54 protein-coding genes (1 of these 54 running past the window's edge) are annotated in these 57,671 nt (G+C 45.4%); 12 read left to right on the plus strand and 42 right to left on the minus strand.

Translation table 11 applies throughout. The features are described 5' to 3' along the window. The 12 genes from OA79_RS13350 to OA79_RS13405 form a co-directional block, all read right to left on the minus strand. Positions 1–7,103: two-partner secretion domain-containing protein (locus OA79_RS13350; protein ID WP_156486275.1), on the minus strand; the 7,103-nt coding region annotated here is incomplete at its 3' end. A gap of 79 nt (positions 7,104–7,182) precedes the next feature. After that, positions 7,183–8,862: a ShlB/FhaC/HecB family hemolysin secretion/activation protein gene (locus OA79_RS13355; RefSeq protein ID WP_063333738.1), complete on the minus strand. Its 1,680-nt coding sequence runs from the start codon at positions 8,860–8,862 to the stop codon at positions 7,183–7,185. Positions 8,863–8,954: 92 nt separating this feature from the next. After that, a complete protein-coding gene (locus OA79_RS13360) occupies positions 8,955–9,710 on the minus strand; it encodes a cobalt-precorrin 5A hydrolase (protein ID WP_331709327.1) in 756 nt (251 codons plus the stop codon). Then, a complete protein-coding gene (gene cobI, locus OA79_RS13365) occupies positions 9,710–10,480 on the minus strand; it encodes a precorrin-2 C(20)-methyltransferase (RefSeq protein WP_231908873.1) in 771 nt (256 codons plus the stop codon). The genes OA79_RS13360 and cobI overlap by 1 nt, the downstream gene beginning before the upstream one ends. 4 nt (positions 10,481–10,484) lie before the next feature. Further along, complete coding sequence (locus tag OA79_RS13370) at positions 10,485–11,759, minus strand: bifunctional cobalt-precorrin-7 (C(5))-methyltransferase/cobalt-precorrin-6B (C(15))-methyltransferase (RefSeq protein WP_063333740.1); 1,275 nt, start codon at positions 11,757–11,759, stop codon at positions 10,485–10,487. Then, complete coding sequence (locus OA79_RS13375) at positions 11,759–12,427, minus strand: precorrin-8X methylmutase (protein ID WP_063333741.1); 669 nt, start codon at positions 12,425–12,427, stop codon at positions 11,759–11,761. The genes OA79_RS13370 and OA79_RS13375 overlap by 1 nt, the downstream gene beginning before the upstream one ends. An 84-nt stretch (positions 12,428–12,511) precedes the next feature. Further along, entirely contained in the window at positions 12,512–13,276 is a 765-nt protein-coding gene (locus tag OA79_RS13380; RefSeq protein WP_063333742.1) for a precorrin-6A/cobalt-precorrin-6A reductase, read from the minus strand. Next, complete coding sequence (locus OA79_RS13385; RefSeq protein ID WP_063333743.1) at positions 13,273–14,391, minus strand: cobalt-precorrin-5B (C(1))-methyltransferase; 1,119 nt, start codon at positions 14,389–14,391, stop codon at positions 13,273–13,275. The genes OA79_RS13380 and OA79_RS13385 overlap by 4 nt, the downstream gene beginning before the upstream one ends. Before the next feature lies 1 nt (position 14,392). Beyond that, a complete protein-coding gene (locus OA79_RS13390; protein ID WP_063333744.1) occupies positions 14,393–15,751 on the minus strand; it encodes a cobyrinate a,c-diamide synthase in 1,359 nt (452 codons plus the stop codon). Then, the gene (locus OA79_RS13395; RefSeq protein WP_063333745.1) at positions 15,748–17,511 is read right to left on the minus strand and encodes an ATP-binding protein; all 1,764 of its coding nucleotides are present in this window, start codon (positions 17,509–17,511) and stop codon (positions 15,748–15,750) included. The genes OA79_RS13390 and OA79_RS13395 overlap by 4 nt, the downstream gene beginning before the upstream one ends. A gap of 117 nt (positions 17,512–17,628) precedes the next feature. Then, a complete protein-coding gene (locus OA79_RS13400) occupies positions 17,629–20,322 on the minus strand; it encodes an ATP-binding protein (RefSeq protein ID WP_063333746.1) in 2,694 nt (897 codons plus the stop codon). A 42-nt stretch (positions 20,323–20,364) separates the two neighbouring features. Beyond that, complete coding sequence (locus tag OA79_RS13405; RefSeq protein WP_063333747.1) at positions 20,365–22,152, minus strand: EAL domain-containing response regulator; 1,788 nt, start codon at positions 22,150–22,152, stop codon at positions 20,365–20,367. 332 nt (positions 22,153–22,484) lie between these two features. Here OA79_RS13405 and OA79_RS13410 point away from each other — a divergent pair, with 332 nt between their 5' ends. From OA79_RS13410 to gloA2, 3 genes are read left to right on the plus strand one after another with little or no spacing between them, the layout of a single operon-like run. After that, positions 22,485–23,372 carry a LysR substrate-binding domain-containing protein gene (locus OA79_RS13410; RefSeq protein ID WP_063333748.1) on the plus strand — a complete coding sequence of 296 codons (888 nt, stop codon included), beginning with the start codon at positions 22,485–22,487 and terminating at the stop codon, positions 23,370–23,372. A gap of 35 nt (positions 23,373–23,407) precedes the next feature. After that, the gene (locus OA79_RS13415) at positions 23,408–24,361 is read left to right on the plus strand and encodes a LysR family transcriptional regulator (protein WP_063333749.1); all 954 of its coding nucleotides are present in this window, start codon (positions 23,408–23,410) and stop codon (positions 24,359–24,361) included. A 36-nt stretch (positions 24,362–24,397) separates the two neighbouring features. Further along, complete coding sequence (gene gloA2, locus OA79_RS13420; RefSeq protein WP_063333750.1) at positions 24,398–24,790, plus strand: SMU1112c/YaeR family gloxylase I-like metalloprotein; 393 nt, start codon at positions 24,398–24,400, stop codon at positions 24,788–24,790. 78 nt (positions 24,791–24,868) lie between these two features. On the opposite strand, the gene OA79_RS13425 is transcribed toward gloA2, so the two are convergent. Further along, entirely contained in the window at positions 24,869–25,492 is a 624-nt protein-coding gene (locus OA79_RS13425; protein WP_063333751.1) for a peroxiredoxin, read from the minus strand. 64 nt (positions 25,493–25,556) lie between these two features. Continuing rightward, the gene (grxD, locus tag OA79_RS13430; RefSeq protein WP_013795395.1) at positions 25,557–25,886 is read right to left on the minus strand and encodes a Grx4 family monothiol glutaredoxin; all 330 of its coding nucleotides are present in this window, start codon (positions 25,884–25,886) and stop codon (positions 25,557–25,559) included. Between the two features lie 243 nt (positions 25,887–26,129). Here grxD and argF point away from each other — a divergent pair, with 243 nt between their 5' ends. Together argF and OA79_RS13440 are read left to right on the plus strand one after the other, a co-directional pair. Continuing rightward, complete coding sequence (gene argF / locus OA79_RS13435) at positions 26,130–27,035, plus strand: ornithine carbamoyltransferase (protein ID WP_063333752.1); 906 nt, start codon at positions 26,130–26,132, stop codon at positions 27,033–27,035. 89 nt (positions 27,036–27,124) lie between these two features. Next, on the plus strand, positions 27,125–28,051 hold the full coding sequence (locus tag OA79_RS13440) for a LysR family transcriptional regulator (protein ID WP_156486276.1): 927 nt from the start codon (positions 27,125–27,127) through the stop codon (positions 28,049–28,051). 28 nt (positions 28,052–28,079) lie between these two features. Here the strand turns inward: OA79_RS13440 and OA79_RS13445 are convergent, their stop codons facing one another. From OA79_RS13445 to OA79_RS13470, 6 genes are all read right to left on the minus strand, one after another. Beyond that, on the minus strand, positions 28,080–29,594 hold the full coding sequence (locus OA79_RS13445; RefSeq protein WP_063333753.1) for an ATP-binding protein: 1,515 nt from the start codon (positions 29,592–29,594) through the stop codon (positions 28,080–28,082). 7 nt (positions 29,595–29,601) lie between these two features. Next, positions 29,602–30,321, minus strand: a complete 720-nt coding sequence (locus tag OA79_RS13450) for a response regulator (RefSeq protein WP_063333754.1) — start codon at positions 30,319–30,321, stop codon at positions 29,602–29,604. A gap of 61 nt (positions 30,322–30,382) precedes the next feature. Continuing rightward, positions 30,383–30,835: a DUF1499 domain-containing protein gene (locus OA79_RS13455; RefSeq protein WP_063333755.1), complete on the minus strand. Its 453-nt coding sequence runs from the start codon at positions 30,833–30,835 to the stop codon at positions 30,383–30,385. Positions 30,836–30,865: 30 nt separating this feature from the next. Continuing rightward, positions 30,866–31,762 carry a 23S rRNA pseudouridine(2605) synthase RluB gene (gene rluB, locus OA79_RS13460; RefSeq protein ID WP_063333756.1) on the minus strand — a complete coding sequence of 299 codons (897 nt, stop codon included), beginning with the start codon at positions 31,760–31,762 and terminating at the stop codon, positions 30,866–30,868. A 114-nt stretch (positions 31,763–31,876) separates the two neighbouring features. Then, positions 31,877–32,497, minus strand: a complete 621-nt coding sequence (locus tag OA79_RS13465; protein WP_063333757.1) for an L-threonylcarbamoyladenylate synthase — start codon at positions 32,495–32,497, stop codon at positions 31,877–31,879. 47 nt (positions 32,498–32,544) lie between these two features. Then, the gene (locus tag OA79_RS13470) at positions 32,545–33,396 is read right to left on the minus strand and encodes a PHP domain-containing protein (RefSeq protein ID WP_063333758.1); all 852 of its coding nucleotides are present in this window, start codon (positions 33,394–33,396) and stop codon (positions 32,545–32,547) included. A gap of 65 nt (positions 33,397–33,461) precedes the next feature. Between OA79_RS13470 and OA79_RS13475 the strand changes: the two genes are divergently transcribed. Next, on the plus strand, positions 33,462–33,998 hold the full coding sequence (locus tag OA79_RS13475) for a septation protein A (protein ID WP_063333759.1): 537 nt from the start codon (positions 33,462–33,464) through the stop codon (positions 33,996–33,998). A 2-nt stretch (positions 33,999–34,000) separates the two neighbouring features. Continuing rightward, positions 34,001–34,303 carry a YciI family protein gene (locus OA79_RS13480; protein ID WP_063333760.1) on the plus strand — a complete coding sequence of 101 codons (303 nt, stop codon included), beginning with the start codon at positions 34,001–34,003 and terminating at the stop codon, positions 34,301–34,303. A 79-nt stretch (positions 34,304–34,382) separates the two neighbouring features. Here OA79_RS13480 and OA79_RS13485 read toward each other — a convergent pair whose 3' ends face one another. Beyond that, positions 34,383–34,682, minus strand: a complete 300-nt coding sequence (locus OA79_RS13485; protein WP_063333761.1) for a SelT/SelW/SelH family protein — start codon at positions 34,680–34,682, stop codon at positions 34,383–34,385. A gap of 82 nt (positions 34,683–34,764) precedes the next feature. Here OA79_RS13485 and OA79_RS13490 point away from each other — a divergent pair, with 82 nt between their 5' ends. Both OA79_RS13490 and mnmC read left to right on the plus strand, forming a co-directional pair. Continuing rightward, complete coding sequence (locus OA79_RS13490; RefSeq protein WP_063333762.1) at positions 34,765–35,316, plus strand: peptidylprolyl isomerase; 552 nt, start codon at positions 34,765–34,767, stop codon at positions 35,314–35,316. After that, positions 35,306–37,309 (plus strand): bifunctional tRNA (5-methylaminomethyl-2-thiouridine)(34)-methyltransferase MnmD/FAD-dependent 5-carboxymethylaminomethyl-2-thiouridine(34) oxidoreductase MnmC, encoded by a 2,004-nt coding sequence (gene mnmC, locus OA79_RS13495; protein ID WP_063333763.1) that lies wholly within the window; start codon positions 35,306–35,308, stop codon positions 37,307–37,309. The genes OA79_RS13490 and mnmC overlap by 11 nt, the downstream gene beginning before the upstream one ends. Before the next feature lie 85 nt (positions 37,310–37,394). On the opposite strand, the gene OA79_RS13500 is transcribed toward mnmC, so the two are convergent. After that, positions 37,395–37,724: a hypothetical protein gene (locus OA79_RS13500; protein ID WP_063333764.1), complete on the minus strand. Its 330-nt coding sequence runs from the start codon at positions 37,722–37,724 to the stop codon at positions 37,395–37,397. Between the two features lie 117 nt (positions 37,725–37,841). Here OA79_RS13500 and cysE point away from each other — a divergent pair, with 117 nt between their 5' ends. Beyond that, positions 37,842–38,666, plus strand: a complete 825-nt coding sequence (gene cysE, locus OA79_RS13505; protein ID WP_063333765.1) for a serine O-acetyltransferase — start codon at positions 37,842–37,844, stop codon at positions 38,664–38,666. A gap of 36 nt (positions 38,667–38,702) precedes the next feature. On the opposite strand, the gene OA79_RS13510 is transcribed toward cysE, so the two are convergent. From OA79_RS13510 to ccmA, 12 genes are all read right to left on the minus strand, one after another. Then, entirely contained in the window at positions 38,703–38,939 is a 237-nt protein-coding gene (locus OA79_RS13510) for a YheU family protein (protein WP_063333766.1), read from the minus strand. Next, the gene (gene ligA / locus OA79_RS13515; protein ID WP_197465397.1) at positions 38,940–40,961 is read right to left on the minus strand and encodes an NAD-dependent DNA ligase LigA; all 2,022 of its coding nucleotides are present in this window, start codon (positions 40,959–40,961) and stop codon (positions 38,940–38,942) included. It lies immediately after the preceding gene. Positions 40,962–41,046: 85 nt separating this feature from the next. Further along, positions 41,047–42,081, minus strand: a complete 1,035-nt coding sequence (gene zipA / locus OA79_RS13520; protein WP_063333768.1) for a cell division protein ZipA — start codon at positions 42,079–42,081, stop codon at positions 41,047–41,049. A 66-nt stretch (positions 42,082–42,147) separates the two neighbouring features. Next, complete coding sequence (locus OA79_RS13525) at positions 42,148–43,326, minus strand: tetratricopeptide repeat protein (RefSeq protein ID WP_063333769.1); 1,179 nt, start codon at positions 43,324–43,326, stop codon at positions 42,148–42,150. Continuing rightward, positions 43,323–43,724 (minus strand): cytochrome c-type biogenesis protein, encoded by a 402-nt coding sequence (locus OA79_RS13530; RefSeq protein WP_063333770.1) that lies wholly within the window; start codon positions 43,722–43,724, stop codon positions 43,323–43,325. Before OA79_RS13530 ends, OA79_RS13525 begins: the two co-directional genes overlap by 4 nt. Beyond that, a complete protein-coding gene (locus OA79_RS13535; protein ID WP_063333771.1) occupies positions 43,724–44,230 on the minus strand; it encodes a DsbE family thiol:disulfide interchange protein in 507 nt (168 codons plus the stop codon). The genes OA79_RS13530 and OA79_RS13535 overlap by 1 nt, the downstream gene beginning before the upstream one ends. Continuing rightward, a complete protein-coding gene (locus tag OA79_RS13540; RefSeq protein WP_063333772.1) occupies positions 44,230–46,170 on the minus strand; it encodes a heme lyase CcmF/NrfE family subunit in 1,941 nt (646 codons plus the stop codon). Before OA79_RS13540 ends, OA79_RS13535 begins: the two co-directional genes overlap by 1 nt. A 19-nt stretch (positions 46,171–46,189) precedes the next feature. Further along, positions 46,190–46,636: a cytochrome c maturation protein CcmE gene (gene ccmE, locus OA79_RS13545; RefSeq protein ID WP_063333773.1), complete on the minus strand. Its 447-nt coding sequence runs from the start codon at positions 46,634–46,636 to the stop codon at positions 46,190–46,192. A gap of 3 nt (positions 46,637–46,639) precedes the next feature. Further along, the gene (gene ccmD / locus OA79_RS13550) at positions 46,640–46,810 is read right to left on the minus strand and encodes a heme exporter protein CcmD (protein ID WP_063333774.1); all 171 of its coding nucleotides are present in this window, start codon (positions 46,808–46,810) and stop codon (positions 46,640–46,642) included. Beyond that, entirely contained in the window at positions 46,800–47,546 is a 747-nt protein-coding gene (locus OA79_RS13555) for a heme ABC transporter permease (protein WP_063333775.1), read from the minus strand. The genes ccmD and OA79_RS13555 overlap by 11 nt, the downstream gene beginning before the upstream one ends. Beyond that, on the minus strand, positions 47,546–48,208 hold the full coding sequence (gene ccmB, locus OA79_RS13560; protein WP_082825473.1) for a heme exporter protein CcmB: 663 nt from the start codon (positions 48,206–48,208) through the stop codon (positions 47,546–47,548). The genes OA79_RS13555 and ccmB overlap by 1 nt, the downstream gene beginning before the upstream one ends. Further along, positions 48,205–48,858: a cytochrome c biogenesis heme-transporting ATPase CcmA gene (ccmA, locus tag OA79_RS13565; protein WP_331709329.1), complete on the minus strand. Its 654-nt coding sequence runs from the start codon at positions 48,856–48,858 to the stop codon at positions 48,205–48,207. The genes ccmB and ccmA overlap by 4 nt, the downstream gene beginning before the upstream one ends. Before the next feature lie 70 nt (positions 48,859–48,928). On the opposite strand from ccmA, the gene OA79_RS13570 reads away from it, so the two are divergent. Next, the gene (locus OA79_RS13570; RefSeq protein WP_063333778.1) at positions 48,929–50,776 is read left to right on the plus strand and encodes a flagellar hook-length control protein FliK; all 1,848 of its coding nucleotides are present in this window, start codon (positions 48,929–48,931) and stop codon (positions 50,774–50,776) included. After that, positions 50,776–51,024 (plus strand): EscU/YscU/HrcU family type III secretion system export apparatus switch protein, encoded by a 249-nt coding sequence (locus OA79_RS13575; protein ID WP_063333854.1) that lies wholly within the window; start codon positions 50,776–50,778, stop codon positions 51,022–51,024. Before OA79_RS13570 ends, OA79_RS13575 begins: the two co-directional genes overlap by 1 nt. Here OA79_RS13575 and OA79_RS13580 read toward each other — a convergent pair. The 8 genes from OA79_RS13580 to OA79_RS13615 form a co-directional block, all read right to left on the minus strand. Then, positions 51,015–51,419, minus strand: coding sequence for a DUF2802 domain-containing protein (locus tag OA79_RS13580; protein ID WP_063333779.1), 405 nt, complete (start codon positions 51,417–51,419; stop codon positions 51,015–51,017). The genes OA79_RS13575 and OA79_RS13580 overlap by 10 nt on opposite strands. A gap of 19 nt (positions 51,420–51,438) precedes the next feature. Beyond that, entirely contained in the window at positions 51,439–51,930 is a 492-nt protein-coding gene (locus OA79_RS13585) for a chemotaxis protein CheW (RefSeq protein ID WP_063333780.1), read from the minus strand. 36 nt (positions 51,931–51,966) lie between these two features. Beyond that, complete coding sequence (locus OA79_RS13590) at positions 51,967–52,980, minus strand: chemotaxis protein CheW (RefSeq protein ID WP_063333781.1); 1,014 nt, start codon at positions 52,978–52,980, stop codon at positions 51,967–51,969. Between the two features lie 9 nt (positions 52,981–52,989). Next, positions 52,990–53,763, minus strand: coding sequence for a ParA family protein (locus tag OA79_RS13595; RefSeq protein WP_063333782.1), 774 nt, complete (start codon positions 53,761–53,763; stop codon positions 52,990–52,992). A 71-nt stretch (positions 53,764–53,834) separates the two neighbouring features. Then, positions 53,835–54,650: an OmpA family protein gene (locus OA79_RS13600; protein ID WP_063333783.1), complete on the minus strand. Its 816-nt coding sequence runs from the start codon at positions 54,648–54,650 to the stop codon at positions 53,835–53,837. Next, positions 54,643–55,380 carry a flagellar motor protein gene (locus OA79_RS13605; protein WP_063333784.1) on the minus strand — a complete coding sequence of 246 codons (738 nt, stop codon included), beginning with the start codon at positions 55,378–55,380 and terminating at the stop codon, positions 54,643–54,645. The genes OA79_RS13600 and OA79_RS13605 overlap by 8 nt, the downstream gene beginning before the upstream one ends. Continuing rightward, a complete protein-coding gene (locus tag OA79_RS13610; RefSeq protein ID WP_063333785.1) occupies positions 55,380–56,444 on the minus strand; it encodes a protein-glutamate methylesterase/protein-glutamine glutaminase in 1,065 nt (354 codons plus the stop codon). The genes OA79_RS13605 and OA79_RS13610 overlap by 1 nt, the downstream gene beginning before the upstream one ends. A 30-nt stretch (positions 56,445–56,474) precedes the next feature. Further along, on the minus strand, positions 56,475–57,671 hold the 3' portion of the coding sequence (locus OA79_RS13615) for a chemotaxis protein CheA (protein WP_063333786.1). 1,113 nt of this gene lie beyond the right edge of the window; the window shows 1,197 of its 2,310 coding nt (coding positions 1,114–2,310); its start codon lies off the right edge, out of view — the gene reads right to left on this strand; the stop codon is at positions 56,475–56,477.

The following is a 57,671-nucleotide window of genomic DNA, read 5'->3' on the forward strand; positions in this document are numbered from 1 at the left end:
GAGTTGGTGAGGTTCTGACTTTTGATGTCAACCTGATTTAAAGCTTCAATCGTGGAATCTGTGTTTGTCAATTTACCCGAGGAGGTATCATCACCTGAATCCATTGTTAACTCTGTGTTCGCGTGCAGTAACGCACCGTCTTTATTCGTGACATCGCCAGTAATGTTGAGATCGAGTTTGTCTGTTGAGTAGACTTTACCGTTAACCGTACTGTTGCTCAGTTCGGTGGCATTGATAATAATCCCTTTACCTGCCAAAGCACCTTGGTTGGTAACTTGGTTGGTGTCTATTGTTAAACTTCCATCTTGTGCCAGAATCATCCCTGAGTTGGTGAGGTTCTGACTTTTGATGTCAACCTGATTTAAAGCTTCAATCGTGGAATCTGTGTTTGTCAATTTACCCGAGGAGGTATCATCACCTGAATCCATTGTTAACTCTGTGTTCGCGTGCAGTAACGCACCGTCTTTATTCAAGACATCGCCAGTGATGTTGAGATCGAGTTTATCTGTTGAGTAGACTTTACCGTTAACCGTACTGTTGTTTAGTTCGGTGGCATTAATCGTGATGCCTTTACCTGCCAAGGAACCTTGGTTATCCACCTTGTTGGTTTGAATGGTTAAGGTGCCGTCTTGGGCCAATACCGTACCGGAACTCGCGACATTCTCAGCACTGATTTCGATGCTATTAACGGCTTCTATGGTGGCGTCAGTATTGGCGAGATTGCCCTCGGCATCCAAGGTCAGATCAGTGTCCGCATGTACCAAAGCGCCATCTTCATTTGTGATGTTGCCTTGTACATTCAACGCGATTGCATCCGTTGAATACATCTTGGCATTTGCTGACTTGTTGTTTAGTTCTGTGGCATCAATCGTGATGCCTTTACCTGCCAAGGAACCTTGGTTATCCACCTTGTTGGTTTGAATGGTTAAGGTGCCGTCTTGTGCAAAGACGGTGCCTGAACTCGCGACATTATCTGTATTGATGTTGATGGTATTTAAAGCTTCAATCGTGGAGTCTGTGTTGGTGAGGTTACCCTCAGCATCTAAAGTCAGATCGGAATCCGCATGCACTAGAGCACCATCTTCATTAGTGATGTTGCCTTGTACATTCAACGCGATTGCATCGGTGGAATAGATCTTGGCTTTCGCTGAACTGTTGCTCAGTTCGGTGGCATTAATCGTGATGCCTTTACCCGCCAAAGCACCTTGGTTATCAAGTTGGTTCGTTTGAATGGTTAAGGTACCATCTTGGGCCAATATCGTACCGGAGCTCGTGACATTCGCTGTATTAATGTCGATAGTATTCAAGGCTTCGATGGTACTGCTTGTATTAGTTAAATTACCATCAGCATCCAAGGTCAAGTCTGAATCCGCATGAACCAAAGCGCCATCTTCATTGGTCACATCACCTGTGATATTGAGATCGAGTTTGTCTGTTGAGTAGACTTTACCATTAACCGTACTGTTGTTTAGTTTGTTGGCATTAATCGTGATGCCTTTACCCGCCAAAGTACCTTGGTTATCCACCTTGTTGGTTTGAATGGTTAACGTGCCGTCTTGTGCCAGAATCGTCCCAGAGCTGGTGAGGTTCTGACTTTTGAGGTCGACCTGATTTAAAGCTTCAACCGTAGAATTTGTGTTAGTAAGATTGCCTTCAGCATCCAAGGTCAGATCTGAATCCGCATGCACCAGAGCGCCATCTTCATTAGTGATGTTGCCTTGTACATTCAATGCGATTGCATCGATAGAATAGATCTTGCCGTTTGCTGTACTGTTGTTCAGTTCGGTGGCATCAATCGTAATGCCTTTACCCGCCAAGGTTCCTTGGTTATCCATCTTGTTGGTTTGAATGGTTAAGGCACCGTCTTGTGCTAAGACGGTTCCTGAACTCGCGACATTCTCTGCATTGATGTCGATAGTATTTAAAGCTTCAATCGCGGCATTTGTATTGGTCAATTTACCCGAGGAGGTATCATCACCTGAATCCACAGTTAAAGCTGTGCTCGCGTGCAGTAATGCGCCGTCTTTATTCGTGATATCGCCAGTGATATTGAGATCGAGTTTGTCTGTTGAGTAGACTTTACCGTTAACCGAACTGTTGTTTAGTTCGGTGGCATTAATCTTGATGCCTTTACCCGCCAAAGCACCTTGGTTGGTAACTTGGTTGGTGTCTATTGTTAAACTTCCATCTTGTGCCAGAATCGCCCCTGAGCTGGTGAGACTCTGACTCTTAATGTCGACCTGATTTAAAGCTTCAATAGTAGCATCTGTGTTAGTGAGATTACCCTCAGCATCTAAAGTCAGATCGGAATCCGTATGAACTAAAGCGCTATCTGTATTTGTGACGTTTCCAGCGATGTTTAAATCAAGCTTATCTGTTGAATAGACTTTACCGTTAACCGTACTGTTGTTCAGTCCGGTGGCATTAATCGTGATGCCTTTACCTGCCAAGGAACCCTGGTTATCCAGTTGGTTCGTTTGAATGGTTAAAGCACCGTCTTGTGCTAAGACGGTGCCTGAACTCGTGACATTCTCTGCATTGATGTCGATAGCATTCAAAGCTTCAATCGTGGAATTTGTATTGGTGAGATTGCCCTCAGCATCTAAGGCCAGATCAGAATCCGCATGTATCAGAGCGCCATCGTCATTAGTGATGTTGCCTTGTACATTCAACGCGATTGCATCCTTTGAATAGATTTTCCCACTTGTTGTGCTGTTGTTCAGTTCTGTGGAATTAATCGTGATGCCTTTACCTGACAAGGAACCTTGGTTATCCACCTTGTTAGCTTGAATGATTAAAGCACCGTCTTGGGCTAAGACGGTGCCTGAACTCGTGACATTCTCTGCATTGATGTCGATAGTATTTAAAGCTTCAATCGTGGAATCTGTGTTCGTGAGATTGCCCTCAGCATCCAAGGTAAAATCTGAATCCGCATGCACCAGAGCGCCATCGTCATTAGTGATGTTGCCTTGTACATTCAGTGCTATCGCATCCGTTGAATAAATTTTCCCGCTTGTTGTACTGTTGCTCAGTTCGGTGGCATCAATCGTAATGCCTTTACCCGCCAAAACTCCTTGGTTATCCAGTTGGTTCGTTTGAATGGTTAAAGCACCGTTTTCTGCTAAGACGGTGCCTGAATTCGTGATATTATCTGCATTGATGTCGATAGTTTTCAAAGCTTCAATCTTGGAATCTGTGTTGGTGAGGTTACCCTCAGCATCTAAAGTCAGATCGGAATCCGCATGTACTAGAGCACCGTCTTTATTCGAGACATCGCCAGTAATGTTGAGATCGAGTTTGTCTGTTGAGTAGACTTTACCGTTAACCGAACTGTTGTTTAGTTCGGTGGCATTAATCGTGATGCCTTTACCCGCCAAAGCACCTTGGTTGGTAACTTGGTTGGTGTCTATTGTTAAACTTCCATCTTGTGCCAGAATCGTCCCTGAGCTGGTGAGGTTCTGACTCTTAATGTCGACCTGATTTAAAGCTTCAATCGTGGAATTTGTGTTGGTGAGGTTGCCCTCAGCATCCAAGGTAAGATCAGTATCCGCATGTACCAGAGCGCCATATTCATTGATGATGTTACCTTGCACATTCAATACTATCGCATCGGTGGAATAAATCTTGGCGTTTGCTGTACTGTTGTTCAGTTCGGTGGCATCAATCGTAATGCCTTTACCTGCCAAGGAACCTTGGTTATCCACCTTGTTGGTTTGAATGGTTAAGGTACCATCTTGGGCTAAGACGGTGCCTGAACTCGCGACATTCTCTGCACTAATTTCGATGCTGTTAACGGCTTCTATGGTGGCGTCAGTATTGGCGAGATTGCCCTCAGCATCCAAGGTAAGATCTGAATCCGCATGCACCAGAGCGCCATCCTCATTAGTGATATTGCCTTGTACATTCAGGGCGATTGCATCCGTTGAATAAATTTTAGCGTTAGCTGAACTGTTGTTCAGTTCGGTGGCATCAATCGTAATGCCTTTACCAGCCAAGGTTCCTTGGTTATCGACCTTGTTAGCTTGAATGGTTAAAGCACCGTCTTGTGCTAAGACGGTGCCTGAACTCGTGACATTCTCTGCATTGATGTCGATAGTATTCAAAGCTTCAATCGTGGAGTCTGTGTTGGTGAGGTTACCCTCAGCATCTAAAGTCAGATCGGAATCCGCATGTACCAGAGCGCCATCTTCATTAGTGATGTTGCCTTGTACATTCAACGTGATTGCATCCGTTGAATAAATCTTGGCGTTAGCTGAGTTATTATTCAGTTCAGTCGCATTGATTGTAATGCCGTTCGCTGCCAAAGCACCTTGGTTATCCACTTGGTTGGTGTCTATTGTTAAGCTTCCATCTTGCGCCAAAATCGTCCCGGAGGTGGTCAGGGTCTGACTCTTAATGTTGACCTGGCTCAAAGCTTCAATCGTGGAGTCTGTGTTGGTGAGGTTACCCTCAGCATCTAAAGTCAGATCGGAATCCGCATGTACCAGAGCGCCATCTTCATTAGTGATGTTGCCTTGTACATTCAACGTGATTGCATCCGTTGAATAAATCTTGGCGTTAGCTGAGTTATTATTCAGTTCAGTCGCATTGATTGTAATGCCGTTCGCTGCCAAAGCACCTTGGTTATCCACTTGGTTGGTGTCTATTGTTAAGCTTCCATCTTGCGCCAAAATCGTCCCGGAGGTGGTCAGGGTCTGACTCTTAATGTTGACCTGGCTCAAAGCTTCAATCGTGGAGTCTGTGTTGGTGAGGTTACCCTCAGCATCTAAAGTCAGATCGGAATCCGCATGTACCAGAGCGCCATCTTCATTAGTGATGTTGCCTTGTACATTCAACGTGATTGCATCCGTTGAATAAATCTTGGCGTTAGCTGAGTTATTATTCAGTTCTGTAGCATTGATAGTAATGCCTTGACCAGACAAGGAACCTTGGTTATCCACCTTGCTGGTTTGAATGGTTAACGTGCCGTCTTGCGCCAGAATCGTCCCAGAGCTGGTGAGGTTCTGACTTTTGATGTCGACCTGATTTAAAGCTTCAATCGTAGAATTTTTGTTAGTGAGATTGCCTTCAGCATCAAAGGTCAGATCTGAATCCGCATGCACTAGAGCACCATCTTCATTAGTGATGTTACCTTGTACATTCAACGCGATTGCATCAGTGGAATAAATCTTGGCGTTAGCTGAGTTATTGTTTAGTTCTGTAGCCTTGATACTGATGCCGTTAGCCGACAAAGCACCTTGGTTATCCACCTTGTTGGTTTGAATGGTTAAAGTGCCGTCTTGCGCCAATACAGTACCGGAGTTCGTGACATTCTCAGCACTGATTTCGATGCTGTTGACGGCTTCTATGGTGGCATCGGTATTGGCGAGGTTGCCCTCGGCATCTAAGATAAGATCAGTATCTGCATGTACCAAAGCACCATCTTCATTGGTCACATCACCTGTGATATTGAGATCCAGTTTATCTGTTGAATAGATTTTGCCGTTTGTTGTGCTGTTGTTCAATTCCTTAGCATTGATGGTGATACCTTTACCAATCAATGTCCCTTGGTTTTCTAAATAATTGGTTGTAGTCACTCTTAACACATCATTTTGTATTTCCACATCACCCGTATTACGAAAACGATCTGCGGTTACAGAGAGTGATTTCAGTGACTCTATATTCCCACCTAGATTAAAGAATTGACCTTGGGAATTAATCGCTAAAGCATTATCTGAAGTTAAAACAGCATCGTCCTGATTGTATATGTCACCTGAGGTTGACAGTATCAATTGATCCGCTGCAAAAATCTGACTATTTTCCCCTGTGTTGTTAAGAGTATCGGTATTGACGGTGAGCGTATGACTGGCGATGGTGCCTTGGTTAATCAAGCTATCTGCAATTAAATGAATATCGCCGTTTTGACTCAGCAACTTGGCACCATCTTGATTATTTAAGACCTGTGCCTCTAGAAGAATGGAATCACTGGCTTGAATGGACGCGTCTTCACCTGTAGAAGAAAGGTTTTGCGTTGTCTTGATGTTAATGTGATTGGCCAGTATGTCTCCGCTGTTCTCCAACTCATTAGCTTGAATTTGAATATCATCAGCACTGAGGGTGGCACGGTGAACCAGGTTACCTTGGGTGTCCAAGATCATATCTTCAACGGCTTTGACTTCTCCGTCGAGGTTGACCCCCAAACCTTGTTCGGTACCGATCAAACGAATGCGGTTAGCATACATACCACCAATGGCGGCCACATCCAGAGCAAATTCCTCGCGCTCTCCATTAGAGCGCGCGGTGACGGACTTGTCTTGGTAGTTGATGCGGTTATCGCCCGTGATGATGGTCGCCTGATCAGCCCAAATTTTAGCGTTGAGCTGGACACTGCGCGCTAGGATGTCCAATTCAGGGGTTTGTGAATCATTCAGACCCTGGCCGGTAATGGCAATGTCCCCCTGTGACACATCAAACCCAGACAAACCGCCATCGCCATCAAACAAAGCTTGGCCTGTGGTCAAGGTGGCGCGGGTGGTGTTAATAAAGCCACAACCATTACAGGTAATGCCATTTTGGTTGGCGATGATCATCTCAGCGGATTGCCCCGCGATTTCCATATAGCCGTTTAACGCACTGCGGCTGTTGCCTGTGACTTCATTGAGAATAATGCTGGCGCTCTTGCCGCCCAAACGAGCATTTCCATCGATGTAACCGGCCAATTGAGTATTGATAATGTCTGTGGCGTTGTTAAAAATAAGGCCTTTGTTGTCTACATTCAACGTGTTGTATTCATTACGAGACACCCCTTTCGCCGAAGGGGCATTAATATTAACAATCGGGATGCCACTGGCTGAGGTATCAAAAGCGGGAGAATGGGCACTGTTTAATGCCGCTGTCGCGCCCTGTGCCAACAACACACCGGGGGCCGATAAATAGGCCGACAGCATGATCTGCGCGATGGATTTTTGATGTCGTCGACACGAGGCTAACAAGGAGAATTGAGCAGTAGGGTGTGCGCGCTTTATGAGCCTTACCTTCAAAGGTGAGGTCTGATTCGTAGGTTCTTTATGCCATGTCACCATAACAGAAACATAACACCTGATGACTCGTAATAAGGTCAACATATCACTCTTCCCTAAGCTTTAATGTTTTTTCGTTTTACTACCATTATTAACTGAGCAATATTCACTCCGTCTGCCCAATTCAAAATTCAGCAGATAACATTGCACTGACTTTATAATCATGAGCTTTGGCATACGGTCCAAATTCGATAAAGGGCTCAGAGATCGAAAAGTCATAATTCATACCCAGTAGTTTTCCCTTCATACCAAAGGTTAATCCCATTAAGGTGCGACTGGATTCGTCTTCCGCACCGTCTCCAAAGACTTGTCCAATGTCCAAACCTAAATACGGAGAATGTGGTGAACCTAAAATTTCTAGAGGCAACGTCAAATCGTTTCTTAACCGCCAACCATGTTCGGCACTTAACGATTCATCACTATCAAAGCCTCGAACCGTGTAACGCCCACCATTGGAAAACCAATCCAGCGAATAAATAGCTGTATCGGCATACTGAGCGAACAAACGTCCCGTGTAATTCATGGACTGATCCCCAAAACGAAACGGACGACTCAAAGAAACAGACAAAGAATAAAAACGATAATCTGGTTGTGCCATGTCATTATCCGCCTCCGGGTCCAGTCGATCAGCTCCTAACCACCCTTCAATTCCCTGATGAACCCCCAAAGAGAAATCAAAGACATTTCGACCAATAAAATGGCGGTAATTAAAACCGACACTCAGCTCAGTTAAATTACGACGTTGCGCCTCTATCTCAGCATCTTCAATATAGCTGCGTCTGTTCCTTGTTTTCAATTCACTGTTTAAGGTCAACTTCACTTTATTATTGCGCAGCGCTACATAATCAAAAGTCAGCTTATCGTCTCGGCTGTGACCACTTAATTCAAAATTTCTCACATCACCTTCGGTGAGCTGACGGTAATCGGAACGACTGGTTGAATATCCCCACAGTCCGTACCCCCAAGGCAAACTCCAAGAAAATGATTCACTGTTAGATGCTCCTATTGCCTCTCCTCTTGCTGCGGATAAAGAGACATTGAATACATCTTGAGCGCCAATGAAATTATCTATGGTGGCATTAATTGACAGTGGATATTCCCCCGTAGAAACACTGCCACTGTCATCAACCGACCCATTAACGGACCAAGGTTTTGTTTGCTGTAACTCAGCAACCAAAATGCTGGCGTTAGGGTAAGAGCCAGGCTGAATTTTAAACTCCACCTCCTGTGACTGAAGACGACTCAGCTGCTCAACCGCTTGCTCCATGTCTCGTAAATTGAGCACCTTGCCTTCTTCTATGGGCAAAGCGTTTCGCCAAAAGAAGCGATAATTCTCTGGAAACACAATCCGCTCGACAACACCTTCTTGAATCTTCACTCTGACTGTGTGAGAAGCAATATTCTGCTCAGGCAATACTGCTCTGGATGTGACAAAACCATCCGCTAACAACTTTTGATTAATCAGATTCACATAAGCTTGTAGTGTTTGAAAACCAATGCATTCCCCCAGATATTCCTCTCCTTGCGCCAAAGCCCAATCTGACAACACCCCCTCAACCTCAATGTGATCAATGACAAAGCACACCTCTTCATTAATGGGTTGAGACAAGCTTTCAACTTGAGGTAATTGTATGGGTTGTTCAGCGTCTTTAAGGCTTTTATTTAAAGCTTCTTCCGTGGCTTTGTCTCTAAGGCGCCAATCAGTCTGATTACGTATGGATTCTTCTTGTGCAGAATGGGAAAAACTAGAAAGGCATGACGCATACAATGCGCATAACCAAGTAACAAAAATCCGTTTTTGCACCTAAAAATCCATATTTCTTACTTTAATTTACACTATTTTACATAAAAAATTAAAGAGAACAATTCTTATTATCAAATTAAGTCAATTTTATTCTATTTACTAAAACCACGCGCCAGTGCGCAAGTGGCTTTGGTATTTTTTCGCTTATTCACAACAAGCTCAGGGGAAGAGTTAGAGGCGTTTTGAGCGGCAAGCAGCGCAGCAGACTCAGCGACACCGTATACACCGACGGTGTTGAAAACGTATTCTGAACGGGTACTGAGTAAAGGCTCCACCTCGGCAAGTGCATCCGCAGAATAAGTATGGAAAGGCCACTGGTATTTTTGTGCCAAGGCGATCAGTTGAGTTTCATCGGCTTTGATGTCTATGCTATTCAGGGAAATAATATCATGGGGTGTGAGTCCTTTTTGTTGCAAGGTTTCCAACATGATGTCTTCCAAATAAGACAAAGGGCAATTCCGTTCGCAGCCCATACCTAATGTATAAATTGGATTGAGGTACTCCTTGGCCGTGGTCATCACCAATTGGGCCTGCATCTTTTGTGCGACTTGCGCGGCCCATTCATTCGCGCCACCTTCGTGTCCCGACAACAGAGGGATCACAAATTGCCCTAATTCATCCATCACCAAAACAGGCGGATCTTGGTATTTGTCTTGTAATACCGGCGCCAGAGTACGCATGACGATGCCAGTAGCGCAGATAAAAATCATTGGCTCTTGTGCCATGAAAGCCGCTCGAACTTGCTCTGCAAACGGCTTGGGCTTGTAATCCAATCTGCCATCAGGGTAATGCTGTAAAACCCGTTCCGCCAATACTTTACCAGCCGATGTCAAAGCGATGATGCGCATCAGCGGGTACCTCGCTCCGTTTTAGTGACAACAAATAAAGAGAAATACGGCCCGGCGTTGTCTTCCAACTGACTCACGTCTTCGACAATTCTCTCATTATCACGACCAATGTATTCCAAATACTTCGCTTCTTGTAAACGCTGAGTTTTACGCAATGCAGTGAGGATTTTTGGTCGCGCGCGACCCGCTTTCATGATGACGACCGTGTCATGCTCCGCCAAAGCGGTATCAATCTGTTTGGCGGAATGACGACCACTGACCACAGCAAAGGATTCCTTCAATACGGTTAACGGATGACGCAAAGCCGATGCCGCCGCATTAATGGAAGAAACGCCTGGCACCACCTGACATTCAAATGAATCGGTAATGCGCTCTAAAAGATACGCAAATGAGCCAAAAAACAGTGGATCGCCTTCGCATAAAAACACCACATCTAGCCCTTTTTCTAAGGCTTGGGTGATGCGCTTAGCACCATCATCATAAGCTTGATTAGCTAACGCTCTATCCGTCGACATCGGCATTTTGATGGCGATTTCTTGCTGTGAATGTTGCACTGCTGAAAAGGCTTCCCGAGCAATACTTTTGGCCTGAGAGACACCTTGATCATTGGCCAGAAAACTCACTACCTGAGCGTTTTGAATCAAACGTAAGGCTTTCAAAGTAATCAGCTCCGGATCCCCTGGCCCAACCCCCACACCAATAAATCGACCTATAGTCTGCTTTATTTGCTGATTAGCGATATCCGTCACACCCTTCTCTTTCATTGTCATTTAACTATCTCATAGCCTTATCTACTTTGATGAACTGCCATAAGCTGACTGGCAAGTTTGGTCGATAGAGAGTTTGTCCAGCCAATAACTGCGCTTTAGACACAGCGATTTGTACGCTGGTTTGCTGCGCGTCTTGAGCTTGCTCTCGGTGTTTGGCGAAGGTACTGATTTGCCATTTGGTGTCTTCCGTCACGGCACTCACCACCAACACACCGTGCGTTGGCAATAATGACCAAGCTTGATTCAAGAGTGCGTCTAACTCCCCATCACTACCACCAATGAACACCTTATTGGGCGCGGGTAAATCCGGCAAAATGTCTGGCGCTCGCCCCTTGGTGAGATGCAGGTTTTGCATGACCCCAAATTTTTGCTGATTGGCCTGTAAGCAAGCCCAACGAACATCGTGGTGCTCCACGGCATGAATATCAGCATCAGGATGCCAGTAAGCCAACTCGACACTGACTCCGCCACAGCCCGCACCGATGTCCCACACCACGTCTTTAGCCGCTAATTGCATATAAGACAGAATCATCAAGCGCACTTCTCGCTTAGTAATCATGCCTTTGCCTTCCTCCTTGTCAGTCACAAATAATGCGTCAGCAATGCCGACAGAAGAAGGATAAAGGCTGGTCTGAGAAGAAGTGTCCAACACCACCACGTTAAGAGGATCAAAGTTCTGCTGGGATTGGCTGAGTTCATCAGCCTCAAAAGAAGTCATCTTTTCGTGCGGGTAACCCAAGGCTTCACAGATGGTTATTCTGCTTTTGTTTAACCCAGCCAACACACATTCTTGTGCAATCGCCGTAGGATGACTTTGCCCATCGGTTAACAAAATCAGGGTTTTATTGGCCTGCAAATGACGACGCAATGACGGCAATGGTCGCCCATGCAAACTCACCACCTGCGCCTGCTGCAGCGATACCCCCAAACGGTGGCAGGCGACCTGAACACTGGACACATTGGGATAAAAAATCACCTTACTGGTACCGAAGTGTTTCACCAACCAAGTACCAATGCCATAAAACAGCGGATCACCGGATGCCAATACAACGACCGTATTGGTGCCTTGCGATTGCCATTGATCAAACTCAGCAGACAACTGTGACAGCTTTGGCAAAACTTTCATTTGCCCTGACTGTACATAATCAACGACGGTTTTTTGCTGCCTTGGAGAACCCAGTATCACATCTTGCTCGCCCAAGGAGGCGAAAACAGACTCAGCCTTAGCATCCAAAGTCGCCTGTTCATTGACGCCTAAGCCCATCACATGAATTTGCATCAGTAGTACTCACCTAAATTACAACGCAATAACGCATTACAACTGGCCGAGGTCACCGCACTGCCCCCCATACGCCCCAGTAAGGTAATGCATTCAATACCCAACTCTCGATGCGCTTGCCACAAGGCTTGCTTGGATTCCGCCGCGCCCACAAACCCCACCGGCATGCCGATGATTAAAGCGGGTTTCGGTGCGCCGTGCGCAATCATTTCTAAGAGGCGAAACAAAGCTGTCGGCGCATTACCAATCAAGACCACACTGCCAGCAAGGTGGTCTTGCCAAAGAGACAAGGCCGCCATAGAACGTGTCTCCCCTTCTTGCTTTGCTAACTCAGCAATTTCTGGGTGATTTAAGAAACATAAAGGCTCTTGCTCTATCATACGCTTGGTCACCCCTTGCTTAACCATTTCCACATCACAGAGAATGTTCGCTTGCTTCGCTAAGGCGTCACACCCAACTTGCGTAGCTTGCTCACTAAAACGCACCTGTTTCGCCACATCAGGCAAGCCCAAACTGTGTACAATACGCATCACCACTTGCTGTTGATCCTGATTCCAAGCTGACAGGTCAGTTAGTGCACGAATCTGACGAAAGCTGTCATGCTCAATCGCTTTGGGATCAGGTTGGTACTGAAAGTCGTAATCAGAAGAATTCGGTGTTTTTTGCATACTATAAGGGTCTTTATTCCAATATGTTGTTATGACGAATGGCCCAAACGAAAGGCCATCAATTATGGCAAAAACGAAAGGCCATCAATTTCCCCAAGCTTGTTGGCAAGCGTGTAAACAAACGGCTAGGTCATCAAATTCTCTATCGGCTGGCGGTAACGCCGGCCGAGCCTGCAAATACACAGGCAAATTCAGGTTCCGCGCGGCAACAAGCTTAGCATAGGTTGCTTTACCACCGCTGTTTTTACTGACGATCAGATCAATCTTATGTTGTGTTAATAAGGCCAGTTCATCCTCATATGCAAAAGGACCAATGGCCTTCAGCCAGAAGACTTTTTCAGGCAAGGGAAACTTGGCAGGTACGGCGGTTCGCCAGAGTATACTGTCTATTTGGTCTTGATCCGCTATAGACTGCATAAAAGCTTGCGTCATTTGCCCTGCACTTAATAATGGACGTTGATACTTGGTTAATGCGGCCAAAAGATCGTCTTCACTCTGATAGAAATGCCAATCATCACCTGTTTCCTGTTGCCACGCCGGACGATGAAAACGCCAACAAGGTATGCCCACCTGCTTCGCGGCCAAGACGGCTTTTTGACTCATATTTTTAGCGTAAGGGTGTGTCACATCGACAATGGCATCAATGGCTAGTCCTTGCTGTGCTTTGTCTTGAAGGTAATTCCCCAAGCCACCAAACTGAGTAAAGCCACCGACTAGTAACTCACAATCCACTTGAGGAATGCGCACTAACCCCGCCAAACTGTAAATCACATGAATACCGGATTGATGCAAAGCATCAGCTAAACGACGTGCATCGGCAGTACCACCTAATAACAGAATGCGCTTCACTCGGCTTCATCCTTTGCAAAACCGACAAACTGACCTTTGCGATCAATGGCCCACACTTCCAAAGCAATGTGCTCAGGAATGTAACGACGAGCAAAGTTCAACGCTTGGCCGCAAACCGCGTTCGCTAACGGAAGGTTTTCTTGCTGAGTAAAACTCAAGGCTTCAACACTAGTATTCGCCGCTTTCATGCGTTCCTGTAAGGCATCACTTGCCCCTAAGCTTGCAGCCAATGTCGCCAAAGCAGGTAAATCAATACTGGAGACTCGACTATTGAGGTCCATGTGCTGTTGCGCCAGCTTACTCATTTTGCCAAAACCGCCACACAAACTCAGCTTGGTCAATTGTGGCTGTGGCGAGTTTTCTACTTTGCGAATGTGTTTTAGCACAGCGCCAACAAAATCCCCCATTTCCAACAAAGCCATATCGTCTAAGTCATAATGCTCTTTAATGGCCGTTTCGCTAGCATTCCCTGTCGTGGCCGCTATGTGCGTGATGCCGTTAGCGCGCGCCACATCAATACCCTGATGAATTGACGCGATATAAGCTGCACAGGAAAAGGGACGCACTATGCCAGTGGTACCTAGAATGGACAATCCACCCTGAATACCCAAGCGTGGATTCATGGTTTTCAGCGCAATGGCGGCACCATTTTCAATACCAATCGCAACCTTGAAGCCACCTTGATATTGATAAGTCTCGGCAAAGCCTAACAAATGCTCTGTCATCATTTGACGCGGCACAGGGTTAATAGCAGGTTCGCCTACCGCCAATACCAAACCGGTTCGCGTCACTGTGCCAACACCTTCTGCCGCATAAAAATGTACGCCAGGGTCAGCGCATAAACTCAGTTCGACAAAGATTCTCGCGCCGTGGGTCACATCGGGATCATCCCCTGCGTCCTTAATGGTGCTGGTACGAACGCCATTCACTATGGTCTGATAAGATTCGATCATCAGATCAACACGTTTGCCCTTAGGCAATAAGATGCTGACCGTTTCGTCTTGGCGCTGAGCAAATAGGAATTGCGCCGCCGCCACACAGCAAGCAGTGGCACAACTGCCTGTCGTCAGGCCAGTTCGCAGTGGCGCGTTTTCTTCACCGCTTTCCGGCCACACTTTAGCTGGCCTCGTCCATGCTTACAGAGTTGCCTAAAAAGACTTGCGCTATGGCTTCTGGATTAGATGGAAAGAACAAATGCAAATAACTGGCGGTGAGGCCGCGAGTTTGATAAATCGCCTCACCCGGTGCTGGGTGTCGTTGACGACGTCCATGAGCCACCGGCGTTGGTGTATTCGCACTGCGTGACCTGTGATGAGCATGGGCGCGTATTTCTCCTTGCGGCAACACAGCGGTTTGCATACCTTGGCAACCTCGCTTACCACGCATGGCGCCTTGGCCACTAAGAATACCCAACATAGGATAGGTTTTCTCTTCCAAATCGGTCAGGGTTTCTAGGCTGTATAACATGCCGCCACATTCCGCTAAGATGCCTTTCCCAGATTGATAAAAAGCCTGAATAGCAGCCTGTATTACCGTGTTCTCGGCTAACGCTTGGGCATGCAATTCTGGGTAGCCACCCGGTAACCAAAGGGCATCGGCTTCAGGCATGCCCTGATCATGCAGTGGCGAAAAGAACACCAGATTCGCGCCTAACGAGGTCAATGTCACCAAGTTTGCATCGTAAATAAAACTGAAGGCTTCGTCTTTCGCAATAGCGATGGTTTTTCCCTTTAGCCGCTGAGACACAACGAGAGAAGATTGCGCAGAGAGGCTTTCATCACTGGGCGAAAACGCCACCGCTTTAGGCAAAGACAGCAAAGCATTATCTTCTGAAGACTCAAGCCATGTCACGGCGGCTTGAAATTTTTCTTCCAGCTCATGTGAGACTTCATGGGCTTGCACTAAGCCTAAATGCCGCTCTGGCAAAGTCACGTCCTCATCGCGTTTCAAGCTGGCTAATAGAGGTAAATCACTGGGCAGCGCATCACGAATTAATTGCGCGTGGCGTTCACTACCACAACGATTGGCGATCAAACCAGCGACCGTCACGTCTTGACGAAAGTTCGCTAACCCAGTTGCTAACGCTGCGGCTGTTTGTGCCATGCCTTTCACATCCATTACGATGGCCATGGGCAAACCAAAACGCGCGGCCAAATCCGCGCTAGAAGGCTCGCCATCAAACATACCCATCGCGCCTTCAACCAAAATCAAATCCGCTTCTAAAGCCGCTTGATAAAGTTTGTCTTGGCAATACTCTTCACCCGCCATCCAGATATCAAGCTGCTCAACCGGCTGTTGTGATGCTTGCGCCAAGATTTGCGGATCCAGATAGTCCGGCCCCGTTTTGAACACACGCACACATTTACCTTGCTGAGTAAAATAGCGAGCCAAGGCGGCGGTAATGGTGGTTTTGCCTTGGTTTGACGCCGGCGCAGTCAAAAATAAAGCCGGGCAATAAGCCACAGGTATCGTCATAGTTCGGTCTCAAACAAGGAATTTAAAGAAACATAATGGGCATTCAAGGCGTGGGCAATGTCACGGCCTCGGCCGCGTTTAATCGCAGACACTTCGGTATCAATCAACGCCAACTCTCCTAATAATACCAAATCCGCGACATTAGCTTGAGTTCGACCATCGGTTAACAAGTAGGTTTGACTGTATAACTCCGACTGCTGTTTATGCTGTTGTCGCAAATAGTTCTGCGCTTGCAATAAGGCATCTCGAAATGGCGTACCGCCACCAGCGGACACCTCATCCAACCATTTGGCAATGTCTTTTGGCGCGCGGCCTCTGGTCATCAATTCACTAACGCCATCTTGCCCAAAACCCAATATTGCCAAATCCTCACGGGCTAAGTAGGCCTGCTGTGCAATGTCTAAAATCACGGCTTTAGCCTTGGCCAAGGTATTCTCTTGCAAGGTGGACGCAGAGGTATCCAATAAAACCAAATGGAGCACAACCTGCCCTGTCTTCGCCGCCTTAAAATTCAAATGCTTAGGCGGCCACTGTTGAGGCTGACGAGATAAACTACGAAACCAGTCCACGCTTTGTGAGACGGTTTGTCCATCATGACGATAGCCGCCACGATGTGACCCTTTAGACTTTCCCGGCGTTACCTCGCGCAAGCTCTGACTTGTATGGCTAAGGGCTGGTTTGGTCGAAGACAAGGGCACGTGAATGGCTTTATCCGCCGCCAAGTTCTGTGGTGGCATGCTGCCCCATTCGCCTGGTGTTTGCTCTGATGCCTCGTCTTGTTCTGTCCCTTCGTTCTGCTGAGAAGAGGACTGGCCATGTGAGGGATTAGCCTGTGGTGATTTGCTGGCTTCGGGTCGACGAGAAGGTGGTGGTGTCGGCGCACTGACATCGTGGCGCCGATGCGCCAACACTAACTCGGCGACCGTTTGCACATCTTCGGTGGTGACACTTTGTCGATTACGCCAAGCCGCATGAGCCATGGCGGCGCGCACCCAAACAATGTCGCCACGAACGCCATCAATATTAGCTTGTTGGCAATGTTCAGCAATTTTAACTCGCATTTCATCAGGGCAGCGCACCTGCTGTAGTTTTTCTCGTGCCTGCAAAATGCTTTGCTTAAGGTTTCGTTGTTTGTACTTAAAGGCATCGCAAAACGCACTGGGATCTTGGTCGAACTCATCTCGCAAACGCACAATTTGCACACGCTCTTCAATGCTGTATTGATTGCTAAGATTAACCATGAAGCCAAATCGGTCTTTTAACTGCGGACGCAATTCTCCTTCGTCTGGATTCATGGTGCCAATCAATAAAAACTTGGCGTCATGCTGGTGACTTAAACCATCACGTTCCACTCTATTCACGCCACTGGCCGACACATCTAACAATTGATCGACTAGATGATCCGCCAGCAGATTCACTTCGTCTACATACAAAACGCCACCGTGAGCTTGGCTCAGCAAACCTGGTTGAAAGGCCACTTGCTTGTCTTGTAACACTTGCTCTAAGTTCAATGCACCCAACAACCTGTCTTCACTCGCGCCCAATGGCAAGGTAGCAAAAGGCACATCCCCCTCGGCAATAAAGGCGGGCATCACGCCTGCCAAACCACGTGCTAACGTCGATTTGGCCGAGCCTCGCGGACCACTGATTAAAACGCCACCAATCAAGGGATTAACCGCATTTAGCAGCAAGGCCAATTTGAGTCGCTCTTGTCCTGCAATCGCGGTGAAAGGGAAGTCAGATGTGCTATTTGGTCTCATTCAATAGTCCGTGGCTTAGTGCAAAATCATTACTCTGGTTGACCTTATCCGCAGGGTCAATTTGTGTCAAACGCAAAGCACTCAGTAGAGGGTGAAAATTCTACATCTAAGATCATTTTATTGGTCGCTTTGGTAACGCTTGACCAGTTGCTCCACTAAACCAAAATCGAAGGCATGAATCGCTTGTTTAAGATGACAGTCATCTTCATCGGTTAACTGGTCTTTTAACTCTGCAAATGCGGCCTCGGCAGCTTCTACATCACCATTTCGCGCGGCAGCCAATAATGGTTGCCAATCTATCTCTCGCAATGCATCCGACTCTAACGATTGACCGAATGCTGTTGCATAAGAAGCAGGGTTATTAACATTCGTTTTATAGCCATCAAATTGTGGGACAAACTGTACATTCAAGTAACGGGTCAATGCACGATAAATGTCTTCAGTTTGATAAGGTTTGGCCACGACTTCCCAAAAACCTTGCTCTAACAAAGCTCGCTGCTCATGCTCTAATGTCGATGCGGTAACAGCAATCACCGGAATGGCTTCTATTCCCTCTTCTTGTTGTATTAAAGACAACAAATCCACTCCCGACATTTTCGGCATACGAATGTCTGTCATGACGATATCAGGTCGTTGCAATCGAAACGCTTGAATGGCCTCTTCACCATTTTTCGCTTCGACAATTTGGCAGCCGGCTTTTTCAAGTAAGGACACCAAAATATCACGGGACCAAGCATCGTCCTCGGCGACCAACACCTTGATCGGCTCTTTGAGCCTCATCCCCATGGAGAATTCATCCGTTGGTAACTCATCTTCAAGGACATCTTCCACTAGCAACAATGGCAAGTCGACTAATACTTGCGTCCCCACTCCAGAGCTACTTTTTACACTAAGCTTGCCATCCATTAACTTCACCAAGGTGGTGGATAATGTTAATCCAAGGCCAGTACCACCGGATAATTCGCCCGCCTTACCCTGCACAAAAGGTGTAAACAGATGCTCCATTAACTCTGGTTCAATACCAGGACCGGAATCTTCGATCTGAATATGAATGCGTTCATGCCGAATACCCACTGTTACCTGCACATAGCCTTGTTGAGTAAATTTCACCGCATTACCCACTAAGTTAGTCAGTATTTGATGGAATTTAACTGGATCAGACCACACCATTTGACGTTCTTTTAAATCACAGGTTACCTGAAACGTCAGACCTTTCGATTCTGCTTGGCCTTGCAATAACTTGCCAATTTGCTTTACCTCTTTGCACAAGTCCATCTTTTGTTCTTGCAATACAAGACGGCCGGACTCAATTCGAGCAATGTCCAAAATGTCATTAATTAGGTTTAATAAACGCTCTCCTGCCGAAGCAATCGCCACAAAACGATTTCGCGAAACACCTGTCAGGGTATTTTCTTCACTGATTAATTGTGCGTATCCGATAATGGCATTAAGTGGGGTTCGAATCTCATGACTCATGTTCGCTAAAAAATGACTCTTCGCTTGGTTTGCTTGTTCTGCGGCTTCTTTTGCTTGTTCAAGCTGATGTGAGACTTGTTTTTGCTCTGTGATATCACTCATGATGTTACCGACAGAAATCGACTTGCCCTGCTCATCTTTCAGAATAAAGTAGGTTTCGTAGGTTGGAAAAACACGACCATCTAAACTTTTCGCTCGTAACTCACCTTGCCATACCCCATGCTCTCTCACATAAGGAATCACCGTTGTCTCGATAAACTCGTGGATGGATTGTGGATAGAAATCTAGATAATGAAATTTAGTCAGTTGTTTATCTACGAGCTCTTCGCCAACGCCCAGCAGAGCACGAATGTGGTTATTAAAATAGCTCACTTGCCCTGCCAAACTTCCCATGGCAAAGCCTTGTGCGGAATTGTCAGCAAAGCTTTTAAACAGTTTAAGCTGATTGATCAGATCATGGCGCTCTGTGATATCACGAGCAATACTCAATGTACCGCGAAAGTTAATCGAGGGTTCAATCACAGGCACACGGTGAATTTCAAATAGTCTGTCTTCTTGTAACGATTCCGAGTATCCCCAAGACTGATCTTGAATGGTTTGCCCTGACACTAAGGCCGATTGATCACGCTGATGATAAATTTCACCAATATCATCAAGATTCAGCTCGATATCAGTTTTACCCTGAACGTCCTCTACTGGCATACGATGAAAATCAAAGAACGTCTGATTACAGTTCAAATAACGGCCGGCTTCATCCTTGTACCACACGACATCTGGCATATTATTCAATAGAGTAGATAAAGTAAGCTCTCTTTGCTGTGCTTGCTCACGCGCTGCGATCAACTCATTTTCTGTGTCCACCCAATAACCGATGTCTTCCATAATGCCCGCAATACTTTTGACACCATAGCGTGCGTCACGACGAGCGACTCGACCACGTATTTCAATCCAATACTTCTGCTGTATTGGGTTAAACAACTGCAATCTAAGGGTAAACACTTTATGACCATCTGGACCATTCTCTAACATGCGTTTTTGCCAATCAGTGAAAGCGAGCTTGTCTGCCTCAGATAAGAGGGCTAACCACTCAGACACTCGTTTAGGCGTCTGGCTTTCCGCGAACCCCAATTGCAAGAAGAACTCCGAGGACATGTATAAGCGGTTATTGGCAGGAAACCACTCCCATACACCACCTTTGGTGGCTAACACCGCTCGGGCATAACGGCGCTGCAAATGCTTAAAACGCAGTAAAGTAATAAGTTGAAAAACGGCAAACACCAGCAAGGTAGCCAAGAAGGCCGCCGCCAACAGATAAAATAGCTCAGCGAGTCCCATTAACTCTTCACTCCTTAGCAGCCACTTAAACAGATCAACGGGTCATAATTTTTCAGGCTTATGAAAATGGTAACCTTGGCCCCACTCCACACCCAACGAGGTCAGTTGATCAACAATGGCTTGGTTTTCGACAAACTCTGCCACCACAGGTTTATTCATCATTTTGGCCAGTTTGACGATAGAGTCCACCATACCAAAATGAATGTCATTGACGTGCATATCTTTAATGAACATGCCGTCAATTTTGATCAGATCAAACGGTAAATCCATCAAATACGCGAAGGAGGAAAAGCCGGTGCCAAAATCATCCAAGGCAATGCTGCAGCCTTGCTCGTGCAACTTGGACATAAAGCGACGAGTATCAGTGAAGTTATTCAAAGCTTCCGTTTCCGTCACTTCAAAACAAAACTTACGTCCGTCTAATTGATATTTTTCTAGTAGCTCAAGTATAAAATCTGAGAAATCCGCCTGACGCACAGACAAGGCAGACACATTAAGCGCCACTTGCTCCACGTCATTCCACAATTCAGCGCGTTCAGACAACTCAGCCATAGTATGCTGAATGACCCATCGGTCAATCTTAGAAATAATGCCAAAGCGCTCAGCAGCACGAATAAAATCATTCGGATAAATCAACTGACCACTTGCTTCGTCCCTTAACCGCACCAAAATTTCGATTTTCTTTTTAGGCGCTTGCTGAACTAACGAACACACTTGCTGGAAATGCACTTCGAATAAATCTTTCTCAAGACCATCAATAATCCGCAGGCCCCAATTCAAATTACCTCGGTGTTCTTCGTAAGCCAAATCTTGAGCATTGCGAATAATCCGAGAATAAATGCCTGCTTTTTTACTGGAGTAACAAACTTCATCTGCCAACATCACGACTTGCTCAAAAGACACCATATCTTCGGTGATCGGTATGGCAACCTGAGTCACGCTCATGCGGAACTGACGTTCGTCCCAAATAAATACAAACTCTTCCAGCAGTAGATGAAAGGCACGAAAAAACGATTCGACCGCTGGCACGCCACCATCACGCAGCACAATGGCAAATTTATCGCCACTTAAACGGGCGCCAAAATCATTTTTAGGATCAATTAATCCTGAGATTAAGGCCGCCATTTGATGCAATAATTCATCACCAGCAATGCAACCGCAGGAGTCGTTAATCAAGCGAAATTCATTCACATCAATCAGCACAAAATACGGCACTTGTGTGGTTTGGTTAGATTGTACGGTAGAGATCAATAAAGACACGCGCTCGTCCAGAGCATCGCGGTTATAAAGCTGAGTAACGAAGTCATGTTGAGCCAAGTACTTTAGGCGGTCCTGCATATAGCGACGCTCATTGACCTCTTTACGCAAATTCCGATTCACTAAATTCAAGTCTGCAGTACGTTCACGTACCTTGTCTTCTAAACTAATCGTTAATGCTTTGAGTTCGTTGAGGAGCTGAAACCTTTCTAGCTGATGAGAAACACGCGCACGCACTTCTTCCACTCGAAAGGGTTTGCCAATGTAATCGTGGCCACCAGCATCAAAGCCTCGACTAATCTCGTCCGCTAACGCCGTCACAAAAATGACGGGGAGATCTTTACCATTGGGGAGTGTTCGGATTCGTCGACAAGTTTCAAAACCATCGATACCGCCCATCATGACATCCAACAACACCAGACAAGGTCGAGTTCTCTCCAGTAATTCGAGCGCCCGCTCTCCTGAGTTAGCCACCAGTAACTGACAATCCAATGAAGAAATCACGTCTTTTAAGATACGTAAATTTTCCGGTACATCATCTACAATCAAAACCGTTGGAATAGAATCATCCATTAAAGACGCCACCTAATTTGCCCAAAAATCCATCAATCCAAGTAACAGATAGTACTCCTGATCAATCTTCAATATCTATAGAAGTTACTAATCGAAACATGAAAGTAGCCTCGTATAGAATAGGAAAAAATACGAATCACCTAGTCGATTAGTAAAATTGCCAATTAATTCACCATTTACGTAAAACACCCATACGCACAAAGCATGATTTCAGTTTATGATTAGACATCATCAGAATGTAATGGAATAAAAGCTAAGGAAGCTGATGCAACACTCTCTTTTCACTTCTTTCGTTTTTCTGAATGCAACAAACACAAGGTGCCCCTTTACGCATGAGAATCACACTGAGACAGCTACAAATTTTTGAAGCCGTTGTCCACACCGGCTCAGTAACCGCTGCGGCGGATATGGTGTCCATCAGTCAACCTGCTGCCAGCCAAGCTTTAAGAGAATTAGAAGCACTACTTGGTCGACCTCTGTTTCGTCGTCATGGTAAGCGCTTGCAAATCACCCCTCAAGCAAGACATCTTTTACCACAAGCTAGATCAGTGTTAAGTCAGATAGAACAAATTGAAAGCATGGGTAATGAAGATGAATTAAGCGGTTCCCTTCATTTAGCAGCCAGTGTCAGTGTCGGTAATTATTTATTACCGAAACAAATGTCCAATTTTAAACAGCAACACCCTAACATTCGCTTCAATCTCGATATTGGCAATACCCAGAGTGTTATTCAACAGCTCTTAACAGGGAAAGCCGAAGTCGGTTTTATCGAAGGTTATTGTCAGCACGCTGAGTTAATGACCCAGGTCTGGTTACAGGACGAACTCGTTGTGTTTGGCTCTACCAAAGAAAATAGGTCAGAGCATTTATCTTGGGACGATTTAAAAGCCGCAAACTGGGTAATGCGAGAATCCGGATCAGGCACCCGAAATATTTTAGAACAGGCCACCGGAGCAGAAATCCCACAATTAAATGTGGTGCTATCCTTGGCACACATGGAAGCCGTAAAACAAGCCGTGATACATCAGATGGGGTTAGGTTGTTTGTCTCGTATGGCGATTTCTCAGGAATTAAACGCTGGTTTAATCCGGCTCTACCAAACCCCATTAAAATTAAATCGCAATTTACTAATCGTTACCCCGAGAAATACCGCGTTAACGCAAAATGCACAACGTTTTATTGACCTTTGTCGCGCCATTCCAGCGTTAGCAAATGTTTAAATAAACATGACAACGGATTAAAAAATTAAATTCCTATGAATATTAATAAGATCGACCTGAACCTACTTATTTATCTCGATGTACTATTGCGAGAATGCAACGTGACAAGGTCTGCCAACAAACTCAATATTACACAACCGGCTATGAGTAATGGCTTAAAGCGTCTGCGTGATTTATTAAACGATCCCTTGTTAGTGCGGACTAGCGAAGGCATGAAGCCAACTGAAAAAGCATTACGACTTCAGCCCATCGTCCGAAAAGTCCTATTGGACTTAGAAGAAGCATTACAGCCGGAAGCCGACTTCAACGAAAGCACCAGTACTCGCGTCTTTCGCATTATGGCAAGTGACTATGCCGCCTCTACTGTGATCCCTCGTTTGCTTAATCGTCTGCGTGAATACGCACCAGGCATTACACTCGACATCATGACGCCAAGCGACGTGACTTTTCACGACGTAGAAGCCGGCAAAATAGACATGGCCATCAACCGCTTTGAAGAACTCCCCCAATCCTTCCACCAAAAAAGCGTTTGGCTTGATACTTTTGTTTGCATGATGAGTGCGGATAACCCAATTAAAGACCAATTCAATTTAGAAGCTTATTTGAAGGCTCAACACATTTGGGTGAGTAAAACCGGCTTTGGTATTGGCGTAGGGATGGACCCAACCGATGTACAGAAACTGGGCTGGGTTGACGAAGCTCTGCAAGCCATTGAGCGTAAACGCAGCATTCGTGTGTTTACTCGCAGTTATCATACGGCCATGCACCTCGCTCTAGAGCAAGACTTAATTGCCACCTTGCCGAAGAAAGTCGCCATGGTGAACAAAAAGAACCCAGATTTGGTGATTTTAGAGCCTCCTTTCGATATTCCCAAGATCGAGCTAAAAATGATATGGAGTCCACTACTGCATCACGATGCCAGTCACATATGGTTTAGACGACAAGTGATTGACGTAGCCAATGAGTTTAACGCCCAAGCCAGTAAGTAATAAATAGACGTCAGAATACTATGCAGTAGGTGCCTTATGCTTAAACTGTCCAACATTCATCATGTTGCCATCATCTCTTCAGATTATGCTGTTTCTAAGCACTTTTATCACAACATATTAGGGCTGAAGATTATTCGTGAAACCTATCGAGAAAGTCGCCAGTCTTACAAGCTGGATCTGGCCATTAATGACCGTTCGCAAATCGAACTCTTCTCTTTTCCCAATCCACCAGCTCGTCCCTCAAGACCCGAAGCTCAAGGCTTACGTCATTTGGCCTTTGCCGTGGATAACCTAGACGACAGCATAGATTACTTACACCAACAAGGCGTCGCAACAGAAGTCGTTCGAGTTGATGAACTGACCGGAAAACGCTTCACGTTTTTTGCCGACCCAGACCAACTACCGCTTGAACTCTACGAAACCCTCTAAGCCTAGTGTTAGACAATAAAAAAGCGCACATTAAACGATGTGCGCTTTTTAGATTAGTGCTTTATAGAAAGCAAAATCTTATAGAGATTTAGCACTCTCAGCTAGGTAAGAAGCCACACCTTCTGGTGATGTCTCCATACCTTTATCGCCTTTATTCCAACCGGCTGGGCAAACTTGACCATTTTCTTCGAAGAACTGAAGGGCATCAACAACACGAACAAGCTCATCCATGTTACGACCGATCGGCTCATCGTTTACGACTTGTGAACGCACAATGCCTTTTTGGTCAATAACGAAAGACGCACGCATCGCAACACCTGCTGGGTAGTAAGAGTCACCGCCTTCAGATTCAATACCGTATGCTTTCGCAATTTCGTGATCCATATCCGCAGCAAGCGTGTACTCAACAGCACCAATACCGCCCTGATCAACCGGTGTGTTACGCCAAGCGTTGTGCGTGAAATGTGAATCGATAGACACACCAATCACTTCGACACCCATTTCACGGAATTTTTCCATACGATGAGACATAGCAATGATTTCAGACGGGCAAACGAATGTGAAATCCAATGGGTAGAAGAATACGATCGCGTATTTACCCTTGATGGTTTCTGCTAAGTTGAAAGAGTCAACAATCTGGCCATCCGCAAGTACGGCTGGAACAGTAAAATCTGGTGCTTTTTTTCCGACTAAAATAGACATGTTAAGCGTCTCCTTTGATTTGCTTAGTTTGAATCGTTATTTGGTATTCTCAGAATTTTGGTGCTTACTCTTCAGAATCACCAACCGCATTTTTGATTACTTCTTGTAACTCGCCATTACCGGCCATCTCAACGATAATGTCACAACCACCAACCAACTCGCCTTTTACCCATAATTGAGGGAACGTTGGCCAATTTGCAAATTTTGGTAACTCAGCACGGATGTCTGGGTTTTCTAGAATGTTCACAAACGCAAAACGCTCACCACAAGACATCAGGGCTTGAACGGCTTGAGAGGAAAAACCACACTGTGGTGCACGAGGATTCCCCTTCATGTACAACAAAATATCGTTATTGCTAATCTGCTCTTTAATTGTTTCGATTGTGTTACTCACGCTAAAAACCTCGCTTTTTTGCTATACCAATCTGGACTTTAATTTGGCTAAATGAAGCAGCCTATAAAAGTCTTTGTCGATTGCTCTTTAAAGTTGCATCAGTTTATGAGGTCTAATGGGCAATTTACAACCCCATAATCCGGCTTTCGTTACACATTATCCCATCAAAGCCTCTTTACTCACATAGTCTAGTGTATTAAATTGGTCGATTCCCTTTTCAAAAGACAATTAAGGAGTCATCACGTGTCGCCAAGACATTTTCTTACTCTGAAGGATCTATCCTCCGATGAGTTAAAACAATTACTACTACGGGCTTCTGAGCTTAAGAAAATTCATCGTGAAGGCACCTTATTTCAACCTTTAAAAAACCGTGTATTGGCGATGATTTTTGAAAAATCATCGACTCGAACTCGAGTATCCTTTGAAGCTGGTATGGCACAATTTGGTGGCCATGCCCTATTCCTATCGCCAAGAGACACCCAACTAGGCCGTGGTGAACCAGTAGAAGACAGTGCACGCGTTATCTCCAGTATGGTCGATGCGGTCATGATTCGTACCTTCGACCATAAAACAGTAGAAACCTTTGCTAAGTACTCTTCTGTTCCTGTAATCAACGCCTTAACGGATGATTACCATCCTTGCCAGCTATTGGCCGATATGCAAACTTACCAAGAACACCGAGGCTCGATTGAGGGTAAAAAAGTCGTGTGGGTCGGCGATGGCAATAACATGTGTAATTCCTATATTAACGCTGCCGCTTTATTGGATTTCCAATTAGTTGTTGCTTGCCCTAAAGGCTACGAACCTAGCCCAGAATTGGTTGCTGAACACCAAGACCGCGTCACCATTCTCCATGACGCACACCAAGCCGCCACGGGGGCTGATTTAATTGTTACTGATGTCTTTGCTTCGATGGGACAAGAAGACGAGCAAGAGCAACGCTTAAAAGATTTCGATGGCTTTCAAGTCAACGCGGATTTGATGTCAAAAGCAAACTCAGACGCTCTTTTCATGCATTGTTTACCCGCTCATAGAGGTGAGGAAGTGTCCGCTGAGGTCTTAGACCACCCTGACTCAGTCGTTTGGGACGAAGCTGAAAACCGACTGCATGCCCAAAAAGCATTACTTGAATTTTTAATCCGTCACTAAGACAATAGACAAGCTCGTTCGTGCTTTTGTTGCGAACGAGCTTTTTTACCTTTCAAGTATTGAATAAAACTCATCTATAGTGAACCACCATGAGCATCATTGAAGTTAGGCATTTAAAAACACTTACCGCACTGAGAGAAACAGGCAGCTTAGTAGAAGCGGCCGAACGAGTTCATTTGACTCAATCTGCTCTCTCACATCAATTAAAAGACCTAGAAGAAAAGCTTGGATGCCCACTCTTTATTCGTAAAACCAAACCGGTTCGCTTTACCAGTGCAGGTCTGCGTTTACTACAACTAGCCGACGATGTGCTGGTGTCTTTCCGTTCAGCTCAGCGCGACATTCAACGCTTTGCAGAAGGTGAAAGTGGTCGTTTGCACATCGCCATCGAATGTCATAGTTGCTATGAATGGCTCATGCCAACCATTGATCACTTCCGTGAGCATTGGCCTGACGTAGAACTTGATTTGTCCACAGCGTTTGGCTTTATGCCACTGCCCGCACTGGCTCGTGGCGATCTGGACTTGGTCGTGACGTCCGATCCACAAGAGCTGCCAAATATTGAATACATTCCTTTGTTTCAATACGAATCTCAAGTCGCTCTATCACGCCACCATGCCCTTGCTAAGAAAGATTTTCTAGTGCCAGAAGACTTTATCAAAGAAACACTCATTAGCTATCCCGTTGAATCTGAGAGATTGGATATCTTCAAACATTTTCTGAACCCTGCCGGGATTGCGCCGGCAAAAATTCGTCACAGTGAATTGACTCTAATGATGATGCAATTAGTCGCCAGCGGACGAGGTGTGTGTTGTTTACCAAACTGGGCCTTAACCGAATACACCAACCGTCAATATGTGATCACTAAATCACTGGGCGAAGAAGGCGTCTGGTGCAAACTCTATTTGGCGATCCGTAAAGATCAAAGAGAAAACGCCTACATGGAAGACTTAATTAATACCGCTTCAAAGACATGCTTTAAAAATTTGAAAGGCATTTTAGCGCCAGAGCTATAAGCGTCAGAACGACAAGAAAAGGTCAGCATTAAGACAAGGTTGTTTGATGCTGACTGCGTGACCATATTAAGCTGAATTTTGCGCCACCCGACTCACTGGCATCGATCAATACCGCGCCACCATGCCAAAACGCAATACGTTGTACAATGGCAAGCCCCAGACCATAACCGCCTGAAGCACGAGTACGGCTATTGTCCAAACGCTGAAATGGAATAAATACTTTATCTCTGTCTTCGAATGCGATCCCAGGACCATCATCTTCAATGTCCACCTGCCAACGCTCAGAGTCTTGCAAGAAAGTGATGGTAATCTTACCTGCGGCGTATTTAGCCGCATTCAAAATGAGGTTTTGTAACGCTCGATTCAAATGATGCTCATCCGCCACCACAAGGTCATTTTCATCCATTCGAACTTCCACTTCCAAGTGTTTCAATAATGGATTGTTGTGCTGCAGAATGCCTTCAATAAGGTCTGTCATGGATATTTCATTGAAGTTCAATGCCAGCGAACCGTCTTCCAACTTACCGTAGGTTAACACTTCATCAACCAAGGTGTTTAATTCTTCAACATCCCCTTCTAAGGCTTCAACAGTGCTCGCTACGTCCTCATCCACTTCGTCTTTCATCACTTCCAAACCAAAGCGAAGACGAGCAATCGGGGTTCTTAACTCGTGGGAAATCGCATTAATCATTTCACGCTGTACTTTTAGCAGACGCTGAATATGAGAAGACATAGAGTCAAAGGAATAAGCCAACTCTTTTAGCGTACCACTACTATCAGGAATGCCTTTTGGTAAACCACTGCGACCACGCGCAATTTGTCGGGTAATACTTTCAAAGGTTTTTCGTTTGAAATCGAGAGTCAGTAATTCACGCCAAATCAGCACCAGCATAATGGCCACGCCAATGCTCGAAACCGCAACAACGGTAAAGGTTAAAGAAATGTAATCCCTATCTGCCGCCGATAAATACACAGGCTCTGTGGCCTCTGCATCCTTCCAGATAAAACCATATTGACTGTAAATACCACGAACTCTTGCAATGCCTGTGAGCTCCGCCGTCACTTGCTGCGCAAAAGGCTCCATGGATACACTGGACATACTTTCGAATAGGACTTTTTTATCTTGGTAAGAGAATTGATCTGCAAAAATAAACCGATCAAGCAGAGGCTCAATTCTAAAAATAAACGGCCCAGCTTTTGTACGACCAATGAGAAGAGGGCTTTCAACGGGGCCAAGCGCAACTTGATAACTGCCATCAGGCAATTTCAACCAGCTTTTGTTTTTAAGTAAAGAAGAAATTTCATCAACACTAAAGCGTTCTGACGGTCGCACTGTCCAGTTAAAGCGAGAATTGGGTAAATCTCGACTTTCACCAGACAAAAACAATACCGCACTGAGCTCTGCATCCACAGAAAGTAACTGCTCAGTCCGTGTTGTCTCGTAACGAATTTGCGTGAATTCCATGACAGCGTAACACGCTGCTACGACCAGAACACCGCCAATGATGAGGTGTCGATAAAGTCGCCACATTTCTTCACGCATAAGGGCCTTATACTTCTTTTACGAACAAATAACCTTTACTACGAATGGTCTTTATTCGGCGGGGATGAATCGGGTCATCGCCAATTTTTGAACGAATACGTGAAATACGGACATCGACAGAACGGTCTTGTCCATCGTATTCAATACCTCGTAATTCACCAAAGATTTCCTCACGGCTAAGAATTCGACCCGCACTGCTCGCCAATAACCAAAGTAAATCAAATTCGGCGCTGGTGAGCTCCACTTCTTCGTCCAACAACCAAGCTTCACGGCGAGAATTATCAATTTTCAATGGACCAAAAACGAGGTTTTGTTCTTCCTTCGTTGCATCAAGTGTTAAATCAACATCTTGTGTGCTTCGACGAAGCAGTGATTGTACTCTTGCTAGCAAAACTCTCGGCTTCGCTGGCTTGGATACATAATCATCGGCACCAATTTCTAGGCCAAGAATCTGATCCACATCATCACTGCGTGCAGTCAGCATCAAAATGGGGCCTTTATAGTCATTACGAACACTACGACACACAGTAAAACCGTCTGCACCAGGTAGCATCAAATCCAAAATAACCAGAGAAGGTTGTTCATTCACAATTCGACTAATGGCTTTACGGCCATCAGGCTCAACGCTCACATTAAAACCATTTTTCTGTAAATATTCTTGGGTGAGCGAGGCCAAGCGCTCATCATCCTCAACAATCAAAATTGTTTGGTCTTCATTCACACTCATGGGCAGTCCTCGTCCAATTTCTGCTTTAGTTTTAATTACTTATAAATCAACAAGCTTGACTTCAATCTACTAGAAGATTTTGGATTTGTCTAACTCTGTCACGATTAATTCCAAAATCAGAATAGCCAACACGTGATGCAGAGCGAATATGCACAACACTGTCGCTTTTTGGTAAATAAAACTCTACATCATCAATATAGCCGACAATGTCACTTTCTACCTCAAAGTGCGCATAACCCAGCGAATGATCAACTAATTTAGCACCTTGTTGCAGCATATAGGCTTCAATTCGTAGCTGCACATCTTGACGATTGCCGGAATACACCAGAGGCTCAGCAAAGTGAACCTCATCGGTCTGATCCGTTTGGGTGGAAATACAATTTGGAGAACTGGAACAAAGCTTCAACTGTCCATTTGTAACGCCTAATCCTTCTGGCATCTGATTGTTCATTGTGACGTAAACAAAAAAGCCTGCGAGTAAAACTACTACCAACAAAATCATCCAGCGAACCATGCTTATTCTATCTCCAACCTTGACGGATATTTATCGAAATGATCTTTTGCCAGGCTTTTTCGGCTTAAATTCTGGTTTTTCACTTGATTGCCAATCAAAGCCTTTGGCACGACGAGCACCACCTGCTGTCGCCTTATTCTTGTTACGTTTCATATCCAGCTTTTGCTGTTGAGTCTTAGGCTGAGTTGCCGTTGATTGTAAATCGACTAGATCGCATAACGCATTCACCTCATCGTTTTCCATCTCAACCCAACGACCAACCTTGGCTTTCGATGGTAAGAAAACCGGTCCAAAACGAACACGCTTCAAACGGTTTACTTTCACGCCTTGAGATTCCCAAAGGCGACGAACTTCTCGGTTACGACCTTCCATCAAACAAACATAAAACCAGTGATTAATGCCTTCACCACCACCATCGACGATGTCGGTGAATTTTGCCGGACCATCTTCAAGGTTCACACCTTTTTTTAGATTGTCTAAATTTTCGTCCGTTACTTCTCCCATCACTCGCACCAAGTACTCTCGGTCGATTTCTGTGGAAGGGTGCATCAGACGATTGGCCAACTCGCCGTCGGTTGTAAACAACAGCAGACCAGAGGTATTAATGTCTAATCGACCAACCGCAATCCAGCGTTCACCACGTAATTTAGGCAGCTTTTCAAATACCGTTGTGCGACCTTCTGGATCTTTACGTGTGCAGACTTCACCTTCAGGTTTGTTGTAAATGATGACTCGGCGATTGGCACCCGCTTCCGTCGCCACGATGGCATAACCGTCTATGGTAATAGAATCCGTGATGCTGACACGATCACCCAAAGTTGCCACTTCGCCATTGACCATGACGCGACCTTCGCGGATACGGTTTTCCATTTCACGTCGAGAACCTTGTCCTGCACGTGCTAATACTTTCTGTAACTTTTCGTCCATTACGAACCTCTTTTGGGGAATGCTTCTCAGCAACCTATATCAACAAATTTCAATCTTTAATATCCTGTATTATAAGCCAGACAAACAGGGGCTAACAGCTGAAAATACAACAATTTACGTAAATGGTGCTGGATCACCAGCCCCAATTCGAACGACCTCGATGCTATCGGACTCCATTGCCACCACCGTAGTGGGTTGAAAGCCACAAAACCCGCCATCAATTACTAAATCTAGAGCATGTTCTAAGGTATCGCGAATGTCATACGGATCCGTCATTGGATCGGTTTCACCCGGCAAAATCAAGGACGCACTCATAATCGGCTCCCCCAGCTCCTCTAATAAAGCGGAGACTATGCGATTATTGGGCACACGAATCCCAATGGTTTTGCGTTTTGGGTGCAATAAACGTCTTGGCACTTCTGAGGTGGCCGAAAAGATAAAGGTGTAAGGGCCAGGCGTGTTACTTTTTAACAATCGATATAAACGATTATCAAAACGAGCATAAGTCGAAATTTCAGATAAATCTCGGCACACTAGGGTGAAGTTGTGTTTGTCGTCCAACCGCCGAATGGCACGTATTCTGTCCAACGCCGATTTATCCCCCAAATGACAACCCAAGGAATAGCCACAATCCGTTGGATACACAATCACACCACCTTGTCGAATCACTTCCGCCGCTTGTTTTATCAAGCGAACTTGTGGATTCTCTGGATGTATTTGAAAAAATTGACTCATACTTCTTTCTCCACCTCAATTAAGAAGTTGTTCTGCCCTGATTATGCTCAATGCCAATGTTGCCAAACCAAATCCACCTGACTCTCATGAATTTGGGTAAATTTACCGACCTGCATCCAAGGCCCAAAAGGGCCATGATAATCGCTCCCCGCAGAGGCTTTTAAACCAAAGGTTAAGGATAAGGATTCCAATAAACGAACATGGTCTGGACGTTCATTACCGGAGGCCACTTCGATACCCGTCCCCCCCCACTTACTAAAATCCCCTAATAAGCGGCGTAATTTGGTCACCGTTAATGGGTAACGTTTTGGATGCGCCAAGATCAGCTCCATCCCCTGTTCCGCTAACGCACCCAAGACATCTTCAAGCTCTGGCCAAACATCTCTTAATTTACCCAAACGTTTATTACCTAAATAACGATCAAAGGCTTTATTGGCGTCCTTCACTAGCCCTTTCTCAACCAACAGCTGAGCAAAATGAGGCCGCCCTAATTGGCTTTCTCCTGCAAGAGCGATGGCTTCATCAAATAAGTCAGGCAAGCCTTGCTTTACCAACAAATCAGCAATGCGTCTTGCTCTATCTAGCCGTATGGTTTGATTTTGTTTCACTATCGCCTGCAACGCCGAATTGTCATCACTGAAATTCAACGCGACCATGTGTAAAGGAATACCATTCCACTGGGTCGATAATTCCACACCATTGATAAAGCTTAGATCATGTTCGGCCGCTCGTTGTCGCGCTTCACTTAAACCATCCAATGTGTCGTGATCGGTTAACGCAAACAAACTCACTTTTTGCTCAGCCGCCAAGTCAATTAATTGCGTCGGTGAAAGTTTGCCATCGGAACGTGTGGAATGGGTATGTAAATCTACTTTTCGGTAACTCGCAGCTTCTGGCATAGACGGACTGTTCTTTAAAAGGAATGATGGTTATTATAAGCCAGCATACATAAATTGGTTTTTATATGAAATTACTATTCGATTTTCTTCCCATTGTTATCTTTTTTGTTGTCTACAAAATGACAGGCGACATCATTTTAGCAACCGCCGTCTTAATTCCGGCAACCCTTCTGCAAGTTGGCTACACCTGGCTAAAGCACAAAACGGTGGAAAAAATGCACCTTGTGTCCCTCGCTCTTGTTGTGCTGCTTGGAGGCGCCACCGTACTGATGGGCGATGGCGATTTTATTAAGTGGAAACCCACCATAGTGAATGGATTGTTTGCCATTGTGTTTTTTGGTAGCCAATTCATTGGCAACAAAAATATCATTCAACGCATGATGGGAGACAAGTTAGAGTTACCCTTTAAGGTTTGGCGCACATTAAACCTCGCTTGGGTTGGATTCTTCATTGTCTCTGGTGTGACCAACCTCTATGTGGCTTTCAATTTCAGTGAAGACATTTGGGTAGACTTTAAACTCTTCGGTCTTTTGGGAATGACGGTGGTATTTATCATTCTGCAAGGCATTTACTTGTCTTCACACTTACAGAATAAGGAATAACTATGCTGTATTCTATTGTTGGGCAAGACGTAGCAAACAGCCTAAGCGCACGCCAATCGGTACGTCCTGCTCATCTTGAGCGTTTAGAAGCCTTACAAAAAGAAGGTCGCTTGGTATTGGCCGGACCTAATCCTGCGATAGAGTCAGATACTCCAGGGGAAGCTGGCTTTACAGGCAGCATCATTATTGCTGAGTTTACCGACCTAAAAGCGGCAAAAACTTGGGCCGAAGCGGACCCTTATGTGGCAGCAGGCGTCTATCAATCGGTAGAAGTAAAACCTTTTAAGCAGGTTTTCCCGAACTAATCACACGAAGACGTGTTAACCATCTCAGCACACTGAGCAAAAGCGAAGAGACTTATCTTCGCTTTTTTTATGTCTGATATTAAGAGTTAAGTGGCTTTTTGTCTTTCACATCTGAATGACCAAGATCGCGTTCAGGATCAATCACATCACGCAATCTTTGCTTGAGTACCTTAGCTTCAGGAAACCCTTCTTCCGCTTTACGGCACCAAATTTCTTCTCCGTTGACTCTGACTTTAAAAATACCACCTTGACTCGGCAACAAGGTCACACTTTTGATATCATCATCAAAGGTTGTCAGCAGCTCTTGTGCTAACCAAGCCGCGCGCAACATCCAGCGACATAAAGTACAATATTCAATTTCAACCACTGCCGTTCGCATTTGCTTTCTCCAACAAGTAAATAAATGGCCACATAGAAAAACGCCTCATGTTTAGAGGCCAAACCTAAAAGGAAACCGTTTCATGCGTCACCTTATTTTGACTGCCCTCACCTTATTGGCTTTCAGCGCTCAAACTCAAGCGACACAAGTAGATATTGTAACGTCACAGGGCACAATTCGAGTAGATTTAAATGAGCAAGCCGCCCCAAAAACTGTGGCCAACTTTTTGCGTTATGTGGATGAAGGTTTTTATAACGACACCATATTCCATCGCGTTATGCGCGGTTTTATGATTCAAGGTGGTGGTTTCACTCAAGATATGGGACGTAAATCTACCCACAAAGCCGTTGCCTATGAAGGCGATAATGGTCTTGCTAATAATCGTGGCACTTTGGCCATGGCAAGAACACAAGATCCTAATAGCGCCACCTCACAATTCTTTATTAATCAAGTCGACAACCATTTTCTGAATCATGGTGCACGTGGTGGCGCAGGCTACACCGTTTTTGGCTCTGTATTAGCCGGAATGGAAGTAGTTGATGAGATTGCCGCCAGCAACACTCATAAAGTAGGCCCTTATGACAATGTACCTAGCACACCGGTTATGATCGAGAGCATCAAACGTGTTGAATAGTTATTGCCTTGATTCCCCGAAACTGGATTGGAGCGCCGACGGTGCGCCCATTTCCAGTGAATTTGATGATGTCTACTTCGATCGAGAGTCCGGTTTAGAAGAAACACGATATGTATTCTTAAAGCATAATCATTTGCCTGAACGTTGGTCTGCCATGCAACAAGACCATTTTGTGATTGCGGAAACGGGCTTTGGCACAGGGTTAAATTTTCTATGCGCTTGGCAGAGCTTTATCGAAAACGCGCCGATCGATAGGCAATTGCATTTCATCTCGGTTGAAAAGTTTCCAATGAGCAAAGATGCCTTGTGCTCCGCGCTCAAAATGTGGCCGTCACTACAAGCCTACAGTGATGAGCTCATCGCTGCGTATCCTGAACTTTGCCATGGTTTACACCGCATTCAGCTTGCCCAAGGCCGGATCCAACTCTCCTTATGGTTTGGCGAAGCCGAGGACGGTTTCACCGCCCTTGACGCCGATGTGGACGCCTGGTTTTTGGATGGCTTCGCCCCGAGTAAAAACCCGGAAATGTGGAGTGACAAACTCTTTCACCACATTCACCGACTGAGTCATCAAGGCACCACGTTTGCCACGTTTACCGCCGCCGGCCTTGTTCGTCGCGGTTTACAAAAAGTGGGATTTGAAGTGCATAAAGTAAAAGGCTTTGGTCATAAAAGAGAAATGGCCATTGGCCTACTCCCTTATTCCGCCTCACTGCCAGAACGCATGTCACAAGGCCAAGCTTGGTTTAATGTCAGACCCAGCAAACCAAATCACATCACCAAGGTCTTAGTGGTTGGTTCAGGTTTAGCGGGAGCCAATACAGCCTATGCCTTAGCAAAACAAGGTGTAAAGGTAACCGTATGGGAACAAGATCACTTGGTTGCCAATCGGGCTTCAGGTAATCCTCAAGGTATGCTTTATCCCAAATTGGCTTCTCAGGACACACCGGTTAATCGCTTTTATCTCAGTGCTTTTTTACATGCTACACGACACTACCAACAGCTGGATCAAAAGAGCGCTTTTTGGGGTGCTTGTGGTTTAACGCAGATCCCAAAAAACGATCAAGAAAAGCAGCGTTTTGAAAAATTACTGAGAGGAAAACGTTACCCAGAATCCGTGTTACAAGCCTCTAAGGATAGAGACGATAGCCTTTATCTGCCCTTATCTGGCTGGGTGGCTCCAAACCCTTTGTGTCAAACTTTGCTCGACCACCCAAATATCACGGTACAACTAAACACCCGTCTAGAAGCATTGATTGCCGTGACGGACCAAGCCAAACTCGATCAAGGTGAGCGTTGGATCGCGAAGAATGGACAAGATCATGACGTCTTCTCTCATGTGGTGGTATGCACAGCGAATGACACGGACAAAATTGCCGCCATCCCTGAAACACCGGCTTACGCCATTCGAGGCCAAGTGGCCAACATCGCACTGTCCAAAGCACAACAAAGCTGTTTACAGGCCATCAACAGTGACAACTCACTGAAGCTAGATAAGGTGTTGTGTGAATTTGGCTATGTTTCGCCACCACTGAACAATCAAGTTCATTTTGGTTCAACATACGATTTAAATGATCAAGACCAGACGGTGCGTCTTGAAGGCCATAAACGAAATATCAAAATATTAGAAAGCTTATTGAACTTACCCAGCGAAACTTTTAACCCAGAAGACTGCGAAGGACGTGTCTCGTTCCGTTGTGCGGTGCCCGACTACACGCCAATCATTGGTCCCATTCAATCGCCGCAGGCGTATCGGGAACATTATGCTCAACTGAGTCGAAATGCGAAGTGGCAATGCAATGACATTGCCGAAGACAGCAGCCAACTGTATTTAAACATCGGCCACGGCTCCCGAGGTTTGGTCTCTACACCTCTGAGTGGTCAATATTTAGCAAGTTTAATTTTGGGTACACCTTCACCGTTGGAGCAAAAGGTCAGCCACATATTGCACCCTAGCCGCTTTTTAATTCGTGAAATGAAACGCAGTCAATAACATTAAAAAGCCTCTCTTTGCTTCTGACTCAAGGCTAGCCTTAGAGAAAGTAAAGTTGAGGCTTTTTAAAAATGGCCAATTGGTTTTAGGATTCAAACAGCTCGCAAGCACTCGGAATCAAATCGGCAAAACGCGTCGCGGTCTGTGGACGCATGACAATTTCATTCAGATTCGGCGACAAAGTCTGCAGCGTTTTACTGAGTTGTTGCAAACTCGGGTTCATTGGCTCATAAGGGTATTCATGATCCTGTAAACTCAGCTTATGCAGTTCGTCTAATTCATCTTGTAAAATGGATTTCATGGCAAAAAAACGATCTTTTTGATCAATATCGTTGGTTTCCCAATAGGCATCTGAAAAACAGGCATTTAGTTCATAAAATATGTGCAATGCATCAGCAACATTTTTTTTAGTCATATTATCTCCAACTTTGTTGAGCAATCTAACACTTGCCCCTTGTAATGTTTAACCCTAACCTTATAACCTACATTCTAAACTTGAATTAACATAGGTGAATACCCCTTGAGCGCATCAATGAGTCATGCTGTGACATCTGACAATTTATGGCAATCTTTACAGGCTGAAGCTAAAAAGCTAGCCCAAGATGAACCCATTCTGGCCAGTTATTTTAATACCACCATATTACGTCATGACTCTTTGTGTTCCGCGTTAAGTTTTTTGCTCGCCAGCAAGTTAGACAGCATTTCCATCCCCGCCATGGTGTTACGCGAAGTTTTCGAAGAAGCCATGGCCGATACTCACTCTGGCATTGTCCGCTGCATCGAGCAAGACATTTTAGCGATTAATGAACGTGATGCCGCTTGCGACGGCTTCACCACGCCACTGCTATTTTTCAAAGGCTTCCACGCGTTGCAGACCTATCGAGTCGCCAACTGGCTATGGAAAAATAATAGAAGAAGCTTGGCATTATATCTACAAGGCCAAATGTCGATGGCATTCAGTGTCGATATTCACCCAGCGGCCACCATAGGCTGTGGTGTCATGCTTGACCACGCCACAGGCTTAGTGGTCGGTGAAACCTGTGTCATTGAGGACAACGTGTCTATCCTGCAATCGGTTACCCTTGGCGGTACCGGCAAAGAGCATGGCGACCGTCACCCTAAAATACGCTCAGGCGTGTTAATCGGTGCAGGTGCGAAAATTCTTGGCAACATTGAAGTAGGTGAAGGGGCGAAAGTGGGCGCTGGTAGCGTGGTACTAGAACCCGTTGAACACCACACCACAGTCGCTGGCGTTCCAGCAAAAGTGGTTGGTCGAAACACTGAGGAAGAACCTGCCTTGGTGATGGATCATAACATCAACCATTGCTTACGAGATTGCGATAAAACAACGTCTTGAGGTTTTACAGAACCACCGTTAAACAAAATAACGACCTCACATGAGGTCGTTATTTTCCAATGCTGACTTAGACACCATGGTGATGGTTTCGCTTTCCGTATCAAATAACAATACGGCCTCGCCCGTCTGCAATACGCGTAATGCCTGCTCACGCTTCTGAAGCGCCGATAACTCATAATTTCCGTAATCAGTCCCTTCTCTAGAGACTATGTCATCCAGAATATTTTCCAGTGTTTCTGTGGTCAGTGAATCATAAGGAATGAGTGTATCCATTTAGACGGCTCCATGTTCTTCAAACAAAGCAATGACACCAACTTCATCAATGATTTTCACATCCAAAGATTGCGCTTTAGTTAGCTTCGAACCCGCTTTTTCGCCAGCGACTAAGCAATCGGTTTTTGCTGACACAGAACCACTGACTTTCGCCCCAAGCCCCTGTAATTTATCCTTCACTTGATCACGACTAAACTGACTCAATGATCCCGTTACCACATAGGTTTTACCCGCTAAAGGCAGCTCGCCTTGATCCTCGGCGTGTTTGGTTTGCCACACCACGCCGGCTTCCAGCAAACCTTGAATGGTTGAGCGATTCACCTCTTGATCAAAAAACATTCGAACATGTTGCGCCACAATTGGACCAACGTCTTCGACTTCCACCAAGGCATCTTGATCCGCGCTCATCAAAGCCTCTAGTTCAGTAAAGTAGTTGGTCAGCGCACGAGCGGTCGCCTCGCCCACTTCACGAATGCCTAACGCATAAATAAAGCGATTAAACTGGGTCTGTTTAGCCGCTTCGATGGAGGCCAATAAATTGTCGACTGATTTCTGTCCCATGCGTTCCATGGCCAGCAGTGCGGTTTTCTGATCCGTTAAACGAAAAATATCTACCGGCGTTTTAACCAGTTTTTGATCGACTAATTGTTCAATCAGCTTATCCCCTAAGCCATCAATGTCCATGGCTTTACGAGACACGAAATGCTTTAAGGATTCTTTCAATTGAGCACCGCACACCAAGCCACCGGTACAGCGCACTACCGCCTCACCTTCTACTTGTTCCACGTCTGATCCACAGACAGGGCAAGCAGAGGGAAAGACCACGCAAGTCGAATCGTCTGGGCGTTTCTCTTGTAGCACTTGCACCACTTGCGGAATTACGTCGCCCGCGCGACGAATCACTACATAGTCTTTTACTTGAACCCCTAAGCGCGCAATTTCATCTTTGTTGTGTAAGGTCGCATTCGACACGGTAACACCGCCAACAAATACCGGTTCTAAACGGGCAACAGGCGTAATGGCACCCGTTCGCCCCACTTGAAAATCAATGCCCAGTACTTGAGTCATTTCTTCTTGTGCGGGGAACTTACGAGCAATCGCCCAGCGTGGTGCACGCGCAATAAACCCCAACTGATTCTGCAAACTAATGTCATCGACTTTGTAGACAATGCCATCAATGTCATAAGACAAACCCGCTCGTTTTTCACTCAGCATGTCATAATATTCAATACACCCTTGAGCGCCTTCGACTCGCGCCATCAGATCATTAGTACGAAAGCCCCACTCACTCAGTTGCAGCAGACCATCATAATGGCTATCTGGCTGTTGCCAACCTTCCACATAACCAATGGAGTAAGCACACATCACCAAAGGACGCGATGCCGTTACTTTCGGGTCCAGCTGTCGCAAGCTCCCCGCTGCCGCATTACGCGGATTAACGAAGGTTTTTTCACCCTGTTCAGCCGCTTGCTGGTTCAGTTTATCAAAGCCGTCTTTTGGCATATAAATTTCGCCACGCACTTCCAACACGGCAGGCGGAGTCTCTGTTCTTAATTTAAGCGGCACGGAATATAAGGTTTTGATGTTGGAGGTAATGTCTTCACCGGATAAACCATCGCCTCGAGTGACGCCTCGTACTAAACGACCATTTTCGTAGCGTATACTAATGGCTAAACCATCTAATTTAGGCTCGCAGCAATACACAATTTCACGTTCAGCACCAAGAAACTTGGTCACCCGCTGATCAAAGTCTTGTAGTGATTCATTGTCAAATGCATTATCAAGGGACAACATAGGCACAGTATGCGCCACATTGGCGAAACCGTTATCCGGCTTTTCACCAACACGTTGAGTGGGCGAATCCGCTTGAATCCAATCTGGGTGTTCCGCTTCCACGGTTTGCAATAAGCGATACTGGCGATCGTACTCAGCGTCTGGCACCATTGGTGCATCTTTAACATGATAGGCATAGCTGTAATCGTTCAACTGCTCAATTAAAGCCAGCATTTGTTCACGACTCATTGTGTTCTCTTGACTCATAAATCCACTCAAAATATATCGTCTAAAACAATCAAGGCCCGTTAGGGCCTTGTCGTCTGAATTCAGTTTATTGCTTGTTACGCATTAGTCGACGGCGTTCAAAGTCTCGAATTCGCTGTCGGCAGTGAGCAATGGTTTGATCACTCATTGGTGAGCGTCTTTCGTCTCTCAATTCCCCACCTAAATTACGTACTAGGGTTTGCGCCGTTTCCAACATAAAATCGAATGCCTTCATGCTGTTTTTAGGCCCTGGTAAGCCCATAAAGAAACTCACACCTGGGCAATCACTTTCCCCCATGGTGTCTAAATCAAAGGTACCTGGCTCAATGGCGTTGGCCATACTGAATTGCACGCGACCACGATCAAAGCCATCCTCATGACGATGGAATATGTCCATTTCACCGTAACGCATGCCGCAGTTTAAAATCAGTTGCAGTAGTTCCATACCTGCAAAATTTTGTTCTTCAGGTGCGAAAATATTAATCACGATGACTTCTTCGATCTCCGCCATGTTGGCATCGTCATCTTCACTCTCGTCCTCGTCCATGTCATCCAACGAGCCTTGCGGTGTTACTTGATCAATATCGACTTCAGAATAACTGCGTTCATAGTCTTCGGTATGAAAAATCGTTCTTTGTTCATCGGTATCAACGACGTCAGCATAACCAAGATCCAATTCATCTTGCTCATAAAAACCGTCATCAGAATAATTTTGCTCGGAAATAGCCGAGTCACCAAAGTCTCGCTCCGGTACAAGGGAGGCTAATTCGTCTAAATGCAGCTCTTCTGTGCGCTGTAGCTCAGGGCCAGAATCGACTTTATGAGGCACATCGGTCAAAGGCGCTTTGGCGGTTTTACGTGCCGTTTCGAAGGCACTCGATATAGGGTCTTTGTGAGGGGGTTCAGGTTCATCGAGTTCGCTCTCATCAAACTGCACAGAAGATCGATGACGCAAAACGACCTCGTCCGAAGAACGAGATGAATTTTGATCGGTTGAATTTGCCTCTTGGCCCTTTTTGTAACGACGAAAACCATCTATTAGGATGACGACAATAATGACGACACCAATTAAGATTAGCCACTCACGCAAGCTAAATTCCATTACTCATTCCGAATTACATTAAGTGAAAGTTGGATATATTATCAGACGAAGCGCATCAGTATTCAATTATAAGGCCAGCTTGATCGTAAAAATCTCTTTACGATTTGTAACCACGTCCCGTTTTATGCCGATAATTTGACCTTTGGTCAAATCTGCATCCTGTAAATTGGCCAATTTTACGACAAGATCAACTTGCTCCACCTCAGCTAAGTTTACCGTCGGCATTAAAGCATCCAGGTTTGTTAACAGAATTGGACTTGCCAAATCCTGTGGTAATACTCTTTGTATAGCCACAGGCATTTTCTGTCCAGACACTTGAGCATACACTAAAAGCACATCATTTGGCTGCCATTGTCTGTCTGTTGCTTGCCAGGTTAATTGCACAGCAATCTGGTCAGTGATGATTGGGGCCAACGTTTGATAACTAATCTTACCAAGCTGTCTGGCTTTACGAATGGCTGCCAATAACGCCATTCGCTCTGCAGAATTAGGGTTATAACGAATGGCTTCTTGCCAAGCCAACACGGCGCCTAGGTAATTCGCTTGATCAAACTCAATGACGCCTTTTAAACCCAACGCATTCGGTTGATTCGGCGCGATCGCAAAAATACGTTGTAAGGCTTTTTCTAATGCTTCTGAACTTTGATTCTGGTTCGCGTAAAAAATCGCCTGAGCGTATTCCACCAACAAATTTAACCTATCCTGGCTGTCTGCTGGCAATCTTTCTAAGGCTTTTTCAAATGCCAACACGGCCTTGGAATACTGACCTGCTTGTACTTCATCAACCGCTTCATAATACCAATCTTCAGCACGATCATAACGACGGCTGCGATATTGCAAGAAGGCCGAAACTTGTGCTGGGGATAATGTCTCCGCCCCCATGGCTTGGTGGAATTGAACGTCTTTCGCATAACCTAAGTCTTGATAAAGACTAACGCTGCCGACAACGGCTAGGGTGAAAAACAACAACACACACCACTCTGCGAATCGGCCCTGAACAGCTGAACTAAAACTTACCTTTGTTTGACTCACTTTTTTTTCAAATGCTAAATCCGCCGTTAACTGCTGAGATTCCTCATCTGAAAGTTGACCTAATTGCGTCTCATCTGCAATTTCAGTTTGGCGAAGGTCGAAAAACGCCTCATGAGTTTGATCATCTAATGTTTGCTGTCGACCTAAATACCAAAAAAAATAGCCAAAGCAGCTTATTAACAAAGTGATTATGAGGAGACTTGCTAACATCATTTGCTTCCCCTACCACGGTTTTTCATCAGTACGGCCACAAACAACACGACACCACCCAATAGCAGAATAAAGGGACCATACCAGAGCAAAAAAGTGGCGGGGGTATTTTGTGGTCGGTAAAGTACAAAGGTGCCATAACGTGCGACCATGTAATCCACTATTTCTTGATCGGTTTTGCCTGATTCAATCATGTTGTGTACTTGCTGTCTTAAGTCCACAGAAATACCTGAATTAGAATCAGCAAGGTTTTGATTTTGACACTTTGGACAACGTAATTCTTTAATCAAGCTTTGATAACGCACTTGATTCAGTTCAGAACGGAAGGTCATTCGCTCTTCTGCGAACGTAGTATTCACCAGACCCAATAAAACCAAGCCGATTAGGAGTTGTTTCATCATCACAAATACGCCTTGATCACTTGCCAACTTTGCGCATTCAAAACACCCTGTAATCGATAAGCAATTTTCCCTTCTGCATTGACCACAAACGTTTCTGGTGCACCCGTCACCCCCATATCTAAACCAAATTGACCTAACTCATCCATCAGCACCAAAGTATAGGGATTGCCTTTGTCTCGTAACCATTGCCTCGCCGCGGCTTGTTGGTCTTTGTAGTCAATGCCAATGATGGTCACCCCTTGCTCAGCTAAGGTCATTAAATACGGATGTTCAACATGACAAGATGGACACCAAGTCCCCCAAAAATTAATTAAATATGAGCCTTTAGGTAAGTCGTCCGTCTGTTTGATCTGTTCTCCCTTCAACGTCACTAACTGAAACTGAGGAACAGGCTGACCAATCAAAGCCGATGGCATGTATTGGGTGTCTTTACCCAATAGAAAATAGAACACAACACCCAAAACTAAGAACACCAGAAAAGGCAAAAATAATACAATGCGTTTCATTATGCTTTCTTCCTTTTCTGTCGATAACGTTTATCGAAAGCCGCTAACATCCCACCCAGCACCATCAGTAAGCCACCTAACCAGATCCAACGCACAAAGGATTTAATATGGATACGAACGCCCCAAGCACCGTCTTCCAGCTTTTCACCTAATGAAAGGTATAAATCACGAGTGAAACCAGCGCCTAATGCGGCTTCCGTCATGACTTGTTGTCGGGTCGTAAAAAAACGTTTTTCTGGGTGCAAATCGGCTACCAGATGACCTTGCTGATAGACCTGAAAATGGCCTCGATCGGACAGATAATTCGGTCCTTTTATCAATTCCATGGAATCAAACACAAACACATAGCCACCAACTTCAGCTTGACCGCCCGGCGACATTTTCAACATGGTCTCATGACTGTTCACACTCACCATGATGACGCCGACCAAACTGATCGCCATACCGAAATGCGCAATCACCATAGCGTAATAACGACTTGGTAAGGTTCGCCACTGATTAAGCCTTTGCTTTCCGGCCATAAATTGCTTATTGAACCAATCCAGCAAGGTCATAGACATCACCCAAAAAGCCACGCTCAAACTGCACCAAGTAAGCCAATCAAACGTCTGCCAAAACACAATCGTTGCCGCCAAACCCATTGATAGCAGAGCAGCTCCCAATATAGGTATCCACCAAGAAGCCAATTTCGTGTGATGCCATTTAGAAAAAGGCCCGATCGCCATAAACACCATCAGACATAAAGCAATAGGACCAAACACCGCATTAAAATATGGCGCTCCGACGGAAATTCGCCCCATACCTAAAGCATCAAATAAAAGTGGGTACAAGGTGCCTAATAGAACGGTTAACGTCAGTACGCTCAATAAAATATTATTTAACAATAACCAAGCTTCTCGGCCACTGAAACCAAAGTTCACTGACGAACGCACTTGCCCCGCTCGCAAAGCATAAAGCAGTAAACTGCCACCCACTAAGACAACCAATAAAGCCAGAATAAACACGCCTCGGGTTGGATCAGCGGCAAAAGCATGAACCGACGTTAATACGCCAGAACGAACAAGAAATGTCCCAAGCAACGACAAACTAAAGGTAAAAATGGCCAGCAATACCGTCCAACTTTTAAACACACCACGTTTTTCCGTTACCACTAATGAATGCAGCAAAGCCGTGCCGGCTAACCAAGGCATAAAGGAGGCATTTTCAACTGGGTCCCAAAACCACCAGCCCCCCCAACCTAGTTCGTAATACGCCCACCAGCTTCCTAACGTAATCCCTAAGGTTAATGAAGCCCAAGCGGCCGCGGTCCAAGGGCGAGCCCAACGCGCCCAATAAGCGTTTAAATTCCCGGTTATCAAAGCCACCACAGCAAAGGCGAACGCCACTGAGAAACCGACATAGCCCATGTATAAAATAGGCGGGTGTAGAATTAAGCCAATATCTTGCAATAAGGGATTTAAATCGCCTCCACTAGTCGGCACATCGGGCAGAATCCGCACAAAAGGCGACGAAGTAAACAACAGAAACGCCAAAAAGCCACTCGCCACCCAACCTAGCACTGACAGAACCAAGGGACCAATCGTCTGAGGTAAACTGTCTAATCTCAGCGCCACGGCCAGACACCACAAGGCCAGAATCAAAACCCACAATAATAATGAGCCTTCATGTCCGCCCCAAACCGCACTAAACTTATATCGCAACGGTAAATCTACATTGGAATTTTGGCTAACGTATAAGACAGAAAAGTCGTCGGTGATAAACGCCCATGCCAGCAGTAAAAACGCAATTACCACCAGACACACCATAATATGAGTCAATGGACGTGCGGTATTGAGTAACAATCGGCTTTGACGGAAATAGCCGACCATAGGCAATGTCGCCAATGCGACGGCAAAAAACAAAGCGAGAATAAGAGAAAACTGACCAATTTCGGGAAACATAAACCGCGTCACAATGTCCTTAATAAGATGATTCTGAAGTCATTTGACGAGACTTTAATGCGTCCGTCACCTCTGGTGGCATGTACTTTTCATCGTGTTTTGCTAACACTTCAGAAGCCTCAAAGACACCGTCTGCTCTGAGTTTCCCAAGGGCAACAACCCCTTGTCCTTCGCGAAACAAATCGGGCAAAATGCCTGTATATTCAATACGTAATGAGTGCTGAAAGTCCGTCACATTAAAGGCCAAAGTGAGACTATCAGGTTGACGAGCCAAACTCCCTTCCACCACCATGCCACCGGCGCGAATCGTCGTCTCTAGGGGCGCCTCACCAGCGGCGATCTGAGCAGGAGAATAGAAGAGATTGATATTTTGCTGTAACGCATACAATACCAACCCCAAAGCAGAAGCCAGCAAAGAAACAATCAACACGATAAACAACAAACGCTTACGACGGACCGCATGCATACTTTATTGATCTCTCAAAAAACGTTTATGCAACTGACGTCGCACTTTACGACGCTCGCGTAAACTCAGAAGAATGAAGGCCACCAGCATCGAACTACTTATTCCGTAAGCAGACCACACATACAATCCATGTTTACCCATGATGAAAAAATCTGCGACACTATCAAATGCCATCACTTAGCACCTCTTGCTTTAGCCATTGAGTTCTCGCTTCACGCCGCATAATCTCGGTTTGCATTCGCCACATAATCACCGCGGCAGTCAATAAATACAGCCCTATCACAGCAAACAATAAAGGCAACCACATAGCCATTGGCATACTGGGCGGCTCAGTAATCGAAAACGTCGCCCCTTGATGTAACGTATTCCACCACTCTACAGAGTATTTAATGATGGGTAAGTTCAATAATCCTACTACACTGACCACGGCTGCGGCTTTGTCTGCTAAGGGCCTTTCTTCCAATGCTGACTGCACGGCGATGACCCCCATGTATAAGAACAACAAAACCAAAACAGACGTTAATCTGGCATCCCAGACCCACCAAGTTCCCCACGTCGGTTTTCCCCAAATTGAGCCGGTTAATAAGGCGGTAAACGCCATTAATGCCCCAAAAGGTGCCGCTGCCTGCAAGAATATGGGGGACATTTTGATTTGCCACACCAAATACACGATGCCCGCTATTCCCATGGCAAAGTAACAAGACTGAGCTAGGATAGCGGCCGGCACATGCACATAAATAATACGAAAGCTGTTACCTTGTTGATAATCCGGTGGTGCAATGGCCAATCCCCATACCATTGCCACCACCAAGCACAAACAAGCCAAGCAAAATAAAGGCTTTGGCCAAGCTTTAAAACGACCATAAAACCACTTTGGTGACCCTAACCGATGAAACCAAGCCCAACTCATTAATTTACACTCGCTTTAATACTAATGGCCGTCATTAATGGCGACACCACTAAACTGACTAAAAAAATCGCGGCCAAAATGGCCAAAGGGGCATCATAAGGCAATCCCACTTGAGCTGCCTTTGTGATAGAAGTCGCAAAAATAATAATTGGTAAATACAAAGGCAAGACAATCAATAACATCAACACCCCACCTTGACGCAAAGATACCGTTATCGCCGATCCGATTCCCCCTAATAAAAACAAACTGGGGGTAGCCAGCACTATGCTGAGAAACAGAGGCCAAAAACTGTTATCCGGCAAATATAACACTTCACTCAAAATAGGCGAGAGCAGCAACAAGGGTAAAGCAATAAACAGCCAATGCAGGGTCATCTTAATTAACACTAGGATAGGTACAGACAAGCCACTGATGAGCCATTGTTCTAACGATCCGTCGTGGTAGTCCTCTTTAAATAGACTGTCAATGGACGTCAAAATAGCCAATGCGGCCGCACACCAAATAATGCCACTCGCGGCTTTTGATAAAAACATCGGCGTGGCATCAATACCAAGTGGAAACAATACAATGACTAAAAGAAAAAACAACACACTGTTAACCACATTTTGCTTACGTCGCCACACTAGGCAACATTCAGCTCGGAGAAACGAAAAATAGGTCATAAGGTTAATTCAATCGACTGGGCATCGATTCTCAATAAAGCTTGGTGCGTGGTTAAAATAACAAGCCCTCCTCGGATAAGCTGTTGTTCTAGCTTATCCTCCAACAAAGCACGCCCTTTCACATCAAGAGAACTAAACGGCTCATCCAATAGCCAAATGGCTTGATCAGATAACCACAATCGAGACAAAGCTACACGTTTAGCTTGCCCTGCAGAAAGCTGTTTCACTGGGGTATGTTGATAAGACAGTAAATCTAACTGAGCCAATGCTGTATGGATATTTTCTGCAGAAGCCTTGGGACAATAACAACGAATGTTTTCTTCAACCGTTAATAGTTTTTTAACACCGTCTTGATGCCCAAGATAAAGGCAATCTCGTGACCATTGATTCATCGCTGCGCTGATCACGCGATCATCTAGGTAGATGTCCCCCTCTATGGGTCTCAACAATCCTGCAATAACTTTTAATAAGGAAGATTTACCTGCGCCGTTCTCCCCAACAATTTGATACAAACGACCAAACTGCGCAACCACTGATAACCCCTTGCATAGATCACGCTCTCCACGCTCAATCGAAATGTTCGACAATGTTAAAGATACATAAGACTGCAAAAGATTTATCCATTTTTGCCGATAAAGGGAATAACACAAACTACGCTAAAATAGCTTAGACTCATTATATGAGAATCTTTCTAAAATAACGATCTAATAGGCAGTCAAGATGATCTCTGACATAAAATCCTTAATCAATGGCCGAGCCTCCACATCAGACGGAGGCTCGGTCAATGTCAGCAATCTAGGCACCATTGCCAAATTAAGCAATGAAATGAAACTGATCGAAAACCTAAGTTTGATTAAATTTCAGGGCAGTGAGACGACCTTATTCCAAGGTAAACCTGTCCAGCTATTGCATGCTTCCAGTCAGCATCAGCCCTTCACCTTAATCAATCATGGCACACCTATCGACATTACGGACTTGAACAATGTCAAACTCAACAAAGTGGGATCTCACCAAGCCACTCTTCAGCTGCCAGCCGATCAATCGGCCACCAGACTCAGCAATCAACCAGTCACAGGGGTGCCGAGTCGCACACACAGCCTGAACATTGCTTCGCAAGTCATTCAGCTGACTGTCGTGTCTAATTTACCAAACTCAGCCGCCAGCCAAGTCTCTACTGGTGCCACAGGGGTTGTGACCAATCCAACAACGACAAATGCCACACCAAGCGTCAGCAGCCATGGTACGGCCATGACAACCAATCAAACGAACACAACGTCAGCATCTATCACGCCTCAAGCAAATTCTCAGACATCAAATCCAACGACGCCATTGAGTCAGCCGAATTCAACACCAAGCCATTTGTCACCAACAGCACAGGCCACTTTACTACAGACACCACCGTCACCAGGACAAACGACACCAAACCAAACCACTCAAAGCTCAAATACGACGAATCCAACACCGTTCGGGCAGATCAACAGCAACTCAAGCAAAACCACGAATACGACGACGGTAGCGGCGCAATATTCTCAAGCGGCTTCATCTCTCAGCAGCAAACAAACGCTCGCTCAATCATCCATCGTATCAAACCCGGCTCAGGCATCAGCTCAAGCTGTAAAAGTCACCGACGGTCAAACAGAATTTCAAATCATCACCCAAACACCACTGAAGAAAGGCGATACCATACGTGTCTTTGTTGATGCTAACCATCAACTACAGGCCTTACCAGCAAAAGAGCAAAACTCGACGCGACCAATTCAGACTGAAGCCCTAAGGCAAAGTTTACCCAAACAATTGCCCGCCGCCGATATGACAAGACTCATTAATCAGCTGCAAACGATTGCAGACTCGGCCGATGGTGAAATGCCAGCCCGAACTCAAGAGGCACTTAAACAACTAGTTCAACATCTTCCTAGCCTTTCACAAATCACCTCTGGGGCGGAATCCATGAAGCAAGCCATGCAAACCAGCGGCTTGTTTTCTGAGTCCTTGCTATTAAATGACCAAAAACTGCAAATCCCAGCGGACCTTAAACTCAATCTTGAAAGGCTCAAAGACAGTCAGGAAATGCTCCCTACTCAACGCAGTGCGGCATCTTTGCCCACCGAGCAAATTGCCAGCGCCATTGAAAGGATCACCACCAATCAACTGCGGCATTTAGCTGAACCGGGGCAGATTAATACACAGATTTACCCACTACAGATTGAGATCCCCATCAAGGAGCATCAACAACATCGGCTGATTCAAGTTGAGATAGATAAGGACCCCAGCCAATCCGATGCCACGGATCATGATCGTCGCTGGTTAGTGAAGCTACAATTTGATTTTGAAGAAACCGGCCGCTTTGATGCAAGAACCAGTATTCAAGGTAATAAAGTAGGTATTCTATTTGCCGCTGAAAGCTTAGATACTGTACAGAAGCTGCAAAGAAACATGCCGAATTTAAAAGATAAGCTAAGTCAAAAGGACATTGAAATAGAACGCATAGACGCCTTTCAAGCCAACCTTAAACAGGCAGAGAAAACCAAACATATTAATCAGCCTTCTTTAATCGATGTGAGGACATGATGCAAAAAGCTGTGGCTCTAAAATACGATTACAATAATGCGCCAATGGTCGCGGCAAAAGGTAGTGGCTTATTGGCCGAAAAAATCATGGAAGTGGCAGAAGAAAATGGCGTTATGTTACACCAAAGCCCTGAACTGGTTGAAATGCTCAGCACCTTAGAACTAGGAGAAGAAATCCCAGAAGCCTTATATTTGGCCGTGGCAGAGATCATCGCCTTTGCCCACCAAATCAAAGATCATCAATGGTAGTCTGAGTTTTTCCGAGACTCTTTTTTCAGTAAGCTAATCAATTCAGCTTCAGCACGGATTAAACCGCACTTAGACACCAAATCGTCGATGGTTGCCCCCATCTCCAATAGCTCCATCGCGCGGTTGTAAGAAACACTGCCCTCTTTTGATAAGATTTCAGATTGCTTCTCAACCGCCAAATTCAATTTCTTCTCAATGGCGACCAACCGTCTTCCCATACCAATCGAACCAGATGCCAACACCTGCACCTGTTTCTTATGGTCAACGCCCGCTTCCATTTGTTGTATTTTCAGCTGTTTAATTTTTTTAGACATACGAAATGCCCAAGTTACCAAAGCCAGCAGCATAACAAACTGCAGAACAAGAATAAGGTTAAACAACCATTGAGATTCCATCAAAAACAACTACCCTAATTTACATTGAAGAGACTTCAGACCACTCATCTTCTGATAACAACTTGTCTAGGTCAACCAATATCAACAAGGTATCATTTTTGTGGCAAACACCTTGAATGAACTTGGAAGATTCATCATTGCCGACACTTGGTGTAACTTCAATTTCTGACTGACGAAGGTACACCACCTCAGAAACGGCATCGACCAAAATACCAATAACGTGACCATCCACTTCCAAAATCATGATTCGAGTGGCATCGGTGATTTCACCGGATGGCAAACCAAAACGCTGACAGGTATCAACCACTGTCACGACAGTGCCGCGCAAATGAATAATACCTAATACAAAAGTCGGTGCACCTGGTACGGGAGCGATTTCAGAATAACGCAACACTTCTTTTACTTGCATCACATTGACGCCGTAAATTTCGTTTTCTAAACGAAAGGTCACCCATTGCAACATTGGATCTTCAGATTGATTGGCGCTCTTTAGCGCGATACTCGTAGACATTATTCATCTCCCAAGATCACACAGTGATCATTAGCCCTACTTTAACGAACCCTTAAAGCCATTTTGAGGGTCATCTAATAATTCAATAAAACCTTGTACATCCAGTATGGCACACATGTGGTCAATTACCGTACCAGCAAGCCAAGGTCGCTTACTTCTATCATTTCGCCACTTCACTTGAGAAGGCTCTAAAGTAATGGCTTCTGCCACTTTTTCACAAGCCACGCCCCAGTTCGAACGATCTAATTGAATAACAAACTTAAAACTCTCTTTGAGTTCACCTTGATAATGATTTGGCATCACCCAACGAGCGGTGTCGACCGTTCTGAGATTAAAATCACCAACATTAGCGACCCCTATAAACCAATCCGGTTGGCCAAATATCGAGGTGATTTTTTCCTCACCACTTTGAAAAATACCGCCTAACTCCACCAAAGGTACGGCCATTTTTAGACCACCAACATAAAACAGCAAACATTCAAATCGACCTTTCGCCCAAGGTAAGGGGTCGGTTTTTGCCACTTTAGGCGTTGCGGTTGGTTCAACTGCCTGCTCAACCGTCAGAGTCGGCTCTTCTTCTGGCGTCGTTTCCATTAGCAAGGCTGGCTCTGGCTCTGGCTCTGGCTCTGGCTCTGGCTCTGGCTCTGGCTCTGGCTCTGGCTCTGGCTCTGGCTCTGGCTCTGGCTCTGGCTCTGGCTCAACAAGATTTTCTTCCGTTTGCATCTCCGGCAAACTCTCTACATGCTCAGAAACCGCATTTTCAAAATCTCTGAAAGACGCATCCACTGAAGACCAATCAGCTTCCGATAGTGCCCCATCATCTAAACTGGTTTCTTCTTCGTCTGGTAATTCATTTTCTGTGCTTTCTTCTTCAGATGTTTCTGACCACTCAACGTCATCCGCTTCCGCTGAATCGGTTTCCGTTATCTGCAAGTGCTCTTCAGACACAGACACATCTGACGTTGCTTCTTGCAGCAAATCATCTAAATAACGCTGAACCGCAGCCTGAGGTCCAACTAAGGCCTCTTCTTTACTTTTCGTGTCTTTCATAAATCCTTACTATCCCGCTGGATTCAGCAGAGAATCCATCAGACTGGCATACGCTTTGATGCCTCGAGCATTGGGATCCAAGGCCGACGGCGCTATGCCCGCTGTACTAGCATCCCGCAATTTTGTATCAACCGGTATCACTGAGTGCCACACAAGCTCTTCATACAAATCTTTTAGATTACGCAGGCTCTTATTGGATGCTTGCGTGCGACGATCAAATAAGGTCGGCACAATCACATAAGGCACTGGGCGTTTTCTCGCACGATTAATCATAGTCAAAGTTCGAACCATTCGCTCCAAACCCTTGATCGCCAAAAACTCTGTTTGCACAGGAATGACCAATTGCTGACAAGCTGCCAAGGCATTAATCATAAGTACACCCAACACTGGCGGGCTATCAATTAACACATAATCATAATCATCCCACAGAATTGCCAAGGTTTTCGACATCACCAACCCCATCCCGCCCTGTGCTTGCGCATGGCGTTCTAACGTTGCCAAAGCAGTCGAAGATGGCAAGAGAGAAAGATTAGGATGGCCTGTTTCTAAAATTAACGATGGCGGTAATTCTTCAGGGATTTTTCCAGAGACTTGAAAAAGGTTGTAAGCACTGTTTTCAATGGAGTCTGGGTCAAAACGAAAATAACTGGTTAAAGATCCATGAGGATCTAAGTCAATCATCAAGACACGGTGCCCTGCATCCGCCAATAGCCCCGCTAAAGACACGACTGTTGTCGTTTTTCCCACGCCACCTTTTTGATTCGCCACTGCCCAAATGTGCACTCTGACTCTCCGCTATCCAAACTATTTCTATGCTTACGAATTCTTTGCAATCAATCATATACAGTAATTGACTACTTAAACAAGTAATCATACAGATTATCAGCCCTTCGCTTACTAATTCGTATAATAACTCGGCGATTTTGCTGACGAGCAAAGTCATTGGTGTTTCTTACTTTGGGGTGCTCACTGGCAAACCCCATTGGCGCGATTTGTTCAGCATTGAGCCCACGGTAAACCAGTTCATCAACGACGGAGGAGGCTCTCAAACTGGATAAATTCCAATTATTACCAAGACGCTGAGAATTGATTGGTAAATTATCCGTATGCCCTTCTACAATAACAGCCGATGGATAAGCCTTAAGAAGGTTCGCAACCATAATAAGTAGCGCCACCGCTTCGTTGGTAAGTTCGTATTCACCCTGACCAAACAGCAAGGCCGATTTCATTTCCAAACTCACCCAATCCGCTGACTCTGATACTTCGATTTGTCCTGTTTGATGCAAGCCTGAGAATTGTTGCTCGACTAATCGACTTAATAAAGCGAACACCGCTGACGATTGATCTTCTTCAACAACAGGCGTACTTTCAGGAATGGGTATGCTTTCAATCAACTCAGAATCTTTCGGTTCACCCACAATAGGGTCGCCAATATTAATGGGCTTAACCGACTTTTGAACCGCATCAAACACCCCTTGCAAACTTTCTTTGAGACGCTCTTCGTCATCGGCGTTTTTTAACGACAGAGAGTATAGGGCAACAAAAAATGCGAACAATAGAGTGATAAAATCGGCATAAGATAAAATCCAACGATCTTTTCCTGGCGCGCTGGTAGATGCAGGTTTGACCAGTTTACGACGTTTCGAGGTTCGGGACTCAGCATCACTCATAAGTCGCCAACTCGAGTTCAAGTCGGTAAGGGTGCTTACCAATAGCAATACCGCAAATACCGTCAATTAATAGCTGATGATAAAGCAACTCTTGGTCAACATAAGTCGCGAGTTTTTTCGCTATTGGAAAGATTACTAAATTCGCAAACCCTTGCCCGTAAAGTGTTGAGACAAAGGCCACGGCAATACCATGACCTAATGCTTCTGGACTATCAAGATTCGCCATCGCTTGAATTAAGCCTAAGACAGATCCCATAATCCCTAAGGTAGGCGCATAGCCTCCGATGGACTCTAGGAAGTTAACACTTTTCATGCGCCTCTCATGAATACGGACGGCATCATCATGAAGACGATCAGACAAAATATTAGGATCTGTTCCATCAATCGCCATTTGCAAAGCACGAGTCGAAAAGGAATTATTAATTGCATTAACATCTGACTCCAAAGCAAGCAACGATAAGCGGCGTGCCTTATGAGCTAAATTATTAATGGAAGAACGAGCGGAGTTAAAATCATATATAGGCGGGAATAAACTCCATTTCATCAACACTAAGGCTCGTATTGCTTCCTGAATACTGCTTTGTATTAGTGTCGCTCCGATACTACCGACAATCACAATGATAGCAGACGGCAAATTAAGCAGCAGAAAAACTTCTCCGCCGCCTAACCAATTAGCAAGAAAGACCGAACTGAACGCAATTAATAGGCCTGCTAACGTGACAAAATCCACTAACCAACCTCGCGTACAATTCGTTCACCAATGTGATTCAAATCAATTGTCTCGTCCGCCAAGTTGGCTTTTTCAACTGCCATTGGCATACCATAGATAACACACGTATCTTCACTCTGGATCCAGACTTTAGAACCCGAATTTTTTAGCATACGAGCGCCTTCTCGACCGTCGACGCCCATCCCCGTCATGACCACAGATAACACTTTACCTGGATAGCATTTAGACGCGGAACCAAAGGTCACATCCACTGACGGTTTGTAATTCAGACGCTCGTCACCGTCTAAAATACGCACACAACCACCATTTCTAGGATCAATCATCATCTGCTTACCACCTGGAGCAAGCAAAGCCAAACCTGGCTCTAATCGGTCACCGTCTTGTGCTTCTTTTACCTTAATCTGGCAAATATTATTAAGACGCTCTGCAAATGCACCAGTAAAGGCGGCTGGCATGTGCTGCACTAACACCAAAGGCGCAGAGAAATCCGCGGGGATTTTACTTAATACTGCTTGCAGCGCCATCGGCCCACCTGTTGATGTACCAATGGCCACAAGACTCACTCGTTTACGGGCTCGAGGAATAATAACCCCTCGTTCCGTTACAATTGGCTTGTGAGCTTGGCGAGGCGCTAAAGGTTCAATATTCGCGACACTGCCAGAAAGACGAGTTCGTGCGACAGCAAGCACTCTGTCCACTAAGGCTTTTTTTACTACCGCAGAATCACGAGATATATCCTCGAAATTCTTCGGCATGAAATCCACAGCACCCGCTTCCAGCGCATCGAGGGTGACTTTTGCACCTTCGTGTGTCAAAGATGAAAACATAAGCACAGGCGTTGGCTTAATCTTCATAATGTTTGACACAGCGGCAATGCCATCCATGACAGGCATTTCATAGTCCATGGTAACAACATCAGGCGAAAGCGACTGAACTTTGTCAATCGCTTCCTTACCATTGTTTGCTGTGCCGACAACGGATAACCTAGGATCTGCCTCAAATATTTCTACTAATCGGCGTCTAAAAAAGCCTGAGTCATCAACAACCAGTACTTTCACCGGCATATTACATCTCCAAAATGAAAAACTTAGTTGTTACCTTGATGCATAACTTTTTAGCATACTGGGCACATCCAGAATCAATGCAATACGACCGTCACCGGTAATTGTTGCTCCTGCCATACCTGCAGTACCTTGCAACATTTTCCCTAATGGTTTAATAACAACTTCTTCCTGTCCGACCAGTTGATCCACAACAAAGCCGACTTCATTCATCCCTACCTGAACCACAACAACATGAGCTTCAGAAGGATTTTCATCTGTTTTCGAGCCTTTCACTAGCCAGCTCTTCAGGTGGAATATGGGTAAGGTTTTACCACGAATCACCACAACTTGCTGACCATCTACAATATTGGTTTTTTTCAAATCCAAATGGAAGATTTCATTTACACTAACCAACGGGAAGGCAAATGCTTGATCAGACAAGGTCACCATTAAGGTTGGCATGATCGCCAAGGTCAAAGGCACTTTAATAATAAAGCGAGAACCTTGACCTAATACTGATTTAATATCCAATGTACCGTTAAGCTGGGAGATTTTGGTTTTCACCACATCCATTCCCACACCACGACCAGACACATCGGTAATTTCAACCTTGGTAGAGAAGCCTGGCGCAAAAATCAAATTAAACGCTTCATCATCCGATAAACGCTCGGCGGCATCCGTATCCATTAAGCCTTTTTCAACGGCTTTCTTCCGCAGCACATCTGGATCCATACCCGCACCATCGTCTTCAATGGACAGTAAGATATGATCGCCTTCTTGTTCCGCTGAAAGGATAACGGTACCCATTCGAGGCTTGCCATTTGCTTCACGCTTTTCAGGAGATTCAACGCCATGGTCAACCGAGTTACGCACCAAGTGGACAAGTGGATCGGCTAGGGCCTCGACTAGATTTTTATCTAGATCCGTCTCTTCACCTTTAAGCACCAAGTTCACTTCTTTTTTCATGTTACGAGCAAGATCTCGTACCACTCGTGGGAAACGCCCGAAAACCTTTTTAATCGGCTGCATACGGGTTTTCATCACGGCATTTTGCAAGTCACCTGTGACAACGTCCAGATTCGCCACGGCTTTGCCCATGGACTCATCTTCACTTTGTAACCCCAAACGTACCAATCGGTTACGGACCAGTACCAACTCACCCACCATGTTCATGATGTCATCGAGACGTCTAGTATCAACTCGAACAGTCGCTTCTTGAGTGACCGGGGCGTTCGCCGTTTTATCTTT

It is taken from the genome of Marinomonas sp. TW1 (genome assembly GCF_001625355.1).
Lineage (GTDB): Bacteria > Pseudomonadota > Gammaproteobacteria > Pseudomonadales > Marinomonadaceae > Marinomonas.

Coding starts and splice junctions, on each gene's coding strand:
- OA79_RS13600 (WP_063333783.1), bottom strand. CDS start 54,650: ATGAGTGATGCTGAGTCCCGAACCTCGAAACGTCGTAAACTGGTCAAA.
- gloA2 (WP_063333750.1), top strand. CDS start 24,398: ATGCTTAAACTGTCCAACATTCATCATGTTGCCATCATCTCTTCAGAT.
- rluB (WP_063333756.1), bottom strand. CDS start 31,762: ATGGACGAAAAGTTACAGAAAGTATTAGCACGTGCAGGACAAGGTTCT.
- OA79_RS13375 (WP_063333741.1), bottom strand. CDS start 12,427: ATGCAAAAAACACCGAATTCTTCTGATTACGACTTTCAGTACCAACCT.
- OA79_RS13570 (WP_063333778.1), top strand. CDS start 48,929: ATGATCTCTGACATAAAATCCTTAATCAATGGCCGAGCCTCCACATCA.
- OA79_RS13465 (WP_063333757.1), bottom strand. CDS start 32,497: ATGAGTCAATTTTTTCAAATACATCCAGAGAATCCACAAGTTCGCTTG.
- OA79_RS13580 (WP_063333779.1), bottom strand. CDS start 51,419: ATGGAATCTCAATGGTTGTTTAACCTTATTCTTGTTCTGCAGTTTGTT.
- OA79_RS13490 (WP_063333762.1), top strand. CDS start 34,765: ATGCGTCACCTTATTTTGACTGCCCTCACCTTATTGGCTTTCAGCGCT.
- ligA (WP_197465397.1), bottom strand. CDS start 40,961: ATGAGTCGTGAACAAATGCTGGCTTTAATTGAGCAGTTGAACGATTAC.
- OA79_RS13390 (WP_063333744.1), bottom strand. CDS start 15,751: ATGACGATACCTGTGGCTTATTGCCCGGCTTTATTTTTGACTGCGCCG.
- OA79_RS13395 (WP_063333745.1), bottom strand. CDS start 17,511: ATGAGACCAAATAGCACATCTGACTTCCCTTTCACCGCGATTGCAGGA.
- OA79_RS13445 (WP_063333753.1), bottom strand. CDS start 29,594: ATGCGTGAAGAAATGTGGCGACTTTATCGACACCTCATCATTGGCGGT.
- OA79_RS13535 (WP_063333771.1), bottom strand. CDS start 44,230: ATGAAACGCATTGTATTATTTTTGCCTTTTCTGGTGTTCTTAGTTTTG.
- OA79_RS13360 (WP_331709327.1), bottom strand. CDS start 9,710: ATGCGCATCATCGCTTTGACATCGGCTGGTAAAGTATTGGCGGAACGG.
- OA79_RS13455 (WP_063333755.1), bottom strand. CDS start 30,835: ATGGTTCGCTGGATGATTTTGTTGGTAGTAGTTTTACTCGCAGGCTTT.
- OA79_RS13585 (WP_063333780.1), bottom strand. CDS start 51,930: ATGTCTACGAGTATCGCGCTAAAGAGCGCCAATCAATCTGAAGATCCA.
- OA79_RS13425 (WP_063333751.1), bottom strand. CDS start 25,492: ATGTCTATTTTAGTCGGAAAAAAAGCACCAGATTTTACTGTTCCAGCC.
- OA79_RS13405 (WP_063333747.1), bottom strand. CDS start 22,152: ATGGATGATTCTATTCCAACGGTTTTGATTGTAGATGATGTACCGGAA.
- OA79_RS13480 (WP_063333760.1), top strand. CDS start 34,001: ATGCTGTATTCTATTGTTGGGCAAGACGTAGCAAACAGCCTAAGCGCA.
- OA79_RS13400 (WP_063333746.1), bottom strand. CDS start 20,322: ATGGGACTCGCTGAGCTATTTTATCTGTTGGCGGCGGCCTTCTTGGCT.
- OA79_RS13410 (WP_063333748.1), top strand. CDS start 22,485: ATGAGAATCACACTGAGACAGCTACAAATTTTTGAAGCCGTTGTCCAC.
- zipA (WP_063333768.1), bottom strand. CDS start 42,081: ATGGAATTTAGCTTGCGTGAGTGGCTAATCTTAATTGGTGTCGTCATT.
- OA79_RS13510 (WP_063333766.1), bottom strand. CDS start 38,939: ATGGATACACTCATTCCTTATGATTCACTGACCACAGAAACACTGGAA.
- ccmE (WP_063333773.1), bottom strand. CDS start 46,636: ATGCATGCGGTCCGTCGTAAGCGTTTGTTGTTTATCGTGTTGATTGTT.
- OA79_RS13540 (WP_063333772.1), bottom strand. CDS start 46,170: ATGTTTCCCGAAATTGGTCAGTTTTCTCTTATTCTCGCTTTGTTTTTT.
- OA79_RS13575 (WP_063333854.1), top strand. CDS start 50,776: ATGCAAAAAGCTGTGGCTCTAAAATACGATTACAATAATGCGCCAATG.
- OA79_RS13370 (WP_063333740.1), bottom strand. CDS start 11,759: ATGCAAATTCATGTGATGGGCTTAGGCGTCAATGAACAGGCGACTTTG.
- ccmD (WP_063333774.1), bottom strand. CDS start 46,810: ATGGCATTTGATAGTGTCGCAGATTTTTTCATCATGGGTAAACATGGA.
- OA79_RS13610 (WP_063333785.1), bottom strand. CDS start 56,444: ATGCCGGTGAAAGTACTGGTTGTTGATGACTCAGGCTTTTTTAGACGC.
- OA79_RS13470 (WP_063333758.1), bottom strand. CDS start 33,396: ATGCCAGAAGCTGCGAGTTACCGAAAAGTAGATTTACATACCCATTCC.
- OA79_RS13555 (WP_063333775.1), bottom strand. CDS start 47,546: ATGAGTTGGGCTTGGTTTCATCGGTTAGGGTCACCAAAGTGGTTTTAT.
- OA79_RS13440 (WP_156486276.1), top strand. CDS start 27,125: ATGAGCATCATTGAAGTTAGGCATTTAAAAACACTTACCGCACTGAGA.
- OA79_RS13500 (WP_063333764.1), bottom strand. CDS start 37,724: ATGACTAAAAAAAATGTTGCTGATGCATTGCACATATTTTATGAACTA.
- cobI (WP_231908873.1), bottom strand. CDS start 10,480: ATGACAATGAAAGAGAAGGGTGTGACGGATATCGCTAATCAGCAAATA.
- OA79_RS13525 (WP_063333769.1), bottom strand. CDS start 43,326: ATGATGTTAGCAAGTCTCCTCATAATCACTTTGTTAATAAGCTGCTTT.
- OA79_RS13475 (WP_063333759.1), top strand. CDS start 33,462: ATGAAATTACTATTCGATTTTCTTCCCATTGTTATCTTTTTTGTTGTC.
- OA79_RS13415 (WP_063333749.1), top strand. CDS start 23,408: ATGAATATTAATAAGATCGACCTGAACCTACTTATTTATCTCGATGTA.
- OA79_RS13590 (WP_063333781.1), bottom strand. CDS start 52,980: ATGAAAGACACGAAAAGTAAAGAAGAGGCCTTAGTTGGACCTCAGGCT.
- OA79_RS13485 (WP_063333761.1), bottom strand. CDS start 34,682: ATGCGAACGGCAGTGGTTGAAATTGAATATTGTACTTTATGTCGCTGG.
- ccmB (WP_082825473.1), bottom strand. CDS start 48,208: ATGACCTATTTTTCGTTTCTCCGAGCTGAATGTTGCCTAGTGTGGCGA.
- OA79_RS13530 (WP_063333770.1), bottom strand. CDS start 43,724: ATGATGAAACAACTCCTAATCGGCTTGGTTTTATTGGGTCTGGTGAAT.
- cysE (WP_063333765.1), top strand. CDS start 37,842: ATGAGTCATGCTGTGACATCTGACAATTTATGGCAATCTTTACAGGCT.
- OA79_RS13450 (WP_063333754.1), bottom strand. CDS start 30,321: ATGAGTGTGAATGAAGACCAAACAATTTTGATTGTTGAGGATGATGAG.